Source organism: Sediminibacillus terrae (genome assembly GCF_009602435.1).
GTDB lineage: Bacteria > Bacillota > Bacilli > Bacillales > Amphibacillaceae > Sediminibacillus > Sediminibacillus terrae.
Window position 1 is genome coordinate 230,687 of record NZ_VZDQ01000023.1, and the last position, 57,671, is coordinate 288,357.

Annotated in this window: 53 protein-coding genes, 1 pseudogene and 1 riboswitch (2 of these 55 running past the window's edge); of the genes and pseudogenes, 43 read left to right on the forward strand and 11 right to left on the reverse strand. The window is 44.3% G+C overall.

The features are described from left to right. The 13 genes from F6X55_RS10155 to F6X55_RS10215 all read left to right on the forward strand — a co-directional run. Positions 1 to 618, forward strand: partial view of an ABC transporter permease gene (locus tag F6X55_RS10155; protein ID WP_026571223.1) — the 3' portion only. Its footprint begins 366 nt before the window's first position; the window shows 618 of its 984 coding nt (coding positions 367-984); its start codon lies off the left edge, out of view; its stop codon occupies positions 616 to 618. 11 nt (positions 619 to 629) lie between these two features. Continuing rightward, the gene (locus F6X55_RS10160) at positions 630 to 1,592 is read left to right on the forward strand and encodes an ABC transporter permease (RefSeq protein WP_026571224.1); all 963 of its coding nucleotides are present in this window, start codon (positions 630 to 632) and stop codon (positions 1,590 to 1,592) included. Between the two features lie 109 nt (positions 1,593 to 1,701). Then, on the forward strand, positions 1,702 to 2,763 hold the full coding sequence (locus tag F6X55_RS10165) for an autoinducer 2 ABC transporter substrate-binding protein (protein WP_153463070.1): 1,062 nt from the start codon (positions 1,702 to 1,704) through the stop codon (positions 2,761 to 2,763). Positions 2,764 to 2,863: 100 nt separating this feature from the next. Further along, complete coding sequence (locus F6X55_RS10170; RefSeq protein ID WP_202616132.1) at positions 2,864 to 3,820, forward strand: sugar phosphate isomerase/epimerase family protein; 957 nt, start codon at positions 2,864 to 2,866, stop codon at positions 3,818 to 3,820. Between the two features lie 40 nt (positions 3,821 to 3,860). After that, complete coding sequence (locus F6X55_RS10175; RefSeq protein ID WP_026571227.1) at positions 3,861 to 4,547, forward strand: L-ribulose-5-phosphate 4-epimerase; 687 nt, start codon at positions 3,861 to 3,863, stop codon at positions 4,545 to 4,547. A 19-nt stretch (positions 4,548 to 4,566) separates the two neighbouring features. Then, a complete protein-coding gene (locus F6X55_RS10180) occupies positions 4,567 to 6,240 on the forward strand; it encodes a ribulokinase (RefSeq protein WP_026571228.1) in 1,674 nt (557 codons plus the stop codon). Positions 6,241 to 6,331: 91 nt separating this feature from the next. After that, the gene (gene rhaB, locus F6X55_RS10185) at positions 6,332 to 7,759 is read left to right on the forward strand and encodes a rhamnulokinase (protein ID WP_153463072.1); all 1,428 of its coding nucleotides are present in this window, start codon (positions 6,332 to 6,334) and stop codon (positions 7,757 to 7,759) included. Then, positions 7,756 to 9,009 (forward strand): L-rhamnose isomerase, encoded by a 1,254-nt coding sequence (gene rhaA / locus F6X55_RS10190; protein WP_026571229.1) that lies wholly within the window; start codon positions 7,756 to 7,758, stop codon positions 9,007 to 9,009. The genes rhaB and rhaA overlap by 4 nt, the downstream gene beginning before the upstream one ends. A 333-nt stretch (positions 9,010 to 9,342) precedes the next feature. After that, complete coding sequence (locus tag F6X55_RS10195) at positions 9,343 to 11,412, forward strand: bifunctional aldolase/short-chain dehydrogenase (protein ID WP_237648637.1); 2,070 nt, start codon at positions 9,343 to 9,345, stop codon at positions 11,410 to 11,412. Positions 11,413 to 11,636: 224 nt separating this feature from the next. Next, the gene (locus F6X55_RS10200; protein WP_026571231.1) at positions 11,637 to 12,398 is read left to right on the forward strand and encodes a DeoR/GlpR family DNA-binding transcription regulator; all 762 of its coding nucleotides are present in this window, start codon (positions 11,637 to 11,639) and stop codon (positions 12,396 to 12,398) included. Positions 12,399 to 12,552: 154 nt separating this feature from the next. After that, positions 12,553 to 13,278 (forward strand): (Fe-S)-binding protein, encoded by a 726-nt coding sequence (locus F6X55_RS10205; RefSeq protein WP_026571232.1) that lies wholly within the window; start codon positions 12,553 to 12,555, stop codon positions 13,276 to 13,278. Next, positions 13,278 to 14,723 carry a LutB/LldF family L-lactate oxidation iron-sulfur protein gene (locus tag F6X55_RS10210; RefSeq protein ID WP_153463076.1) on the forward strand — a complete coding sequence of 482 codons (1,446 nt, stop codon included), beginning with the start codon at positions 13,278 to 13,280 and terminating at the stop codon, positions 14,721 to 14,723. Before F6X55_RS10205 ends, F6X55_RS10210 begins: the two co-directional genes overlap by 1 nt. Further along, positions 14,704 to 15,426 (forward strand): LutC/YkgG family protein, encoded by a 723-nt coding sequence (locus F6X55_RS10215; RefSeq protein WP_153463078.1) that lies wholly within the window; start codon positions 14,704 to 14,706, stop codon positions 15,424 to 15,426. Before F6X55_RS10210 ends, F6X55_RS10215 begins: the two co-directional genes overlap by 20 nt. 46 nt (positions 15,427 to 15,472) lie before the next feature. Here F6X55_RS10215 and F6X55_RS10220 read toward each other — a convergent pair whose 3' ends face one another. The 4 genes from F6X55_RS10220 to F6X55_RS10235 form a co-directional block, all read right to left on the reverse strand. Continuing rightward, positions 15,473 to 16,756 (reverse strand): exo-beta-N-acetylmuramidase NamZ family protein, encoded by a 1,284-nt coding sequence (locus F6X55_RS10220; RefSeq protein ID WP_237648638.1) that lies wholly within the window; start codon positions 16,754 to 16,756, stop codon positions 15,473 to 15,475. A 179-nt stretch (positions 16,757 to 16,935) separates the two neighbouring features. Beyond that, positions 16,936 to 18,639, reverse strand: a complete 1,704-nt coding sequence (locus F6X55_RS10225) for a serine hydrolase domain-containing protein (protein ID WP_153463345.1) — start codon at positions 18,637 to 18,639, stop codon at positions 16,936 to 16,938. Positions 18,640 to 18,903: 264 nt separating this feature from the next. After that, positions 18,904 to 19,107, reverse strand: a complete 204-nt coding sequence (locus tag F6X55_RS10230; protein ID WP_153463082.1) for a hypothetical protein — start codon at positions 19,105 to 19,107, stop codon at positions 18,904 to 18,906. Positions 19,108 to 19,295: 188 nt separating this feature from the next. Beyond that, positions 19,296 to 19,862, reverse strand: a complete 567-nt coding sequence (locus tag F6X55_RS10235) for a ribonuclease H-like YkuK family protein (RefSeq protein WP_037329376.1) — start codon at positions 19,860 to 19,862, stop codon at positions 19,296 to 19,298. Positions 19,863 to 21,244: 1,382 nt separating this feature from the next. Here F6X55_RS10235 and motA point away from each other — a divergent pair. Together motA and motB are read left to right on the forward strand one after the other, a co-directional pair. Then, positions 21,245 to 22,027, forward strand: coding sequence for a flagellar motor stator protein MotA (gene motA, locus F6X55_RS10240; RefSeq protein ID WP_026571237.1), 783 nt, complete (start codon positions 21,245 to 21,247; stop codon positions 22,025 to 22,027). After that, complete coding sequence (motB, locus tag F6X55_RS10245; protein WP_026571238.1) at positions 22,024 to 22,800, forward strand: flagellar motor protein MotB; 777 nt, start codon at positions 22,024 to 22,026, stop codon at positions 22,798 to 22,800. Before motA ends, motB begins: the two co-directional genes overlap by 4 nt. 64 nt (positions 22,801 to 22,864) lie before the next feature. Here motB and F6X55_RS10250 read toward each other — a convergent pair whose 3' ends face one another. Beyond that, the gene (locus F6X55_RS10250; protein ID WP_153463347.1) at positions 22,865 to 24,088 is read right to left on the reverse strand and encodes a dicarboxylate/amino acid:cation symporter; all 1,224 of its coding nucleotides are present in this window, start codon (positions 24,086 to 24,088) and stop codon (positions 22,865 to 22,867) included. A 137-nt stretch (positions 24,089 to 24,225) separates the two neighbouring features. Here F6X55_RS10250 and F6X55_RS10255 point away from each other — a divergent pair, with 137 nt between their 5' ends. The 4 genes from F6X55_RS10255 (at position 24,226) to F6X55_RS10270 (ending at position 27,447) form a co-directional block, all read left to right on the forward strand. After that, entirely contained in the window at positions 24,226 to 25,056 is an 831-nt protein-coding gene (locus tag F6X55_RS10255) for a hypothetical protein (RefSeq protein ID WP_051382203.1), read from the forward strand. Between the two features lie 81 nt (positions 25,057 to 25,137). Then, positions 25,138 to 25,494 carry a hypothetical protein gene (locus tag F6X55_RS10260; protein ID WP_035427145.1) on the forward strand — a complete coding sequence of 119 codons (357 nt, stop codon included), beginning with the start codon at positions 25,138 to 25,140 and terminating at the stop codon, positions 25,492 to 25,494. Positions 25,495 to 25,770: 276 nt separating this feature from the next. Next, on the forward strand, positions 25,771 to 26,727 hold the full coding sequence (locus F6X55_RS10265) for an LCP family glycopolymer transferase (RefSeq protein WP_237648639.1): 957 nt from the start codon (positions 25,771 to 25,773) through the stop codon (positions 26,725 to 26,727). 303 nt (positions 26,728 to 27,030) lie between these two features. Then, complete coding sequence (locus tag F6X55_RS10270; protein ID WP_153463084.1) at positions 27,031 to 27,447, forward strand: hypothetical protein; 417 nt, start codon at positions 27,031 to 27,033, stop codon at positions 27,445 to 27,447. A gap of 280 nt (positions 27,448 to 27,727) precedes the next feature. Here F6X55_RS10270 and F6X55_RS10275 read toward each other — a convergent pair whose 3' ends face one another. Next, the gene (locus tag F6X55_RS10275; protein ID WP_026571243.1) at positions 27,728 to 28,963 is read right to left on the reverse strand and encodes a cation:proton antiporter; all 1,236 of its coding nucleotides are present in this window, start codon (positions 28,961 to 28,963) and stop codon (positions 27,728 to 27,730) included. A 168-nt stretch (positions 28,964 to 29,131) separates the two neighbouring features. After that, a riboswitch (SAM riboswitch) is annotated at positions 29,132 to 29,239 on the forward strand. A 124-nt stretch (positions 29,240 to 29,363) separates the two neighbouring features. Here F6X55_RS10275 and ssuE point away from each other — a divergent pair. The 4 genes from ssuE (at position 29,364) to F6X55_RS10295 (ending at position 33,162) form a co-directional block, all read left to right on the forward strand. After that, positions 29,364 to 29,906, forward strand: a complete 543-nt coding sequence (gene ssuE, locus F6X55_RS10280; protein ID WP_026571244.1) for an NADPH-dependent FMN reductase — start codon at positions 29,364 to 29,366, stop codon at positions 29,904 to 29,906. Between the two features lie 29 nt (positions 29,907 to 29,935). Beyond that, a complete protein-coding gene (locus tag F6X55_RS10285; protein WP_153463086.1) occupies positions 29,936 to 31,315 on the forward strand; it encodes an LLM class flavin-dependent oxidoreductase in 1,380 nt (459 codons plus the stop codon). A gap of 286 nt (positions 31,316 to 31,601) precedes the next feature. After that, positions 31,602 to 32,747, forward strand: a complete 1,146-nt coding sequence (locus F6X55_RS10290; protein WP_153463088.1) for a trans-sulfuration enzyme family protein — start codon at positions 31,602 to 31,604, stop codon at positions 32,745 to 32,747. A gap of 25 nt (positions 32,748 to 32,772) precedes the next feature. Then, positions 32,773 to 33,162, forward strand: a complete 390-nt coding sequence (locus F6X55_RS10295) for a hypothetical protein (protein ID WP_026571247.1) — start codon at positions 32,773 to 32,775, stop codon at positions 33,160 to 33,162. A 130-nt stretch (positions 33,163 to 33,292) separates the two neighbouring features. Here the strand turns inward: F6X55_RS10295 and F6X55_RS10300 are convergent, their stop codons facing one another. Further along, a complete protein-coding gene (locus F6X55_RS10300) occupies positions 33,293 to 33,580 on the reverse strand; it encodes a VanZ family protein (RefSeq protein ID WP_153463090.1) in 288 nt (95 codons plus the stop codon). Between the two features lie 688 nt (positions 33,581 to 34,268). Here F6X55_RS10300 and F6X55_RS10305 point away from each other — a divergent pair. From F6X55_RS10305 to dhaM, 7 genes are all read left to right on the forward strand, one after another. After that, positions 34,269 to 34,817: a glycerol-3-phosphate responsive antiterminator gene (locus tag F6X55_RS10305; protein ID WP_026571249.1), complete on the forward strand. Its 549-nt coding sequence runs from the start codon at positions 34,269 to 34,271 to the stop codon at positions 34,815 to 34,817. Positions 34,818 to 34,925: 108 nt separating this feature from the next. Continuing rightward, positions 34,926 to 35,768, forward strand: coding sequence for an MIP/aquaporin family protein (locus F6X55_RS10310; RefSeq protein WP_153463092.1), 843 nt, complete (start codon positions 34,926 to 34,928; stop codon positions 35,766 to 35,768). Between the two features lie 258 nt (positions 35,769 to 36,026). Beyond that, the gene (locus tag F6X55_RS10315) at positions 36,027 to 36,857 is read left to right on the forward strand and encodes an MIP/aquaporin family protein (RefSeq protein WP_026571251.1); all 831 of its coding nucleotides are present in this window, start codon (positions 36,027 to 36,029) and stop codon (positions 36,855 to 36,857) included. A gap of 13 nt (positions 36,858 to 36,870) precedes the next feature. Next, a complete protein-coding gene (glpK, locus tag F6X55_RS10320; RefSeq protein ID WP_026571252.1) occupies positions 36,871 to 38,364 on the forward strand; it encodes a glycerol kinase GlpK in 1,494 nt (497 codons plus the stop codon). A 244-nt stretch (positions 38,365 to 38,608) separates the two neighbouring features. Further along, positions 38,609 to 39,604, forward strand: a complete 996-nt coding sequence (gene dhaK, locus F6X55_RS10325) for a dihydroxyacetone kinase subunit DhaK (RefSeq protein WP_026571254.1) — start codon at positions 38,609 to 38,611, stop codon at positions 39,602 to 39,604. 18 nt (positions 39,605 to 39,622) lie between these two features. Continuing rightward, complete coding sequence (gene dhaL / locus F6X55_RS10330; protein WP_026772217.1) at positions 39,623 to 40,243, forward strand: dihydroxyacetone kinase subunit DhaL; 621 nt, start codon at positions 39,623 to 39,625, stop codon at positions 40,241 to 40,243. Positions 40,244 to 40,246: 3 nt separating this feature from the next. Then, a complete protein-coding gene (gene dhaM, locus F6X55_RS10335; protein WP_026772218.1) occupies positions 40,247 to 40,621 on the forward strand; it encodes a dihydroxyacetone kinase phosphoryl donor subunit DhaM in 375 nt (124 codons plus the stop codon). Between the two features lie 825 nt (positions 40,622 to 41,446). On the opposite strand, the pseudogene F6X55_RS20455 reads toward dhaM, so the two are convergent. Together F6X55_RS20455 and F6X55_RS10345 are read right to left on the reverse strand one after the other, a co-directional pair. Next, a pseudogene (locus F6X55_RS20455) lies at positions 41,447 to 41,580 on the reverse strand (transposase); the annotation flags it as partial. A 377-nt stretch (positions 41,581 to 41,957) separates the two neighbouring features. Next, complete coding sequence (locus tag F6X55_RS10345) at positions 41,958 to 42,809, reverse strand: C40 family peptidase (RefSeq protein WP_051382205.1); 852 nt, start codon at positions 42,807 to 42,809, stop codon at positions 41,958 to 41,960. A gap of 370 nt (positions 42,810 to 43,179) precedes the next feature. On the opposite strand from F6X55_RS10345, the gene gloA2 reads away from it, so the two are divergent. Together gloA2 and F6X55_RS10355 are read left to right on the forward strand one after the other, a co-directional pair. Then, positions 43,180 to 43,563, forward strand: a complete 384-nt coding sequence (gene gloA2, locus F6X55_RS10350) for an SMU1112c/YaeR family gloxylase I-like metalloprotein (protein WP_026571056.1) — start codon at positions 43,180 to 43,182, stop codon at positions 43,561 to 43,563. 118 nt (positions 43,564 to 43,681) lie between these two features. Beyond that, complete coding sequence (locus tag F6X55_RS10355) at positions 43,682 to 44,134, forward strand: hypothetical protein (protein ID WP_026571055.1); 453 nt, start codon at positions 43,682 to 43,684, stop codon at positions 44,132 to 44,134. Positions 44,135 to 44,193: 59 nt separating this feature from the next. Here the strand turns inward: F6X55_RS10355 and F6X55_RS10360 are convergent, their stop codons facing one another. Beyond that, complete coding sequence (locus tag F6X55_RS10360) at positions 44,194 to 44,664, reverse strand: nucleoside deaminase (RefSeq protein WP_153463094.1); 471 nt, start codon at positions 44,662 to 44,664, stop codon at positions 44,194 to 44,196. 170 nt (positions 44,665 to 44,834) lie between these two features. On the opposite strand from F6X55_RS10360, the gene F6X55_RS10365 reads away from it, so the two are divergent. Next, the gene (locus F6X55_RS10365) at positions 44,835 to 45,641 is read left to right on the forward strand and encodes an alpha/beta fold hydrolase (RefSeq protein WP_026571053.1); all 807 of its coding nucleotides are present in this window, start codon (positions 44,835 to 44,837) and stop codon (positions 45,639 to 45,641) included. Between the two features lie 472 nt (positions 45,642 to 46,113). Here F6X55_RS10365 and F6X55_RS10370 read toward each other — a convergent pair whose 3' ends face one another. After that, on the reverse strand, positions 46,114 to 46,971 hold the full coding sequence (locus tag F6X55_RS10370) for a MurR/RpiR family transcriptional regulator (RefSeq protein WP_026571052.1): 858 nt from the start codon (positions 46,969 to 46,971) through the stop codon (positions 46,114 to 46,116). A 238-nt stretch (positions 46,972 to 47,209) separates the two neighbouring features. Here F6X55_RS10370 and gntK point away from each other — a divergent pair, with 238 nt between their 5' ends. The 10 genes from gntK to uxaC all read left to right on the forward strand — a co-directional run. Further along, a complete protein-coding gene (gntK, locus tag F6X55_RS10375) occupies positions 47,210 to 48,757 on the forward strand; it encodes a gluconokinase (protein ID WP_026772220.1) in 1,548 nt (515 codons plus the stop codon). 139 nt (positions 48,758 to 48,896) lie between these two features. Beyond that, on the forward strand, positions 48,897 to 50,246 hold the full coding sequence (locus F6X55_RS10380; RefSeq protein ID WP_026772221.1) for a GntP family permease: 1,350 nt from the start codon (positions 48,897 to 48,899) through the stop codon (positions 50,244 to 50,246). A gap of 27 nt (positions 50,247 to 50,273) precedes the next feature. Beyond that, the gene (gnd, locus tag F6X55_RS10385; RefSeq protein WP_026571049.1) at positions 50,274 to 51,170 is read left to right on the forward strand and encodes a phosphogluconate dehydrogenase (NAD(+)-dependent, decarboxylating); all 897 of its coding nucleotides are present in this window, start codon (positions 50,274 to 50,276) and stop codon (positions 51,168 to 51,170) included. A gap of 24 nt (positions 51,171 to 51,194) precedes the next feature. Continuing rightward, entirely contained in the window at positions 51,195 to 51,833 is a 639-nt protein-coding gene (locus F6X55_RS10390) for a bifunctional 4-hydroxy-2-oxoglutarate aldolase/2-dehydro-3-deoxy-phosphogluconate aldolase (protein ID WP_051382206.1), read from the forward strand. A gap of 23 nt (positions 51,834 to 51,856) precedes the next feature. After that, positions 51,857 to 52,849, forward strand: coding sequence for a 2-dehydro-3-deoxygalactonokinase (locus tag F6X55_RS10395; RefSeq protein ID WP_161993071.1), 993 nt, complete (start codon positions 51,857 to 51,859; stop codon positions 52,847 to 52,849). 22 nt (positions 52,850 to 52,871) lie between these two features. Next, the gene (gene dgoD / locus F6X55_RS10400) at positions 52,872 to 54,020 is read left to right on the forward strand and encodes a galactonate dehydratase (RefSeq protein ID WP_026571046.1); all 1,149 of its coding nucleotides are present in this window, start codon (positions 52,872 to 52,874) and stop codon (positions 54,018 to 54,020) included. A 473-nt stretch (positions 54,021 to 54,493) separates the two neighbouring features. Next, positions 54,494 to 55,171, forward strand: coding sequence for a GntR family transcriptional regulator (locus F6X55_RS10405; protein WP_026571045.1), 678 nt, complete (start codon positions 54,494 to 54,496; stop codon positions 55,169 to 55,171). 191 nt (positions 55,172 to 55,362) lie between these two features. Beyond that, complete coding sequence (locus F6X55_RS10410; protein WP_026571044.1) at positions 55,363 to 56,502, forward strand: Gfo/Idh/MocA family protein; 1,140 nt, start codon at positions 55,363 to 55,365, stop codon at positions 56,500 to 56,502. A gap of 35 nt (positions 56,503 to 56,537) precedes the next feature. Next, positions 56,538 to 57,626, forward strand: a complete 1,089-nt coding sequence (locus tag F6X55_RS10415) for a Gfo/Idh/MocA family protein (protein WP_026571043.1) — start codon at positions 56,538 to 56,540, stop codon at positions 57,624 to 57,626. A gap of 37 nt (positions 57,627 to 57,663) precedes the next feature. Beyond that, on the forward strand, positions 57,664 to 57,671 hold the 5' end (the start) of the coding sequence (uxaC, locus tag F6X55_RS10420) for a glucuronate isomerase (RefSeq protein WP_153463098.1). 1,393 nt of this gene lie beyond the right edge of the window; 8 of the gene's 1,401 nt are visible here — the first part of the coding sequence; its start codon is at positions 57,664 to 57,666; its stop codon lies off the right edge, out of view.

Genomic DNA, 57,671 nt, shown 5'->3' on the forward strand with positions numbered 1-57,671 from the left:
GTGACACTCGGAACCTTGAATATCATTGCAGGGATAGTTTTGTATATCACCAATGGCAACTATATTAATAGCACGAGCTTCCCCAAGTCTTTTATGGAATTTGCAAACTATGAATTGTTGGGAATACCAATCTTAATATATTTACTTGCAATAGTAGCGATTGGAACCTGGTACATTTTGAAGCACACATTAATTGGCAGGTCCGTGTTAGCTATAGGTGGAAATACACAATCGTCCGTAAGAGTTGGAATTGATTATAAAAAAGTAAAACTATTTGTTTTCGCGTATATGGGCGTCTTGGCCGGCATCGCAGCAATTGCACAAACAGCTTATACAAAAGCTGTAGATCCTAACGGCATGCTGGGGCTGGAACTGACTGTAATTGCTGCAGTAGTATTAGGCGGAGCGAATATTCATGGCGGTAGAGGTTCGGTTCATGGGACTCTGTTGGGTGTATTGTTACTGGCTATAATGCAAAATGGCATGATATTGGCAAGAATTGATACCTATTGGCAAAACGTAGTTACTGGCGCCATTATCGTTATAGCTGTTTCATATGATCACATAAGCTATAAGAGATCTCAGGATAAACTAGCAAAAATAGAAGTCGAGGCATAGGAGGTCCAAGGATGAAACTTTCAAAAGAAAGTATTTTAGGATTAATCGCTCTTGGGACATTTTTATTACTAGCACTTATAGCCCCTGGATTTTTATCTTCAAACAACATAACAAGTATGATGTTTCAACTGCCAGAATTCGGGCTGATTGCTCTGGCGATGATGGTAGTAATCGTCACCGGCGGAATCGATCTTTCTATAACTTATATAGCTGCATTATCTGGTGTGGGGGCAGCTTTGATGCTGACAAATGGGTATGGAATGCTACCTGCCATCATTGTAGCAATACTTTTTGCACTAGCTTGTGGTGCATTCAACGGTTTTGTTATATCGAAAATCGGGGTTTCTCCCATCTTGGTGACGTTAGGGACAATGGTCTTATTCGAAGGGATTATCTTGGCCATAACAAAAGGAAATTCTATTTCAGGATTTAGTGATGGATATAGCCTAATAGGCAATGGGTATTACCTGGGGCTTGTCCCGCTTTCGATAGTTATATTTGTCCTATTTGCCATTATAACCGCCATATTGCTTAGCAAAACTAGCTGGGGAAGAAGCGTGTATATGTATGGAAGCAATGAAACCGCCACATTATTTTCTGGAGTGAAAAACAGCAGAGTGCTCATGAAGGTGTATTTATATGCATCCTTGCTGGCAGCCATATCTGCTATCATCATGACCTCTCGTTATAATTCCGTCAAAGTGGATTTAGGTTCATCCTATCTACTACAATCCGTCGCAGCAGCTGTATTGGGCGGAACAAACATACATGGCGGATATGGAAAGGTTATTGGTACTGTCTATGCAGTCATGATTTTCCAATTCATACGCAATGGGTTAAATTTGCTAGGGTTCCATTCTTCCCTTGTTGACGTGGTAATAGGTGCCATTTTGATTCTAGTCCTTGCGATGAATTTCTTCTCAGATAAATTTAAAAAGGCAGCGGAAACAAGAAAAGCAGAAAAGGCTGCCTAAACCGAAAGGGTATATGGCATTCATTGTAAGCGATTACGCGATTTGGATATTATCCTGGATTATCTAGGTAATATAAATTAAATCATTATAACTAAGGGGGACATGAACGATGAAGAAGTTGTATTTGTTATTAATTGCTGCTCTGTTATTGGTTGGTATTTTAGCTGGTTGTGTTGCCGAGAACAGTGGCAGCTCAGATAGCGAGGGAGAAGCTGAAGCAGGAGGCGCGGAAGGTGAGTCTGCTGGAGGAGAAGAGGGTCTGGATATAGCGGTGGTGCCTAAGTTAGTTGGCATTCCTTACTTCAATGCATCCGAATCGGGAGCAAATGAAGCTGGTGAAGATTTGGAAGGAGTCAATGTTAATTATACAGGTCCTACACAAGCAGATGCCTCTGCACAAGTAAAAGTAATTGAAGATCTTATCTCTAAGAACGTCGATGTCATAGCAGTTGCACCGAATGATCCGGCCTCTGTAGAACCGGTATTGAAGAAAGCGAAAGAGAGTGGCATCCATGTAATGGACTGGGACACTCCAGCGGATAAAGAATTAGTAGATCTTTCCGTAAAACAAGTTGATGATGAAGAGTTCGGACGCCATATGGCACAAAAACTAGTAGAAGCAATGGGCACTGAGGAAGGCGAGATAGCCATTTTGACAGGAGGACTGTCTGCAGCCAACTTAAATTTGTGGATTGAAGCAGCCCAAAAAGAATTCGATGAAAATTATCCTGGAATAGAAATAGTATCTGAAAAAATTCCTACAGATGAAAAGCAACAGGTTGCTTACCAAAAAACCTTGGACTTACTGAAATCTTATCCTGACCTTAAAGGTGTGTTGGCTGTTTCTACACCGGCTCCCCTAGGCGCAGCACAAGCAGTGCAGGAAGAAGGTTTGCAAGATGAAGTATCCGTAGTAGGTTCTGCACTTCCTACTGATTCCGCTCCATTCCTAGAAGACGGATCACTTGATACTGCAGTTCTATGGGATCCGGGTAAATTGGGCTATCTAACCGTTGCATTAGGACAAATGCTGGCAGAAGGCGAAATGCCAGAAGATGGACAGGAAATTGAAGGTGTTGGAGAAATTACGGTGAAAGAAGATGGAAAAACGGTGATTATGGGACCTCCGGCTGACTTCACAAAAGAAAATGCAGCTGACTTTGATTTTTAATTAGTACATCTAAAAGAAAAGGGCCGGCTACTAGTAATATTAATACTTTTGGCCGGGCTCTTTTTTCTTCTGGACGTTTAATCGTGAAGGAGGAACTAATTTGAAAAAACAAAACTACGAACTTAAAACTGAAAGAATAAATAAAGCTTTTCAAAGATTGAAGGAAGAGCAGCCTGAGAAAATGGAAACCAGGTTGAACTTATCATGGAGTAACTGGGGATTCGGGCTGGAGTCCCTTGAAGAGTCTGTAAAAAGACTAAAAAACGCAGGTATTGATTACATCGAATTACACGGTAACCATTATGGTGCTGATCTTGGGTACAAAACAGATGAGACGCTAGATATTCTGCACCACTATGACATGAAAGTGTCAGGTGTTTGTGGCATGTTTTCTGCTGAAAATGATCTTTCTAGCAATGTCCCGATGAAAAGACAAGCAGCCATTGAATATATTAAGAGAGAACTAGATTTTGCACATGCTGTGAATGGGGATTACTTGTTGGTTGTGCCTGGAGCTGTCGGACGTCCCAATGCTTATGATGAGACGGAGTTTGATAGAAGTGTTGAAACACTTGGTGGCTTAGGGAATTTGTTCATCGAAAAGGGGATCAAAGCAGCTATAGAACCGGTAAGAGCAGCGGAGGTTAGTTTTGTACATACTGTCGGAGAGGCGAAAACATACATTGAGGCAATTAATCATAAAGGCATTGGTCATATAAACGGTGATATTTATCATATGCAGTCAGAGGAAGCACATATAGGGGAAGCAATTTTAGAAGCCGGGGATCAACTAGTGAACTTGCATCTGGCCGATAGCAATCGAGGAGCTCTTGGGGAAGGATTTATGGATATTGATACGATTATTATGTCACTTTATCTGATCGGATTTAATCAGCCAGGAAAGTACGTAACACCTGAACCTCTTGGACCAGGGGGAGATCCTTATCCGGCGATGAATGCAAAGCCAGATAAACAAAAACTGGATTTTTTAGTAAACCAAACTTCAAGTTACTTTAGAGAGCGTGAGAAGGAATTATTGAGCATGAATAGAGGATAGTCTCCTCTGGCATGATTTAAGTAGGAAGGTGTTGTTTCGTTTGCTGGAAAAATTAAAAGAAAAGGTTTTGCAGGCAAATATGGCATTAGAAGACTTTAATTTGGTTACTTTCACTTGGGGAAATGCCAGTGGAATTGATAGGGACAGTGGGTTGGTTGTTATTAAACCAAGTGGTGTCCCCTATAAAAATCTTACCAAAGAAAAGCTTGTAGTACTAAATATGGAGGGGCATGTGGTGGAGGGTGACTTAAGACCGTCATCAGATTTGCCCACCCATATCGAACTTTATAAATCGTTTCCTGAAATTGGTGGGATTGTCCATACTCATTCTCCTTGGGCTACTATTTGGGCACAAGCTGGGAAATTCATCCCGCCGTTAGGAACAACACATGCTGATTACTTTTATGGCTCTATTCCTTGTACCAGAGCATTGACAGCAACAGAAATAAACCGAAACTATGAGCAGGAAACCGGAAAACTGATTGTGGAGACTTTTAAAGATATAGATTACCGTCGGGTTCCAAGCGTTTTGGTTAACAGCCATGCCCCTTTCAATTGGGGAGCAGATCCCCAAGAGGCTGTCCACAATGCAGTGGTTCTGGAAGAGGTATCAAAAATGGCCTTCCATTCTCTTCAAATAAACAATGGGCTGGGACCTATGGATCAAGTTCTGTTAGATAAACATTATTTAAGAAAACATGGAGTAAATGCATATTATGGCCAGTAGAGGATAAGGAGGCGCAATGATGACTGAAAAGTATGCGATTGGAGTCGATTATGGTACTGAATCAGGACGTGCAGTACTCGTCGCGTTATCAGACGGGAGAGAACTAGAAGAACATGTAACGCCTTATCCACATGGTGTTATTGATAATAAATTGCCTGTTTCAGGGATTAAACTAGACCATGAATGGGCACTGCAACATCCAGGCGATTATATAGAAGTTTTAAAAAAGTCTGTTCCGGCAGTCCTCAAAAAATCCGGAGTGGCACCCCAGGATGTTATCGGGGTGGGGATAGATTTCACGGCATGTACAATGCTTCCAATAGATGCGAATGGGGATCCGCTTTCCTTCCATCCAGAATTGCAGGATAACCCTCATAGCTGGGTGAAATTATGGAAGCATCATGCTGCACAAAAGGAGGCTAATCAACTAAATGAGATAGCATCAGAAAGGGGCGAGGCATTTTTATCTAGATACGGTGGCAAGATATCATCTGAATGGATGATTGCAAAAGCTTGGCAAATCTTGAATGAAGCTCCGGACATTTATGACAAGGCAGATAAATTTGTAGAAGCAGCAGATTGGGTAGTTTCGAAGATGACGAAAACCTTTGTCCGAAACAGTTGCACAGCTGGCTATAAAGCAATGTGGCACAAACAAGAGGGCTACCCGGATAAAGAATTCTTTCGTGCTCTTGACCCTGGATTAGCGGACTTGACGGACACCAAGTTAAAAGGGAAAGTTGAACCACTTGGTTCGAAGGCTGGAGTATTGTCAGAGGAGATGGCTGCTTTTACTGGCTTGTGTGCTGGAACTTCAATAGCTGTAGGGAATGTCGATGCTCATGCATCCGTGCCAGCGATAGGAGTAGTGTCACCAGGGAAGATGGTAATGGCAATGGGCACCTCCATTTGCCATATGCTCTTGGGGACAGAGGAAAAAGATATTGAAGGTATGTGCGGAGTAGTAGAAGATGGAATCATTCCTGGTTATTATGGCTACGAGGCAGGGCAGTCAGCTGTCGGAGATATCTTTGCCTGGTACGTAAAAGAAGGCGTGCCTGCTTATGTTCTGGAGACAGCAGAGAAAGAAGGAATGAACGTTCATCAATGGTTAGAAAAAGAAGCTAGTAAATATAAACCAGGTGAGACAGGGTTGCTTGCCCTCGACTGGTGGAATGGAAATAGGTCAGTACTAGTAGACACACAATTAAGCGGTTTACTGATAGGAGCAACCCTTCAAACTAAACCGGAAGAAATTTACAGAGCACTTTTGGAATCAACAGCATTTGGAACAAGAAAAATTATAGAAGCTTTCCATAGTAACGGCATTTCCGTTGATGAACTATATGCATGTGGTGGATTACCGCAAAAAAACAAGTTATTAATGCAAATTTATGCAGATGTAACGAACCGAACCATTACACTAGCTGATTCTAAGCATACTCCTGCAGTTGGAGCAGCTATGTTTGGAGCAGTAGCAGCCGGAAAACAGAATGGCGGTTTTTCCACCATTGTGGAAGCTGCAAACAAAATGGCTAGAGTAAAAGAAGAAAAAATAATTCCTATTCCAAAAAATGTGGAAGTCTACGAAAGACTTTTCAGAGAATATGAAAAGCTGCACGATTACTTTGGCAGGGGACAAAATAATATAATGAAAGAATTGAAGAGTCTGAGAGAGAATGTTCCAATTTAAATAATTCGAGGAAGTGGAATAATCTCATCCCAAGAGATGGTTTTATTTCCCTATATCAACTAGTTAAGCGCTTTCGACAGGAGGTGTAGTAATGAGCAAATGCAGTATAGCCGTTGATATTGGTGCATCAAGTGGAAGGCTTATTGCTGGATGCCTGCAGGATAATAACCTTAAGTTGAAGGAAATACACCGGTTTGACAACAATTTGATTATAAAAGACGGTCATTATTGTTGGGATGTTCATGCTTTATACAACGAAATTATAACGGGAATCCGCATTTGCAGGGATAGGGGCTTACATCCTGAAAGTATCGGAATTGATACTTGGGCAGTTGATTTTGTTTTATTAGATGAAAAAAATCGATTACTTACAGATGCTATTGCTTACCGCGATGCTAGAACGGACGGAATGATGGAGGAAGTTTTTCACTTCATTAGCAAAGAGCGTCTGTATTTGGAAACTGGAATACAGTTTCAAAAATTCAACACAATTTATCAATTATACTCTCTAAAAAAGAGTAATCCGGAAGTTCTGGAGCAAGCGACCTCTTTTCTGATGCTTCCTGATTACTTCAACTACCTATTGACCGGAAAGAAAGTAAATGAATATACGAATGCTACCTCTACTCAGTTAGTAAATGCCTTTACGAAAAAGTGGGACAATGATTTATTGGATTTGCTTGGGATAAACAAAGAAATGTTCTTAGAAATAAAACCAGCAGGATCAATACTGGGAGATATGGAAACAGAGCTATCAAAAGAGCTTGGTATAGATATGAAGGTGATCCTCCCTGCCACCCATGATACCGGTTCTGCTGTGGTTGCCGTTCCTGAGGTGGATGATACGGTATATATAAGTTCTGGGACTTGGTCACTGATTGGTGTCGAGAATCCGTTTCCTATCTGTATTACAAAAGCGTTGGACTATAACTTTACTAACGAAGGTGGTTTCAGTTATCAGTACCGTTTTTTGAAAAATGTGATGGGATTATGGATGATTCAGGAAGTCAAGAGGAACTACAACGATCAATATAGTTTTTCGGAGTTAGTGGAGTTAGCAGCCAAAGCCTCCGAATTCGGAGCAAAGATAAATGTGGATAATGATCGTTTTCTGAAACCGGAAAACATGATAGAAGAAATTCAAAAGGTGTGTCGGGAGACAAATCAAGAGGTACCTGAAACACCTGGTGAGGTAGCGAAATGCGTCTTTGATAGTTTAGGAGATAGCTACCAAAAAGCTATTAATCAAATTGAAGAAATATATGAAAAAGAATTTAACAAAATCAATATTATCGGGGGCGGCAGCCAGAATGAAATGTTAAATCAGTTGATCGCTGATAAAACAGGAAAAGAAGTTATAGCAGGGCCGGTAGAGGCAACGGCGATTGGTAACCTTGTTTCTCAGCTAATCACACTAGGAAAAATAAAGGATATCGACGAGGCAAGAAACATTATTGGCCAATCCTTTGAGCTTAAGAGATATTCGGCAACCGGACGAGAGGAGGAGAGTGTAACATGATTATAAAAGAGCAATACGAAATGGCGAAAGAGGCATATGAGAGGTGGGGAATAGATGTCGAGGGAGCATTAGATAAATTGCAAAAAATCCCTATTTCGATTCACTGTTGGCAAGGGGATGACGTCAGTGGATTTGAAGTAAATAAGCAGGAACTCTCCGGAGGAATAGATGTAACAGGAAATTATCCCGGTAAAGCTAAAACACCGGAGCAATTAAGGGGAGATTTAGAAAAGGCTCTTTCACTTATACCAGGGAAACACCGAGTAAACCTGCATATGATTTATGCGGAAACTAATGGAGAAGTTGTGGAACGGGATCAGCTGGAACCGAAGCATTTTGAAAACTGGGTGAACTGGGCGAAGGAGAATGGATTAGGGTTAGATTTCAACCCGACACTATTTTCTCATCCAAAAGCGGCGGATGGCTTGACACTGGCACATCCGGATAAAGAGATACGCGATTACTGGATCAGACATTGCATCGCCAGCCGCAAGATTGCGGAGTATTTCGGTAAAGAACTTGGTACACCTGCTTTAACAAATATTTGGATTCCGGATGGTTACAAGGATATCCCTAGTGACCGTTTAACTCCCAGACAACGTTTAAAAGAGTCGCTCGATGAGATATTTGCTGTTGAAATTGATGAAAAATATAATGTCGATGCTGTGGAAAGCAAGCTGTTCGGCATCGGTTCTGAAGCATATGTTGTCGGTTCCCATGAATTTTACTTAGGATACGCTTTAAAGAATAATAAACTGTGCTTGCTGGACACTGGACATTACCATCCAACAGAAGTGGTCTCCAATAAAATATCGGCGATGCTTTTGTATAGTGATCAACTGGCACTGCACGTATCGAGGCCAGTCCGCTGGGATAGCGATCATGTTGTCATATTTGATGATGAGTTGAAAGAAATTGGTTTAGAAATTGTCCGAAACGATGCCCTTGATAAAGTAAGAATAGGATTAGACTTCTTTGATGCAAGTATTAACCGAGTTGCTGCATGGACCATCGGGACCCGTAACATGATTAAAGCTTTGTTATATGCACTGCTTCATCCAAACGAGCACTTAAAACAGTTACAGGAAGAAGGCAACTTTACGGAACGCTTGGCTTTAATGGAAGAATTTAAGACCTACCCATTCGGTGCAATTTGGGATTATTATTGTGAAAAAATGGGAGTGCCTGAAAAAGAAACATGGATGGAAGATATCAAACAATATGAAAACAATGTTTTGCTGAAGAGATAACATACATGCGGATCAGTGGAAGATGAAGCTGGTCCGTTTTTTGTTGGCGACTTTCAGAAGGGATGGCGTGTTCTCATAAATTCTATTAATAGAAGCTTATTTTGCAAAAAACAAATGTTTGTTTATGTTGTTTTTTTATAAAAAATCCAAACGTTCAACTGCTGAGATTTCCGTTTTTTACGTTGCACGTGGCATACGTATCGACTGTTAAATAGGTGTATACTTATCAACCAAAACAAAAACAAACAAAAATAAAAAATACTATTCAAAAATAAACAAACGTATGTTAAGATTAAAGCAGAAAAATAAACAAACCGAACAGAGGAGGAATTAATGTTGGTACAAAATCGATGGGATGCAAGTAAAACAAATGATGAAAGCGGTTTAGAAGAATTGGTGTATCGCTCCAATTTATTGGGATCAGATCGATCTGTTGCCAACTGGGGTGGCGGAAATACTTCAACAAAATCCATAGAAACCGACTTTCGGGGTAACGAAATCGAAGTCATGTGGGTGAAAGGAAGTGGTTCAGATTTAGCCGCAATGGGCGCGAAAAACTTCACAGGATTGAAAATGGACGACATCCGCCCCTTAATGAAAAAAAACGATATGACAGATGAGGAGATGGTCAGCTACTTAGCACACTGTATGATTGATGCCAAACATCCTCGTTCCTCCATTGAAACATTGCTACATGCATTTTTACCATTTAAACATGTAGATCATACACATCCCGATGCAATTATCAGCATTGCCTGTGCAGACAATGGAAAAGCAGTCGCAGAAGAAATATATGGTAACCGTTTTGTTTGGGTTCCATACATTCGTCCTGGCTTCAAGTTGTCCAAAATGATTGCAGCAGGAGTCCAAAACAATCCTAGTGCTGAATTGGTAATCATGGAAAAGCATGGATTGGTGACGTGGGGCGAAACCTCAAAAGAAAGTTATGATAAAACAATTTCTGTCATTCAGGAAGCGGAAGACTACATTGAAGCAAAAGCAAAGGATCAAACACTGTTCGGTGGACAGAAATATCAGTCTTTGCCAGTGGATGAAAGAAAAGAAATCTTTGCAAAAGTGCTTCCAGTTGTCCGTGGCCAAGTAAGCGGAAACAAAAAGATGCTGGTTACATATGACGACAGTGAGGATGTTTTGAACTTTGTAAACAGCGAAAATGCAAAAGATTTATCACAAGTCGGTGCGGCATGTCCGGATCACCTAGTGCATACGAAACGAACGTCTTTATTCATTGAATGGGACCCCAGCAGCAAAGATGCAGACGCTCTGATAGAAAGCGTGAAAGCTGGTATCGCTTCCTTTCAGAAAGAATATGAAGCATATTTTGAAAGAAATAAATCGGAGGGGGACCAAATCGTGGAAACAGCCCCTCGGGTAGTGTTGATTCCAGGACTCGGCATGATCAATACGGGCAAAAGCTGGACTGCAGCCAATGTCAGTGATTCCCTTTACCACCGTGCGATTTCTGTGATGAGAGGATCTACCACTCTTGGAAACTTCGTATCTCTTAATGAAGAAGAGTCATTTGCGATTGAATACTGGCCGCTTGAACTGTACAAACTCAGCCTTGCACCGCCAGAAGCGGAATTTTCCCGCCAGGTAGCATTCGTAACTGGCGGAGCCGGCGGAATCGGAAGTGCTGCTTGTCATCGACTTGTCTCTGAAGGTGCCCACGTCGTGGTAGCTGATATCAATCTGGAGGGGGCAGAGGAGCTTGCCGTTCAAATCAACGATCGATTCGGTGAAAACCGTGCCATTGCCGTGAAAATGGATGTTACAAAGGAAGAAGAAGTAACGGCTGCAATTCAAGATTCCGTTTTAACTTATGGCGGGTTGGACATTGTTGTCAATAATGCTGGATTGGCAAGTTCAAGTCCTTTTGAAGAAACAACGATGGTTAAGTGGAACCTGAATATGAATGTATTGGTAACCGGCTACTTCCTGGTTGCCAGAGAAGCGTTCAAGTTGATGAAAGATCAGGCAATCGGTGGAAGCATGGTTTTCGTTGGCTCAAAAAATTCCATCTATGCAGGCAAAAATGCTGCAGCCTACAGCACGGCTAAAGCAGCGGAAGTCCATCTTGCCCGCACTGTGGCTGCTGATGGAGGTCGATACGGTATCCGTGTTAATTCCGTCCTTCCTGATGCCGTTATCCGTGGTTCAAAAATATGGGATTCTGAGTGGAAAGAAGAAAGAGCTTCCTCTTATGGAATTGAGACAGACGACTTAGAAGAACATTATCGAAAACGTACCATTTTGAACGTCAACATACTGCCGCATGACATTGCAGAGTCGATCGCGTTCCTTGCTTCTTCCAAGTCAGCTAAGACTACTGGATGTATGGTGACAGTAGATGGCGGAGTAGCAGCAGCATTTACAAGATAAAGGTAACTCATGGAGGGCGCTGCGGGGTAACAGCATTTATTCCGGTGTAACCGTCCCTGTCTATCCTGCTTAAAAAAGAAAAATGAGATATTAAACTGGAAATTTGGGAGGGGCAAGTAAATGGAAGCCCCCTCTATGTCCTGTTGCGGATCCGTATTTTCCTGTTTAAAATGAGGAGTAAATTAAACCGTCGTATAGAGAGGGCATGAAAGTAGGGGTAGGAAGTGTTAGTTGCAGAGAGGCAACAAAAGATAGTAGAGGTCGTAAATGAACGTAAAAGTATCCGTGTTTCCGAGCTCAGTCGTATATTTTCGGTTACAGAAGAGACAATCCGCAGAGATTTGGAAAAGTTGGAGACAGAGCAGAAGTTGTCAAGAAGCCATGGAGGGGCTGTAAGCATAATCCCGGATGAATCTCCAGAACTTTCATTTTCCGAAAGAGAAATAACCAACGTTAAAGAAAAGAAGGAAATTGCTAATGAGGCAGCAAAACATGTCATCGAAGGAGATAAAATCATGCTGGATGCCAGTACAACTGCATGGTATTTGGCAAAAGCCCTACCTGATATTCCGGTTACAGTCCTTACGAATTCGATTAAAGTAGCGATGGAACTTAGCAGCAGGAAAGAAGTAACTGTAATCTCAACAGGCGGTACATTGCTGTCTAAATCACTTTCCTACGTCGGACCTTTGGCTGAATCTTCTTTGGATACTTATCATGTAAATAAAGCATTTATTTCTTGTAAAGGGTTCCACCTCGATAAAGGAATCAGTGAGTCAGACGAACAACAGGCAAGAATCAAGAAAAAAATGATGGATAACGCTGACTCTGTTTTTATTATGATTGACCATAGTAAATTCGGTGTGAGGGCTTTTTCCCGGCTTAGCGGTGTAGAAGCTATTGACCATGTTATAACAGATGGAAATGTGGATGCAGCAATCTTGCAGCAATTGTCTGACAAATCATTGAATTTAATTAAAGTATAATAAGTGCTCGGAAAATGGCAGTGGTTTTTTATGGATAAGAAAAAGTAAGAGTCTGTCTCCTAGGGAAATGACCACCAGCCAGCAACGGAGTTTAAGGAAGGGATATTGAGAAGTCTTTTGAATGCGTCACCATTCGATGGCAGGAGGAGAGAAAATGAAAGTTTCCATATTTATTACTTGTCTTGGGGATGTATTTTATGTGAATGCCGGTAAAGCGACGGTGGAGTTACTCGAGCGGTACGGATGTGAAGTTGACTTCCCGGAAACACAGACTTGTTGCGGTCAACCTGCTTATAATAGTGGTTACCATGAAAAGACAAAAGCAGCTGCTAAAAACATGATTACCGCTTTTGCGCATTCAAAGTATGTAGTTTGTCCATCCGGTTCATGTGCTTATATGTTCCATGAATATGAGGAGTTATTGCAGGATGAACCAGACTGGAAAGAAAAGGCGACAGCATTAAAGCGAAAAACGTATGAACTCACCCAATTCTTAACGGAGATTCTTCAAATAGAAAACACCGGAGCAGAATTTCATGCTAAAGCTACCTATCATACATCCTGTCATATGACTCGTTTACTTGGTGTGAAAGAAGCACCATTAAAACTATTGAGCAATGTTAGCGGTCTAAAGATGGTTGATTTACCTAATCGCCATGATTGCTGTGGATTTGGAGGTACCTTTTCTGTCAAGATGCCGGAGATTTCCCAACAAATGGTGGATGAAAAAGCTCTCCATATTGAAGAAACAGATGCTGATGTGCTGATTGGAGCAGATGGGGGTTGCCTCATGAATATAGGAGGGCGGTTGAATCGACAAAATAAACCAATAAAGGTGATGCACATTGCTGAAATATTGAACAGTCGGGGTGATAACTGATGCCATTGCATGTTGGAGAAAAAGCATTTAAGAGCAGAGTTGAAAAAGGCCTTGGAAATGAATTCATGCGAGGCGCCGTCCGTTCTGCACAGGGACGACTTCAGGACAGCCGTTCCAATGCAGCTGAAGAATTAGGGGACTGGGAAGAATGGCGCAATCTTGGGCAGGAAATCAGACAACACACAATGGAAAATCTCGATTTCTATTTACAGCAATTAAGTGAGAAGGTAGCAGAGAGAGGCGGACATGTTTATTTCGCTGAAACAGCTGAAGATGCCAATCATTACATCAGTGAAGTAATTGAAAAGAAAAAGGCACGGAAGATAGCCAAGTCAAAGTCCATGGTAACAGAAGAAATTGCCTTGAATGATATTCTGGAAGATCGAGGTTGTGACGTAATTGAAACAGATTTAGGAGAATATATCCTCCAAATCGATGATCATGCCCCCCCCTCACATATCGTCGCCCCCGCACTGCACAAAAATAAAGAACAAATCAGGGATGTATTTAAAGAAAAGTTGGGATATCTCCACACAGATAAACCGGAAGAGCTGACATTATTTGCACGAGAACAATTAAGAAAAGAGTTCCTATCCGCCGATGTAGGTATCACTGGGTGTAATTTTGCTGTTGCAGAATCAGGCACCTGCGCCCTGGTCACGAATGAAGGGAATGCGCGGATGGTTTCAACCCTCCCTAAAACGCAAATCACTGTGATGGGAATGGAAAGAATTGTTCCTACCTGGGAAGAACTGGATGTACTAGTCAGTCTTTTGACAAGAGCTGCAGTTGGGCAGAAGTTGACCAGTTATGTGACAGCATTAACAGGGCCAAAGGAAGAATCTGATGGAGATGGACCGGAAGAATTTCATTTAGTCGTTGTCGACAATGGACGATCCAAAATATTAGGAACAGAATTCCAAGAGGCTCTGCACTGTATCAGGTGTGCTGCTTGTATCAATGTTTGCCCTGTTTACAGACATATAGGTGGCCATGCTTATGGATCTATCTATCCAGGGCCCATCGGTGCCGTACTGACACCATTATTGGCGGGCTATGAGGATTATAAAGAATTGCCATATGCTTCTTCACTCTGTGGTGCTTGTACAGAGGTATGTCCTGTTAAAATACCCTTACATGAGTATTTAATTGACCACAGGAGAAATATTGTAGAGAAAGAAAACAAATCAAACTTATCTGAAAAATTGATGATGCAAGGCTTTAATAAAGTAGCAGGTTCAGCCGGCCTTTTTAATATAGCGACGAAAATGGCTCCTTTCCTCGTTACACCGTTTGTCAGAGATGGAACTATTTCCAAAGGGCCTGGACCGCTAAAAGCTTGGACCGGGGCTCGCAATCTCCCATTGCCACAAAAAGAACGGTTCAGGGATTGGTTTAAGCATAGAACCAAAGGAGGACAACACATTGCAAACAGGGGAGATTAAAAATAGGGAAACGTTTTTAGATAAGGTTGCCGGTCAGTTGGGACGGAACCGCAGGAAAGATAATGTTATCCGGCCTAGATGGAAGCATCAGGTTCAATGGAAAGTGCTTGCGGACCTTACAGAAAATGAGCTGGTTGATGTTTTGGAGAAGCAATGTGAGGTAATCCATACTGACTTTATCAGGGCAACAGAGAAAGAGCTGGAAGCTAAGGTTTTACAAGTATTGCAGGCGTATGGTGTTAAAACAGCGATGACCTGGGATGATCCGCGTTTTTCCAGTTTCGGCTTAACAAATAAGTACGTAGATTGGAAAAACAATAATGATATTGATGTTTTTAAATGGGATATAGAAAACCCTGTGCAAAGCCGCCGTTTAGCAGAGCAAGCTGATGCAGGGATTACGTTCAGTGACATCACCCTGGCTGAATCTGGCACTGTCGTTCTTTTTAGTAGCGGCGGAAAGGGACGATCAGTAAGTTTGCTTCCTTCTACTTATATTGCTATCATTCCAAAAAGTTCTCTGGTGCCAAGAATGTCTCAGGCAGCGAGAGAAATCCATCAACAGATAGAAAGCGGAGAACAGATTTCTTCATGCATCAATTTTATTAGTGGTCCAAGCAATAGTGCTGACATTGAAATGAATTTAGTAGTCGGAGTACACGGTCCGATCAAAGCAGCTTATATTGTTGTGGAAGACAGGTGACTAGTGAAAGTAAAAACAGGCCGCTTTTAGAGCGGCCTGTTTTTGTCTAACGGTAAATTAAATACTGCTCTCTAACCTCTTTAAACGCATCCAGTTCATCCTGCCATTCGGCTTTCATTTCATCCACGGATCGGCCGCTTTCGATGCCTTCACGAATCCAGCCATTTCCGATCAAGTTGTCGAAGAAGGAGACACCGTTGCTGTTTTCGGCACGGAAGGCGAAATCGTCCGGGTACATATCATGGATCGTTTTAACCAAGTGTAGTCCGGCTTCCACTGGTTTAAATTTGTCTCTATCCATCACATGGATTTCAACACCATTTGAAAGTTCACCGCTATGCTTGGAGAAGCTTGGTGTAAACGATGCAGCCCGGAAGGTGACGCCCTGAAGTTCCAAATCATTCAAAGCTGCTGCCAATTCGGTACTATTGATGAAGGGGGCGCCGATCAGCTGGAACGGTTTTGTCGTGCCTCTGCCTTCTGAGACATTCGTGCCTTCAATCAAAGCTGCACCTGGATACACCAATGCTGTATCAAACGTCGGCATGTTCGGTGACGGCAGGACGAATTCCAATGGCGTTTCATCATAGTACTCGTCTCGGTCCCAGCCGTTCATTTCCACAACAGTCAAATCTGCACCAATGTCATATTCCTCGTTGAAAAATTTCGCGAGCTCCCCGACTGTCATGCCATGGCGCAATGGAATGGGATAATTCCCGACGAAGGAAGCATATTCCGGATCAAGGACAGGACCTTCTACTTTATCTCCACTGATTGGATTCGGCCTGTCCAGCACGATAAAGGGAAGATCGTTTTCGGCAGCTGCTTCCATGGCATAGGCCATGGTGTAAATATAGGTATAGAAACGTGTGCCGACATCTTGGATGTCGAACAAAAGAACATCGATATCTTCCAGCATTTCCGGTGTCGGTTTCCTTGTTTCACCATACAAACTGTAGACTGGCAAACCGGTTTGTTCATCGATATAATATTCGACGTAATCGCCCGCTTGTGCACTTCCACGCACCCCGTGTTCCGGTCCGTATAATGCAGTCAATTCAACATCTGGATCATTATGCAGCAAATCTACGATACTGTTAAGATCCTGGTCGACACCGGTCGGATTGGTGATGAGGCCGACCTTTTGTCCTTCAATCAGATCTTTTTGCTCATTTAGCAACTGTTCAACTCCGAGCCGGAATTTATGCGGGTTGCCTTTTCCTTTATCTTTTCCATAGCCGTGTCCATTCCCATTGCCATTGGCAAACACGACGGTTAGCGAAGAAAGCAAAAGAACGACTGCAAACAACGAGACAACTGTCTTTTTCACAATAATCACTCCTCTGTTCGTTTTTAAAACTGCTTCTCGCATTTACATAGGAACATCGCCAGCTAAATGGGAAGATGAATTTCCTCAAACTTTTGTGGGGCGTCCGGTCCTTCTCTGCGTCCACATGGGCTAGTTCAAATTCCACTGTAGAAAAATCGTTCAGTTCGGGTGAAAATTTTTTAATAGTGGCGTTCGATCCATCCATCGCTATTTATTCGTGTTTTAATCTGTTGCCCTTTTTCTGCTATCAACTGAAGGTTGTGCACATACCAGCCTCTTCCATTGACGCTGCCATCTGTGTCGTAACGGAAGCGGACATAGCTTGTACCTTCTGGCAGTTTGACTTCACGGTGTTGCCATTCGACACTGCTTCCATTGACTGAATCAAGCTGTACCCAGTCTTCGCCATTCTCGGAAACTTCTACATAACCAAAATCGTATTCGGTTTCTGTCCGATACCAGGTATCAAAGCTTAACAAGGCTGGATCGTTTCCATCCCATTCCACTGTTAAGGAACGATCAAGCTGATTGCCATAACCGGCGAACCAGGCATCTTTTTTCCCGGGGATGGCTACAGGAATCGCATCAGCTACATGCCGGGCGAATTGACGTCGTACCGGATTGGTTGAAACGGTGTCTCTGCTGGGATGGACACGGTTTGTCAGCAGGATGGCAATTGTGTCATTGTTCGGATTGATCACCATGGAAGTGCCGGTATATCCGGTATGGCCTAGCGTCGTTCCTTCCGACAAGGCATCCATATACCAGCCTTGTCCCAGTTCCCAACCTAATCCGTGGCTGTTTCCGGGAAATTCAGGGATTTGGTTTTCGGTAAGCAATTCCACCGTCTCCGGCTGCAAAATTTGAGTGCCGCCGTACCGTCCTTCATTGAGGAACATGTGGGCAAATATCGCTAAATCATGGGCGGTGGAGAATACGCCGGCGTGTCCTGCAACACCATCAAGGGACCAGGCGTTTTCATCGTGGACCTCCCCCCAGACCAGCCCGCGATCGGGAACCGACTGATATTCCGTTGCGGCAATTCGATCTTTCAGTTCGGCTGGTGGATTGTACATGGTATCGTGCATGTTCAACGGACCTGTTATATTCTCATAGACAAATTGATCCAGCCGTTTGCCGGACAACCGTTCGACTATCCCTCCGAGTGTAATCATGTTCAAATCACTATAGGTGTACTGTTCGCCGGGAAGGGCAGTCAGTTCCGATTGATAAACAACTTCCATCCTGTCCTGACGATTTTCTCCCTCAGTATAAAGGGGAATCCAGGCGGGAAAGCCGGAAGTATGAGTCATAAGCTGTCTGATGGTAACGCTTTCTTTTCCGTTCGCAGCAAATTCGGGAATGTAATCGGAAACAGGATCATCCAGTCTAAAATAGCCTTCTTCATACAATTTCATTGCCGCAGTTGTCGTGAATATTTTGCTCAGTGAGGCTAAATCAAAGATGGTATCTTCTTTCATGGAAATGGGTTTTTCCATTTCCGTACGGTTAGCATCCGTGTAACGGGCGGCATAGCCGTATGCTTCATGCTGGACAATATGGCCACGTCTTGCGACCAATGTGACAGCACCGGGCATTGCCTGTTCAGCGATAAACCCGTTGACCGTTTGATCGATGGCATCGAGCGGCTGTTGGACCATTCCTGCTCCCCTGGCGTTTCCCGGATGAATGACTGGCGGCAATTTTCCAGGTTGATCCCAGGAAAAAACCGGATGAGATTTAGGCTGTGCATGTTTGTTTTGTTTGGTTTCAATAGAAGGTGAATGTTTATCTGTGGTGTGGGGATCTGCGGTGACCATAGCGGGTATGAGAAATGATGAACAAATAACGACTGTGCAAACAGGAATAAAGTATTTTTTCATGCGGCCTCCTTTTATCGCCATATTATTTTCTTTCGGCAAAAAATACCTCCTTTCGATAGATAACTCTTCTTCATCATATTAAATGGCTAATATAGTTGTCTATACCGAATAAGTCCTTATTGATAAAAAAGCAATGGATTCTAAAGGTATATTTACGCAGGTAAAAGGGATTATTTTTTCGACATAGGCGGCGATAGGAAATAAAAAAGCAGGCCTGATTGAAGAATGGCCTGCGTAATTGATGCTATAGATAAAAGGTAGTATTTAAGAACGGGCATAAGGGGAGTGGTCGTTTGCATTATTCTCTCCATACATCCCGATGATGCCCGGGTCTTCGATGAATTGATCCTGCTCTATGCGATCTTCTTCGTCTAACTCCATCATTTCTTCCTCTTGTAATTCAAAATCCTCTTCCAGTTCTTTCTCATCAAAATCATCTACCAAAACATTCAACAACTTTTCAAGCATTCGTATCACCTCAGTTAAAGGATGTACTTTTTATTGGTATACCCATAAGTTTAGCATCTTAATATGAAGTGATTGTAAATGATTCGATAAGATCAGGTTAATTTTTTGAAAATGAGTATTCTTGCCTGATCATCCCGTTCCCATATGTCTTTGGATATTTTTCCGAGTATTTTCCTAAAGGTGTTTTTTTAGATGGAAAATTTCTCTGGCGTTTTTGTATATCGATTGGCATAGCCGGAAGCAACGAATGCTTCGGGTTTCACCACTGGTTCCCATCCGGAAGCTTTTATCCGGGCCATCATTTCCCCTGCCAAAAAACGGGAGAGCGACCGTTTTTCCAAGCCCACATCGATATGCCCTTCCATGGTAAGAGAACTGCCATGGTAAAGATGGGGGAGGATGATATCGATTAGTTGTTCTTTTTTGTTCTCATCGAATAAATAGGCGATTTGTTCAGTCAAGGATGTTTCCATGGAAATTTTCTCATGCAAATTCATATACTTTCGTGGGAATATGGTGGGGAGAACACATCCCCAGGCTCCTTTCCCCTTCCGTTGTATGACTATCCCTGTTACAAACAGTGTATGCGACCGATATACTTGAGAATCCGTCCCGACCATCAAGCGGTAATTGGCTGCCGGATTTTGCTGCATGAAAGAAAGAATTCGTTGGAAAACCTCTTCGAAGCTTAACTTTTTTTCGGTTAGATTCATAAAGTGATGTCCTGGATGGAAAGGCGACCTGCCTTGTTTCATCTTATCCAACTCCTTTTTTGGTTAAGAAACAAATAGTGGATTCCACACAAGGCTTTTTATGTAATCATGACCATTTCTTCTTATTCTATTCTTAAAGAGATGATCGGTTTCCTGCTGTTGTACTGCTAATCCAAGTATATGAGCATTATCGATCAACATGCTTACGGCTCGTCTTGAGAATTCCGTCGAAAATATTAGGAAAATTCCAACCTTAGATGTATGACAGATTGAGAAATCCATGGCATAATGATGGAGAACAATATATTTTTCATAACAATGCACGAGTACTCCGATAAGTGGCCTCCCCGGCGATTTTCCGATAACTCGTGCATTGTTTTTGTTTTTTGGAAGGATGGGGTAAAAGTTGTTGTTTTATCCCACAAAGTATAAACTGCGACATAGTTTGGATGCGTCTTCCTGACTTCTTACTTTTGTTGAGTTGGAAATCGACGCTGCGAAAATACCCTGCGCTTTCCGCGGGCGGCTGGTGAGCTTCCTCGAGCTGACGCTCTGCGGGATCTCACCGAGGCCTTTCCTCCCGCAGGACAAGGAAGGCTGCGGAAGCGATGCATCGCACGAAGAAAATTGTTTTGTATTTTCGAGGAGTCTTCGGGTATTTTCTTCGCTAGGAATCGCTTTCTGTTTAGAAACCCCTCGAAATTTTTTTATTCATGGTACTCTATGCACCGTATCATCAAAAGACATTGCCAGGAAAACAAGCAGAAAAGTCCAAAAACAGGAGAAAAGACGGGAATTACAACTGTCTTTTATGAAAAGAAGTACACATTTCCTGACAAACGTTTTAAGACGGCTTGTTGTTTCTCAAGGAAAAAGTCTATGCTTCCTTTAATCAGCATGCTCCTTAGCGCAGGGAGCATACGCAGACTCCAGCGGGAACAGCATGAGCTGAAGATCCACTTGGTAAAGCGGTTTTCTTTACCAAGTTAGCTGAAGCCGTGCCCGCGGAAAGCGAAGTATGCTACCGAAGCGGTGGGTAACACACTTTTTGAATAGGCAATGGAACTTCCCATTACAGTTATGTCGCAGTTTCTATCAACTGGGCCAGTTAACAGCAAAAAAGCATGGGAAAAGGGCTTTCTTAAATGTTTTTTTGCAGCTCCTGCTTTTTCTCCTCCTTTTCTCCTTTAAAATTGCGATTTACCATCCGATAAATAAAAAGAGGAAGAAATTCGTCTTTATTCGACATGGCACGATGCCGAGTGACAGTGCATAGAAGAGGAATTCACCGGCGTTCCTTTGTGCCAGAAACAGAGACATTCATTGGTTCAGTGGATAATGGCTGTTTTGGCTATTTTTATAGAGACATCAAAAACAGAGAGTTGTTTATGAAAAACAACAAGAAATCGATATGGGGGAGAATAATGGACAAGACTTCATTTGGAGGAATATTTTTAGCGATTATTGCAGTTGGCGTAGGGATGGTGCTAAAAGGAGTTAGTCCTGTAAACTTGCTCAATCCTGCCGCCCTTTTGATCATTTTTCTTGGTACCATGGCTGCCGTTTGTATTGCCTTTCCGTTGGAAACACTGAAAAAGGTTCCGGCACTATTTAAAATCATCTTTACAGAGCAAAAAACCGAGGATGTAAAAGATATCATACCGATGTTCACAGAATGGGCCAACCTGACCAGAAGAGAAGGTATTCTCGCTTTGGAAAACCATTTGGATGAAATTGAAGATCCATTTTTGGCATCTGGATTGGAATTGGCGGTCGATGGACAGACACCGGAATTCATTCGCGACGTTTTATTGGAAAAAATCGACGCAATCGAAGAGCGTCATCAGGAAGGTGCCTCGATTTTTACCCAGGCGGGAACTTATGCTCCGACCTTGGGGGTATTGGGAGCCGTTATCGGCCTGATTGCCGCTCTAGGAAACATGGAAGACACCGAGGCTCTTGGACATGCAATCGCTGCGGCGTTTGTCGCGACATTGTTTGGTATTTTTTCCGGTTATGTACTATGGCATCCATTTGCCAACAAACTGAAGGAAAAATCCAAAAAGGAATTGCATGCGAAGCGGGTCATGATTGAGGGCATTTTATCCTTGACCACTGGTGACTCTTCCCAAGTTATCAAAGGGAAACTAAGCTCCTACCTCTCCCCGAAAGAATATGCCGAATTTGAGGAGGGAGAAGAACAGTGAGAAAGAAAAAGAAGCATAAGGAGGACCACATTGACGAAACCTGGCTTGTCCCCTATGCCGACTTGCTGACACTTCTTCTGGCGCTGTTTATTGTATTGTTTGCCATCAGTAAAGTCGATCAACAAAAGTTTGCAGAACTGGCCAATGTAATGCGAGGAGAGTTTTCAAGCGGTGAAGGCATCATGGAGGGCGGCACAACGATTTCCCCTGAGGAAGAACCTTTGATTGGTGAAGAGCAGGAGGAAAAAGAAGAAGAACAAGACGAAGAACAACAGGAAGATGCTGAGGATGAAGAGAAAAAAAGAGAGGAAATCGAGAAGCTTACAAAAATCCAACAAAAAATCAACGGGTATATATCCGAAAATAAATTGACAGATGTGTTGGATACAAAGTTGACAGATGAAGGCTTGTTGATTTCTATCCTGAATGATGTTTCTTTCGACTCCGGAAGTGCAGAAGTGAGCGGGGATGGAAAGGAAATTGCGAAAGAAGTCTCGAACTTTTTGTACACCAACCCTCCGCATGAAATCACAGTCAGCGGACATACCGACAACCAGCCTATACACAGTAGTGAATTCAAATCGAACTGGGAATTGAGCGTCATGCGTGCTGTCAACTTCATGCGACTGCTATTGGACAATGAAGATTTGGATGAACGATCGTTCAGCGCGAAAGGTTACGGAGAGTATGAACCAATCGCTCCGAATGACAGTCCTGAAAACCGGGAAAAGAATCGACGTGTAGAAGTCATGATTTTGCCGAATTACGAATGATACGAATCCATAAAAAATCCCTGCCGGAAACGGCAGGGATTTTTTAATTGATTAGGAAGGAAAATTATCTAGGCGCTTCCGAATTTTTCTGACCCGGAAGTTCTTTTTCGGATCCAGAGATGACCACGGTTGCGGAAGCATCTCCGACAACATTCAAGGTCGTCCGGAACATATCCAGGATTCGATCGACCCCGGCTATCAAAGCGATTCCTTCCAAAGGCATATCGACGGAGCTTAATACCATGGTGAGCATGATCAAGCCTGCTCCCGGCACCCCGGCTGTTCCGATGGATGCCAGTACCGTGGTAACCACGACGGTAAGCAACTGAATAAACGACAGGTCCAATCCATAAAATTGAGCAATGAAAACAACGGCAATTCCTTGATATATCGCGGTTCCATCCATATTGATCGTTGCACCCAGGGGCAGGACAAAACTGCTGATTTTCTTGGGAACACCCAAGTTTTCTTGAGTGTTTTTCAATGTTATCGGCAAGGTTCCTGCAGAACTTGCTGTGCTGAATGCGACTAAAGCAGCCGGTGAAATGCCTTTGAAGAAGGTGATAGGGCTCATTTTCCCATATAACCGGACTGCCGAAGAATAGACGATTGCAGCGTGCAGGATACAGGCAATTACCGCTGCAAGGATCACTTTCAGCAATGGAAGCAGCACGGACAAGCCGTATTCTCCGATGACAGGCGCCACAAGTCCCAAAATGCCAATCGGTGCCACATACATGACGATGGAAGTGATTTTATACATCAACTCTGCAAAGCCATCGAAAAATCGATAAACTGGCTGGGCTTTTTCCCCGACGAAGGTGATCGCCAATCCGATAAACAAGGCAAAAAAGATAATTTGAAGGATATTGCCGCTTGCCAGCGCTTCGAATGGGTTTTCCGGAATGATATTTAAGAAGGTATCGACAACACTTTGGGATTCTTGTGCTTCCTTAGCGGGAGCACTTTCCGAAAGTGAAACATCCACCCCTTTTCCCGGTGACATCATGAAGGCCACGGCCAGGCCGATGATGATTGCGACTGCGGTAGTCAACAAATAATAAACAACAGTTTTCAATCCTATCCTGCCCAGTTGTTTCGGATCACCGCTGCTGGCAACGCCGACGACGAGGGTCGATAAGATGAGCGGGGCGATGATGAATTTGATCAGCCGTAAAAACAAATCACCAAGCGGTGCGATGACTGCGATGGATTCTTTGAAAATAATTCCTAGAATAATAGCGAGAATGAACGCTATGAAAATTTGTGTAATGAGATTGAACTTTATTCGCACGAATACCTTCCTTCCTCTTTTCAAGTTAGAAACCCAATTATATATTATAAACACAACCACATAAAAGCTAAAGCATGGAATGGACCAGGCAATCGTTGAAAATATTGGAATAAATATGAGGAGGAAGAACTGTGGGAATACATATTATCGAATCGTTTCTGCAAGGGAAGCGCCCTGATCCTGAACTTTGTGAAGATATGATTGTCATAAATGAGGACTTTGCAGCTGTTATTGACGGTGCTACCAATGTTTCAGGCAGAATGATCAATGGAAAGTCGCCAGGAAGAATTGCTGCAGAAATCGTAAAACAAACTGTGGGACGATTGGATAGGAAAGTGACTTTGGAAGGAATGATCAAACAAATCAATCAATCGATGCAGAATTTCTATCAGGAGCAAGGTCTGTTGGAGGAGATTGATCATAAGAAGTGGTTAGCACCTTCTGCTTGTATGGCTATTTACAGCAATTACCACCGGGAGGTTTGGCAAATCGGAGATTGTCAGGCCATCATCGAAGGCGAGCTTTATAAAAATGAGAAACATCTGGATACCATCACGGCCAATGCCCGTTCTCTCTATTTGGAAGCAGAGTTGAAGAAAGGGAAAACAGTAGACGACCTGCTTGTTCGCGATACTGGATGGGAATTCATCCAGCCTTTGATCCTGCAGCAGTACTATGTGCAAAATGACCCGCTAAATCAGTATGGCTATGAAGTGATAAATGGTTTCCCGATTGACTTGAGTATGATAGAGGTGACGCATGTCCCTTCCGGTAAAGCCGAAGTCATCCTCGCTTCGGACGGGTATCCTTTTTTAAAAAACAACCTGTTCGAGTCCGAAACTGTGCTTGGGAAACTACTAAACGAAGATCCGTTATGCTTTCGGACTTACAAAGCCTCAAAGGGTCTGATAAAAGGCAATGAATCATTTGATGACAGAGCTTATATAAGGATCCGGGTTTGACTCACCTCTCGCCCCGGATCTGTTTTAAAGTGTGCAAGACCGGGTATGTTAACGGTAACAAAGCTCGGAAGGGTGAAAGGAATGTCAAAGCAGATTGATGCTTATTTTAAAAATGAAAACGATGCAGAAGCAGTGCACGCCCGGCTTCAAACACTAAAGGTGAATAACGTGTCAGTCGAAGAAGTGCCGGAAGACACGGATACAAAAGTTCTCGTTCCGTTTTTCCCTGCCAATACAGGTACCGGTACCAATGGCGGTTTTGCCCCGATCGCTCCATTGGTCAACAAAAATCAGCAGAATCAATCAGGTGACGGAAATCCGGAAACAGTGACACATCTACTCCATTTCGACGTAGATGAAGCGGATTATCAGGAAGCGATGGACATACTGAAAGAAAGTGATTGTTATGGGCAGCAATCACAAATGGACGGATCGTAAAATAAGATGAAAGCCAGAGAAGCAACTGCTTCTCTGGCTTTTTTACTTTTTCAAGCCCGCAAGGAAAACAGAAAAACGAGCAAAACAGCCTTCACCGGGCCCGTGTTTACTATTTCCTTGATTCAGAGTGACACTACCTTTTTGAAACCGTCTTGTATATTGGAAAAAGTTTTCGACAAAAAATTTTTCGCTAAGGGTAGACAAAAATTTACAATGTTATAGTATAATGGTTGAAGAAAAAGAAGTCGTTAATAATAATAGATGGGGTGTATTTACTTGGCTGAAAGCAGAAGAGCTAAAAAAACGGGAAAGTCGAAACGCTGGTGGAAAATTCTACTGGCTGTCATTGCGGTAGTCGTTATTGGCGTGGGTGTCTACGCTTTTTCTATATATCATAATGCTAAACAAACGGTTGAGGAGCAAATGCACAAGCCGGTCGACTCAATCGATACTTCAGTCGGCAAAAAAAAGGTGAAAGACAACGAACCTTTGAATGTCCTCCTTCTGGGTGTAGACGAACGTTCTGGAGATTCCGGCCGATCAGATGCCCTGATGGTTTTATCGCTTGATCCAGAAGACGATAGCATGAATCTGGTTAGCATTCCCCGTGATACTCGTACGGAAATAGTGGGGAAAGGGTACGAGGATAAAATCAATCATGCGTATGCCTATGGTGGAACAGACATGTCGATCAACACAGTGGAAAACCTGCTGGATATCGAACTTGATTATTATGTGAAAATGAATATGGAAGGTTTGTCTGAAATGGTAGATGCAGTTGGCGGCATCACGGTAGATAACAAGACTGACTGGATCGACGAGGGCTATTATAAAAAAGGCTATCATTACGAAGAAGGCAAAATCGAACTAGATGGGGCCAAAACAATGGGCTTTGTCAGAATGCGTCATTTTGACAGCGACTTTGCCAGAACAGGTCGTCAACGGCAAGTATTCCAAGCAATTGTCGATAAAGGCGCCAGTGTAGCTTCCGTGAACAAAATCGATGATATGATCGATGTCCTCGGGAATAACATGGAAACCAATATGGATTTCAGTGACATGAAAAATCTGATGATGAACTATCGGGACACCAGGAAAAATGTTGTCAGCTATCAAATGGAAGGCGAAGGCACTTATATCACGAATTCAAGCGGTCAGGATGTGTATTATTTGGTCGTATCCGATGATGAGATTCAAAAGGTGCACGATATGATAAAGAAAGCGAAATCTTGATAAGTGGGCAAAACCCAGGGGGCTAAGTGAAAAACCTCCTGGGTTTTGTTTATTTGAAATCCGTTCTGTATTATTCTCTTTAAGTCCAGCACCATGTTGCATTATGGCTCTTTCCCCTAGAGGAATGTGAGGAGTTCACCAGCAGCCCGGAAGGAGACAAAAATTGCAATTATTGTGAATGGACTCTTTTCGCTTCTGATGACAGCGTTCTTTATCCCATCGTAAAACATTCAACGGGTAAAACATTTGGTCACGGGGAATAGTTTAACTAGATGCTGACTCGGAATGGAAAGGATGGATCAGATGTACAAGAAAGTCAACGAACTCATTACCCTGCTGGAAAACAGCGGGAAATGTGAAGTGAAATTGATCAACCGGGAAAAACACAACTATGGTATTGAAACAACGACAAAGCTGCCATGGAAGCGGCATTCCAAGCGTTTCGGAAAAATCCATGCGGGGGAAAATCGATTGCGGATCGATTTGGAAGTTCCGGAGAATTCTATCCCTATGGAGGAAATAAACAATGCAATTAAATTGCCGCACCGGGAGTATTTGTCCCATCTACGCACCTCTCATTTCGGACTTACACAACATGAAAAGGGATATGATACGGTTATCATTCAAATCTACCGTAAGGAGTTAGACGATTATTCTTTTGAGGACGAACCCTTCGCCTCTTTTGTCAATAAAGTGATTGAAGTGAATACAGCAAAATAAAGTGGAACGACGCAATAATGGCCAAGCCAAAAACCGGACGTTAATTCGAAATCCTGTTCATTCGGACTCGTCCGGTTTTTTATATGAATTGACTTTGACAAATAATAGCATTCTTACATTCTCACATGAATGGTGAAAATACACCACGTGTGCAAGGTAAAAGGTGATTCCCTCTCCGCGGGCATGGATTCAGCGTACTGTCAAAGAAAGCCGCCTTACCAAGTGGAGCTTGATTCCGCGCTGTTCCCGCCTGCTTCTATGTCCTTTGCATCGGGACTTTTTATTCTTTCGAATCGGCGCCCGACAGACCGAGCTTTTTGATCAATGGTTTGATGGACAGGCCTTGCACGATCAAAGAAAACAAGACAACCGAAAAGGTCAGTAACAGGACGGTGTCACGGCCGGCGAATTCGGTTGGCAAGCTGAGAGCAAGTGCAATCGACAAGCTGCCTCGCAAGCCGCCCCAGTTCAGCAGGATACGTTCTTTCCGGTTCAAATCTTTGACAGGCAGTGTACTGATATACAAAGCGATGATTCTACCCAGGATTACAAGGATGATTGCATATGCGATGATGTCCCACTGGTTATTGAAATCAATATTGCGGATCTCCAAACCAATCAACAAAAAGATGATCGAGTTGGCCACAAGGGTGATGACATCCCAGAACGTATTGATGGTGACCCGCGTTTTTTCCGACATACCGATTTTCCCGCCATAGTCGGCGAACATAAAACCACCCGCAACCACTGCGATGACCCCGGAGACCTCCAAATGTTCCGCGATAAAATAGCTTCCGAAAAACAAGATGGCCGACAGGGCAATTTCAAATGGATAATCATCAAAAAAGCGGATGATTTGGGAGAACACAAAACCAAGGATGACACCGACCAACACACCGCCGAGACTGAATTTCAGGAATAACAGGATGCCGCTGCCAAGCCCCTCCCAGCCTAATTCGATATAAGTAAGCAAATAGATCGACGAAATTTTGAACAAGACGACCGCAATCCCGTCGTTGAACAGCGATTCCCCTTCCATGACCGTGGATAACTTTTCCGAAACACCGAGTGACTTAAATATGGATACAACACTTATCGGATCTGTGGCACTCATCAAAGCGGCGAATGTGAAAGCGACCGCTATCGGCAATCCGATAACATAATGAGTGGATAAGCCGATCACGATAAAGGAAAGAAACGTACCGGCGAATGCCATGCCAAGTACGGCCCGCTTGTGCTGGTATAAATGGTGAAAGGGAAGTTTTAACGTCGCATCTCCGAGTAGAATCGGCAAAAACAAAGATATGATGATTGCCTGGAACACTTCTGATTGAGTGATATATGCCTCTGCTTCGTCAATAAGCGGTACATGTACGTTAATAATACCAAGAATTAAACCGACCAAAACGAGTGCAATTGTATAGGGCTGACCGATCTTTTTGGCAATTCCGATCACGGCGATCGAGATAGCAAGCAGGATAAGGATTTGGATAAAAGTCTCGTTAAATTCATGCATCACGATTCCTCCTGGATTAAGTATATCTATATGTTTCTCAAAAACTGGGCAGATAAACCTGGCTGGAGTAAGTGCAGGGCACTTACAACAGACAGGACTATTCTGATTATTGCAAAAAGTGGTTGACATGGAAAGCCATTGGTATTATGATAGGTGTCAAATTAAAAATTCTTATCCAGAGAAGCCGAGGGAACTGGCCCATTGACGCTTCAGCAACCTCTGACCATTGTCAGAAAGGTGCTAATTCCAGCCAAGATCATTCTTGGGAGATAAGAGCGGATATCGGACGATGACAGCCCTCTTTTCTCATGTTGCGGAGAAGGGGGCTTTTTCTAATGAAAAAATCCCTCTTTCCCCGAGTCGAAACGCAAGCCCATTTGGCAGAAAGGGAGAGATTATTTTGAGTGAAATCATTATTTTATCGGGAAGTCCTTCGGCCCAATCAGGAACCGACGCGGTTTTGAACTATTTAGGGGAGTCTTTGAGGCAAAAAGGGTTTTCCACCGTACACTTATCCGTAAAGGAGATCCCTCAGGTCGACTTGTTTGAAGGAAGGTATGACAGCCAGAGTGTAACGGAAGCGGCAGCGCTCATCCGGAAGGCGAAAGGCGCGATTGTCGGGTCTCCCGTTTATAAAGCAGCTTACTCAGGGGTTCTAAAGGCATTTCTGGACATATTGCCGCAGGATGTGTTGGAAGATACTCCGGTTTTGCCACTGATGACAGGCGGCAGTCCCTCCCATTTGCTGGCATTGGAATATAGTCTGAAGCCGCTATTGGCGACATTGAAGGCACAGAATTTGAAAGGTGTTTATTTGTTGAACGAATGCATAGACAAACAGGATATCAATCAGCCGATTCACGATCCTGATTTAAACCAGCGATTAGAAAAGCAATTGGACTATTTTGTCCAGACGGTCAACAAGCAAAAACAGCCAATTTGAACCAATAAAACAATAGGAGGAGAAAATCGATGACGGATAAGCGGATATATTTGAATGCCTTTGATATGAATTGTGCGGGACACCAATCGCCAGGATTATGGACGCATCCGGACGACCAATCACACCGTTATAAGGACAGTGAATATTGGATAGAGCTGGCAAAGCTATTGGAAAAAGGGAATTTCGATGCTGTGTTTTTGGCTGATGTGCTAGGCACCTATGATGTTTACGAAAATTCTCGGGATGCGGCAGTAAGGCAGGGAGCCCAGTCGCCTGTGAACGATCCGTTGCTGGTCGTACCGCTCATGTCGGCCGTCACCAAGCATCTCGGTTTTGGCGTGACCGCTTCTGTCAGCCATGAACATCCCTATACCTTCGCCCGAAGAATGTCGACACTCGATCATTTGACAAATGGAAGGGTGGGCTGGAATATCGTTACGTCTTATTTGAAAAGCGCAGCAGTCAACATGGGTTTGGAAGATCAGGTAAGTCATGATGAGCGGTATGATATTGCAGAAGAGTATGTGGATGTTTGCTATAAGCTTTGGGAAGGCAGTTGGGAAGATGATGCAGTCCGTCTCGATAAAGAGAATGGCATCTATACCGATCCGGAAAAGGTCCATGACATCCAGCATGAAGGAAAGTATTTCAAAGTGCCTGGCGCCCATTTGAGTGAACCTTCGCCACAGCGTACACCGGTTATTTATCAGGCGGGAGCTTCCAAGAAAGGCAGGGCCTTTGCAGCCAGGAATGCAGAGTGTGTCTTTATCGGAGCTCCAACCAAAGAGGCTGCCAGGAAGTCAGTCAAAAAGTTGCGAAAAGAGACTGAACTGGCTGGGCGGAATCCAGAGGATGTGAAAATTTTGACCATGTTCACTCCCATTGTAGGGCGCACAGAACAGGAGGCGAAGGAAAAGTACAACGATTATAAAAAACATATCAGCCATGAAGGGGCACTTGCCTTGTTTGGTGGATGGACCGGTATCGACCTTTCGCAGTATGGCCCTGATGAAAGTTTGCGGTATGTTGAAAACAATGCCATCCAATCAGCAGTCGAAAACTTTACAAGGATTGATCCGAACAAACAATGGACAGTAGAAGAAATCAAAGAATTTATCGGGATCGGAGGTCTTGGCGCCTATGCAGTCGGCTCGCCCGAACAAATAGCCGATACGATGGAAGAATGGGTCAGAGAGGCTGGTATCGATGGCTTCAATATTGCATATGCGATTACGCCGGGAACTTTCCGGGATTTCGTCGATTTGGTTGTTCCGATTTTACAAGATCGAGGCCTGATTCGCTCCAGCTATGAAGGAGAAAGCTTGCGGGATAACCTTTTTGGAGCAGGACCGCGTCTTCTTGAAAACCACCCCGGGAAAAAGTACAGCAGGGCAACTCAAACTGTGTAACCAAGGATCGGAGAGGTGTACCCAGCCTCTCCGATTCTATTTTTAAAAAAGGATGAATTTCCATAGGTGTCCGGTCGTTACTCCTGGAGGTCTTAAGCAAAACCTCTGTGTCATCCATTTCGAAGCTTTGCTTACGTTTGGCGAAGGACCGCGCGTTATTGATAATGCAGGTTGCCAAGGACGTGGAGAATCCGGGTTGTATTCTTTTAAACAGTGCTTGCGCTTTTAATCTGTCTTGCGTTAAAGTAGGTATAATTATGGAAAGCTGGTAAAGGAGAGCGATCACATGGGGAAACATTTTGATACGAAATCTGTTCATCTATCTGGCATACAGGAGAAAAAAATCAATAGCAAGACGACGCCGATTTACCAGACGTCAGCTTTTAAATTCAAAGACCTTGAAGATTTGGAGAATTTTTACCAAGGGAAGAATGATTATTTATATACGAGAGTCGGGAATCCGAATACCGATGAGCTAGGAGCTGCGGTGGCTCAGCTGGAAGGAGCGCCGAGAGGAGTAGCCGCTTCCTCGGGAACAGCTGCGATATTGGCTGGAATTCTTGCCGTTGCCAAGCAGGGGGACCATGTCATCGCGGCTGCTGATATTTACGGTGGTACATATCAACTGCTTGCCAATGAACTTCCGGACTTAGGAATCGAAGTGTCTTTTATCGACTTTTCCGATTGGGACAAAATCGCCGAATATGTCCGAAACAATACAAAGATGGTTTACTCGGAATCTGTTTCCAATCCGTTGTTGCGCAGAGAGGACATAGATGCGCTCGTTGCCCTGGCCAAGGACGCCCAGCTGGTCTTGATGATCGATAATACATTTGCCACACCTTACCTGTGCCGTCCCTATGAGCAGGGCGCCGATTTGGTTGTCCACAGTGCGACTAAATACATCGGCGGTCACAGTGACATTACAGCCGGTGTGCTTGTCGGTCACGAAGATTTAATTGAAAAAGCCAATCAAAAAATCGTGAATTTGGGCAGCAGTTTAAGTCCCTTCGAGGCCTGGCTCACCTGCCGCGGGTTGAAGACGTTGAGTGTAAGAATGGAACGGCATGTCACCAATGCACAAAAACTAGCCGATGCATTGCAAAAGCATGAGGCAGTGGAAAAAGTATATTACCCGAAGGACGTATCACCGTTTGGAAATGGAGCCATCGTAACGATGGATATTACGGCTACCTGTGATGTGGAAACATTCTTCCAATCGCTCGGCTGGATAAAAATCGTTCCTACATTGGCTGGGGTCGAAACCTCTGTATCCTATCCATTGGCTACGTCCCATCGAGCCCTTCCAGAAGAGACACAGAAACAATTGGGAATAACGGAAGGATTGATCCGGATATCTGTAGGAATTGAAGCGGCAGACGATATCATCGCAGGATTCAATCAGGCGTTGAATCAGGCCCGACGTAGTTGAACGGTAGAAAATAGGAGGAAAAAGTATGAAGGAAGTCATTTTACTGCTGGCTGATATCGTCAACCGAATCCATGATGTATTAATTGAACTATTCGGATTGACAATGACGGATAAACAACTGCATTTTTGGGTGATCGGCATTATCGGTATCTTTGCCTTTTTCATCGTCTACTTTTTCTTTAAATTGATCGCCAGCATGAAGTGGAGCATTACCATTCTTTCTTTTATTTACACATTCACCATGATGGTGGTGCTTGTTTTTGCAATCGAAATTCAACAGGCTCTAACCGGCGGCGATATGGAATTTGCCGATGCGGTTGTAGGGCTTTGGGGATTCATCGTGTTTTTCCTCACTTATGTGGCGATTGCTTTAGTCATCCTGGCCTGTATAAAACTCTTACGCCGCAAAAAATAATTCATGAAAGCTGTCCTATCCGGCTAATGCCAAGGGGCAGCTTTTTTTGTGATTTCATGTTCAGGCAGGAAAAATATATCAAGCTTCTCACACTGCGGAACGTGTCGGCACAGCCAAGAAAAGCTTGTTGTTAATGATCATTCTTTTGTCCTCTGCTGGATTGGATACTTTCCAGCAAAATCCACGCTGTGACCACCCCAGCCATATCTTTAACTAGATCTAACTGAGAAAAGGAACGTCCTGGTACATAAAATTGATGAATTTCATCCACGAAAGCATAAACAATGGTTGCAGACATGGCAGCAAGGTCCGTCAGTGTGTTGTGACGTTTGTTGACTATCAACGCTGCTGCCAGGAGAAGGTAAAGAATGGCGAACTCTATAAAATGGAAAGCTTCCCATAGAAAGTTTATCACCACGGCATAACCTCCTTGAAAAAGCGTACAATGGTTTCATGCGAGTAGCTTGATTGAATCCAGATCAACACAGCGTAAAGAATCGGAAGCAAGGTAATCAACAGCCTTTTCATGTTCGTCACTCTTTTCTTAATGGGACTCCTTACTAATTTCCCTTGCGACTTGTTTGGAAAACGTTTCGTCTGTTTATTTCATGAGTAGTGTTCTTTAGGGTATTTTAGTAACTACCTATTCTCTTCAGTAGTGCAGTGCCGGTTTTAAGAAATAACCTGCATTTTCCGCGGGCGGTGGAGAGTTTCCTCGAGTCAGCGCTCTCCAGGGTCATCTCCCCCCTATGCCTTTTCTGCCGCTGGAATCTTCGCCTTATCTATCGGCAAAATATGGTGAGCGTTCCTTCCACACTTCCGTATTGGTTTTTCCGGTACTAAAAGAGTGAACAAGCGGGATTCAAACAGGATTTATCGGTAGCATCCCGTATAGCGAGCATTCATTTTTAAGCAATTGATTAGGGTTCGTTTTATAAAATGGGGTGAGCAGGCCAGTGTTAAGTCGAAATTAATTTCTAAATCGGAAATTATCAAGCCACAACTGACAGATAAGCGTTTTCACCAACTGTTTACATATTAACCTTTGGACAAGCATTATGATAAAATGAATAACTATTAGTAAATTAACGGGATTGGGTGATAATATGACAATACTCCAAGGGACTTTACCGGCGATCCGTGATATGAAAGATTTTGAAAAGCTGCTTACGAGTGATTATGAATATATCATTTTCTTGGAGACAAGGCTTTCCCAGCTTGTTTCCCTGATAAAATATGCAAAAAGAGAACAAAAGAAAGTGTTTGTCCATGCTGACTTGATTCAAGGGTTGAAAACCGATGAAGCCGGGATTGAGTTCTTGATCCGGAATCTGAAACCAGATGGCATCATCACCACCAGAGGGAATGTCATTTCCTACGCCAAAAAACAGGGGGTTCTAGCGGTTCAGCGGCTATTCGCTCTTGATTCGCATGCATTGGAGAGCAATATAAAAATCATCAACAAGGTGAAACCAGATTATATCGAGGTGCTGCCTGGTCTCATTCCGAAATTGATCGGGGAAATTTTTGAACGGACAGGCATCCCGGTCATCGCTGGCGGGTTGATCCGCAGCCAGGAGGATGTGGAAAATGCATACCAGGGAGGAGCGAAAGCTGTCACCACTTCCCGTTCCGAACTATGGAACATTCACTGAGATGGAACATCAGGCGACAACACATCCGGATAACTGACTAGTGCGCAAAAGGTTTGAAGTTTCCGATTTATGTTAATTAGATTAGAAAATCGGAAGGAGTGCGTTTTCATGTCGGAGTTTTTAGCTGAATTAATCGGAACCATGATTTTGATCATTCTTGGGAACGGTGTCGTCGGTGGAGTCGTTCTTAAAGGAACGAAATCTGAAGGGGCAGGCTGGGTCGTCATTACGATTGGATGGGGGCTCGGGGTTGCAATGGGTGTTTATGCCGTCGGGAATGTGTCTGGTGCCCATATCAATCCCGCTGTTACCCTTGGTTTCGCGGCGATTGGAGAGTTTCCATGGACGAAAGTGCCAATGTACATTTCGGCTCAAGTGCTCGGTGCCATCATCGGGGCAGGTATCGTCTTTTGCAACTATTTGCCCCACTGGAAAGCGACAGATGATCCGGGAGCCAAGCTCGGAGTGTTTTCAACAGATCCAGCGATTCGCAGTCCGTTCTCCAACCTGGTAAGTGAAATAATCGGTACATTCGTCCTCGTGATGGGACTTTTGTTTATCGGTGCAAATGAATTCACCGAAGGATTGAATCCAATGATCGTTGGATTGTTGATTGTGGCGATTGGAATGTCGTTGGGGGGTGCCACGGGTTATGCTATCAATCCTGCCCGCGACCTCGGGCCACGGATTGCACATGCCTTGCTGCCGATTCCGGGCAAGGGATCATCCGACTGGGGATATTCCTGGGTACCTCTGGCCGGTCCGGTGTTGGGCGGAATATATGGTGCGTTATTTTACCGTGCTTTGTTTACCGGTAATTATTCGGTTTTCTTCTGGATTCTCAGTGCTGTGATGATTCTGCTGTTGATCGCTGCTGCCAGCAAAGAATTAAAAAGTGGACACTCCCAAACCGAAGAAGTGGAAGAAAAAATAATCGGTGACGATTCGTGAAAACAGCGCCGTTACAAGGACGGGGAGAAAACAAGATATGCAAGGAAACGTAAGTGCTTACAAAAAAAACATGAAATGGATTGACAGCGTTTGCAGCATGGTGTAAAGTTAAGACAACAAGTTAACGATGTGATGGAGATTCGGAGACCCACACTACAATGGCACTTCTCAGGAGAAGTGCGTCGATTGGAGTGTGGGTCTTTTTGTGTTCAAAAACACATCGTTTACTAGGTTAATATAGGAAAAGGGGTGCTGGAGATGTCCGAATTTTTAGCAGAACTAATTGGTACAATGATTTTGATTATTTTTGGCGGCGGAGTTGTCGGGGGAGTCGTACTTAAAAATACAAAGGCGGAAGGCGCCGGCTGGATCGTCATTACAATTGGATGGGGTCTTGCAGTGACAATGGGCGTTTATGCGGTCGGCAGCGTATCGGGAGCCCATATCAATCCTGCAGTGACGTTAGGGTTTGCTGCAGTAGGTGAATTTCCATGGTCAAAAGTGCCGATGTATATCACGGCACAAATGTTGGGAGCATTTATCGGCGGTGTTATTGTTTTCTTGAATTACTTGCCGCATTGGAAAGCGACCAAAGATACTGGAGCGAAACTGGGCGTGTTTTCTACCGATCCGGCAATACGCAGTCCGTTTTCCAACCTGGTCAGTGAAATGATCGGTACATTTGTTCTTGTCATGGGTCTTTTGTTTATCGGCGCGAACGAATTTACCGAAGGGTTGAACCCATTGATAGTAGGTGCATTGATTGTAGCGATTGGAATGTCGCTTGGCGGTACGACCGGTTATGCCATCAACCCGGCTCGGGACCTTGGCCCGCGGATTGCCCACGCACTGCTTCCGATACCGGGAAAAGGCGGTTCTGACTGGGGTTATTCCTGGATACCGGTTCTTGGACCGATTTTGGGAGGAATTTATGGAGCGGTTTTCTATCGTGCCATTTTTGTAAGCGATTTTTCGGTCTTGTTCTGGATATTGAGTGCTGTGATGGCTGTCATCTTGATCGGAGCTGCAAATGCAGAACTGAAAAAAGGAGAAACCACTGCTGATAAAGTGGAAGAAAAAATATCTTAAGGGGGAATTTATCATGAGTGAAACATATATTTTGTCATTAGACCAAGGGACAACAAGTTCGCGAGCGATCCTGTTCAATCGCAATGGGGAAATTGTTGAAACGGCTCAAAAAGAGTTCGAACAATTTTTCCCTCAACCAGGCTGGGTAGAACACGATGCCAATGAAATCTGGACTTCTGTTCTTGCCTGTATGTCGGAAGTATTACGGAAGGCAGATGCGGAACCATCCCAAGTAGCCGGCATCGGCATCACCAACCAACGTGAGACAGCGGTAGTATGGGATAAGAATACTGGAAAGCCGATTTATAAGGCGGTTGTCTGGCAATCCCGTCAAACCCAGGAAATTTGCAATGAGCTGAAAGAACAGGGTTATAACGATTTGTTCCGCGAAAAAACCGGCCTGTTGATCGACCCTTATTTTTCCGGAACCAAAGTGAAATGGATTCTTGATAATGTGGAAGGTGCCCGGGAAAAAGCCGACAATGGAGACTTGCTGTTCGGTACGATCGACTCCTGGCTTGTTTACAAGTTATCTGGTGGAAAAGCCCATATCACCGATTACTCCAATGCTTCGAGAACCTTGATGTTCAATATTTATGATTTAAAGTGGGATGAAGAACTGCTGGATATTTTGACCGTACCGAAAAGCATGCTGCCGGAGGTGAAGCAATCCTCGGAAGTATATGCAAAAACAGTGGATTACCACTTCTTTGGCGAGGAAGTGCCGATTGCGGGCATAGCCGGTGACCAGCAGGCGGCTTTGTTCGGTCAGGCTTGTTTTGAAGAGGGTATGGCTAAAAATACCTATGGAACCGGTTGTTTCATGCTGATGAATACCGGCGAAAAAGGCGTAGTATCCGAACATGGCCTTTTGACGACACTTGCCTGGGGCGTTGACGGAAAAGTGGAGTATGCCTTGGAAGGAAGTATATTTGTGGCAGGTTCTGCCATTCAGTGGCTGCGTGATGGATTGAAAGTGATCAACGACTCTCCAGAGAGTGAAGCTCATGCCAAAAATGTAGATTCAACGGACGGGGTTTACTTCGTACCGGCATTTGTCGGACTTGGCACACCATATTGGGACAGTGATGCACGCGGTGCTGTCTTTGGATTGACCCGCGGGACGACAAAGGATCACTTTATCCGGGCGACGTTGGAATCCCTTGCTTATCAGACCAAGGATGTCGCCGATGTCATGAGTAAGGACTCCGGCATCGATTTGACAAAACTTCGCGTGGATGGAGGAGCAGTCAAAAATGATTTCTTGATGCAATTCCAAAGCGATATTCTCGAAGTGCCGGTAGAACGTCCAGTCGTACAAGAAACCACTGCACTTGGTGCGGCCTACTTGGCGGGACTGGCAGTGGGCTATTGGAAGGATAAGCAGGAAATTGCAAAACAGTGGCAGAATGAGCGTACTTTTGATCCCGCTTTACCGGAAGAGAAGAGTAAAAAGCTTTACGATGGCTGGAAAAAAGCCGTGGAAGCGACACGTGCATTTAAATAAGAAGTGGTAAGGATGCGTTTCCGAAGTGACGAAAGCCTCGGATAGCACCAATCAATACCGCGGGACCGGTTTATCGATAAGGAAGCTTTCGATCGATTGGTCCCGTGTTTTTATAATGCTTAGTCGGATTTTCCCGACTTCTGTCGAAAAAATCCTTCTTACAGTAAAGGGTTTCCTTAAGGATTTAGCGAAGGTTTATCATTAGAGTGTTAGTAGAGTGAAAATAATAAAGGAGTGAAGCAAAATGAAGAAGATTATCAATAATCCGGATCAGGTAGTACTGGATATGGTGAAGGGAATAGCGGCAGCTTATCCTGACAGTCTCAAGCAACTTCCGGACACGATGGTTCTTGCAAGGAAACAGCCGGCTGGATCAGAGAAAGTTGGATTGGTAAGCGGCGGCGGAAGTGGTCATGAACCTGCCCATGCCGGATATATTGGCGAAGGAATGCTGGATGCGGCTGTATCTGGCGAAGTCTTCACCTCTCCTACTCCTGATCAGGTTTTTGAGGCGATAAAAGCAGTCGACAATGGTGCTGGTGTTTTTTTGGTAGTCAAAAACTATACCGGAGATGTCCTGAATTTCGAAATGGCAGCGGAACTCGCCGAGGCAGAAGGAATACAGGTGGAGCATGTGGTGGTGAATGATGATGTAGCAGTCGAGGACAGCTCGTTCACTTCCGGACGACGAGGCATTGCCGGTACCGTCTTCGTTCACAAAATTGCCGGGGCAAAAGCAGAGGCAGGTGGTTCACTGGAAGAAGTGAAAGCGGTGGCGGAAAAAACGGTGGCCAATGTGCGTTCGATGGGAATGGCGCTCAGTTCCGGAACGGTTCCTGCTGCAGGGAAGCCGGGCTTTCAATTGGCCGATGATGAAATGGAGATTGGAATCGGGATTCATGGGGAACCTGGAATAGAGAGAAAAACAATCGCATCTGCTGATGAAATTGCCGAGGAGTTGACCAACAAGGTTTTGGCTGACATCGATATCGCTGCTGAAGAAGAAGTAGCGGTCATGATCAACGGACTTGGAGCAACCCCTGAAATGGAACTGTACATTCTCAATGGAAAAGTCCAGGAATTGCTGGCAGCAAAAAATATACGTGTCCACAAAACGTTTGTTGGTGAGTACATGACATCTTTGGAAATGGCGGGATGCTCGGTCACCCTGTTGAAACTGGATGAGGAATTGAAAGAATTGCTGGACGCCCCGTCCGAGGCCCCAGCGTTTAAAATGTAATAGGAAGGAGCATGCAGGATGGAGTTACAACCACAAGATATAAAACAGTGGCTATTACAGGCCAATCAACTGTTTCAGGAAAACAAGGAGTATTTGACCTCGCTCGATCAGGCTATCGGCGATGGAGATCATGGTATCAACATGGCACGCGGGTTTCAAGAGGTCAAAAATAAAATAGAAGCTGCTGAATATACCAGCGTAAGCGACGTATTGAAGGATACGGCGATGACCTTGATGTCGAAAGTCGGCGGCGCATCCGGACCATTGTTCGGTACCGCCTTCCTCAAAATGTCCACCAGCATGAAAGGGTCGGACAATGCAGACTTTCAGCATTTCGCTGAAGGAATTTCGGCAGCAGCAGAAGGGTTAAAGCAAAGAGGGAAAGCAGAGCAAGGTGAAAAAACCATGATCGATGTCTGGCTGCCAATGGCTGAATATTTACAGACGGAGCAAGATTTTTCTGGTGATGAAATCGAATCCAAAGCAAAATCGGCCATGGAAGCCACCAAAGACATGTCTGCCAAAAAAGGAAGAGCTGCCTACTTGGGAGAGCGTTCTGTCGGTCATTTGGATCCTGGTTCGGTTTCCTCTTATTACTTATTTTCAACCCTGGCTGAGATAGTCAGAAAAGGAGTGTAGTCAATGGACCAGACAGGCATTGTTCTGATATCCCACAGCCCCAAAATCGTCGAAGGAATCAAGGATCTCATCCGCCAAGTGAATTCGGATGTGCCGATTGAATTGGCAGGAGGTACCGATGACGGAGATATCGGAACCAGCATCGAAAAAATCCAGGCTGCTATCGAGAACGCGCATAGTCCTAAAGGGGTTCTGCTTATTTTTGATATTGGCAGCGCCAAGATGAACGCCGAAATGGCGGTGGAAATGTCGGAATACGATCACATAGAAATTGCCGATGTCCCGATAGTAGAAGGTGCTTATGTAGCTGCTGTAGAATCCGGAATGGGGAAATCCGTTGTAGAAATAACCGAAACATTAAAGAAGAACTTTGGATAAGTTTTCTAAAGATAAAAGGCTGTCCCCTGAAAAGAACATTTTCCGGGGGCAGTTTTTTCTAAGAAGATAGAAGAGGGGATGGACGGTGTCGGTTAGACGGGATATCCTTTCTCTATCTATTTCTACTAAAGAAAAAATTTTCGGTTCTCTGTCCATGGTGGTGATGGGATTTTCACGCCACGAATCTTTCCATCTACTAGCGACTATCCTCAAGCGGCAAAGGAAATAAACACTCTTTATTCTTCACGGATGAATGAATCGTGGTGGTGATTCTTCTTCCATCCTCTTTTTATCGTAAGGCATACTCCAAGAAATGGCTATTTTCTCAAGGCCGCAGAGGAAATAAACTCGCTTTCCGCGGACGAACGTCCGAGCCTCCTCGCAAAGCCCGCTGCGGGGTCTCGGTCGCCCGTTATTCCGCAGGAGTCTCGCTTATTTCCTCTGCTACGTTACTATTTCGCTCTATAGAGCAATTTCATCGCTTGCTGCCATGAAATTTTAGGCTTTAATCGTTCAAAGTCTTTGATTCTTCATCCAATGCCCAATAAATCCCCTCGAAATGAAATCGGTCGGCAATGATTAATGGACCTCCTAGGCCTGCCTGCTTAAATGATTGCTTCTCTGTCAAATGGGATGGGGTGATCTGTCACTCCACCCTTTTTTTATCGAATGGCTCATTCCAAGAAACGGCTATTTTCTCAAGGCCGCAGAGGAAATAAACTCGCTTTCCGCGGACGAACGTCCGAGCTTCCTTGCAAAGCCCGCTGCGGGGTCTCGGCGGCCCGTTTTTCCACAGGAGTTTCGCTTATTTCCTTTGCTACGCTACTATTTCGCTCTATAGAGCAATTTCATCGCTTGCTGCCATGAAATTTTAGGCTTTAATCTTTAAAATCTTTGATGCCAAAAGAATCTCGTTTTAAAACTTTTCTCGTATTGTTTATTCCCTCGATATACCCATTAATCACAATCATAGAGTTCTACTCAAAAAGCACTTTTTCTTTTTCCTCTATATTTCATACATCCACATGTTTATTTATAAATATCCAGTAATTCTAATAACATTGAGCGCTAATCTCTCTCTTTTTTTCCTTTGGGGTAAGTATCTTTACGGTAATAAAGAAAGAGGGAAAGAGTGTATTTTTTTGCACACTGCAGGAACACTCATCACGCCAGGGGGACGCCGACATATTCAGTAAAGAACAAAAAATTTTCGAAAAAGATGGTTTAGGTTGTGGAGATGCGGGAATAGTGCTGTAACAAGCTTTTGGGTAACAAGAATCGGGATTTTGCCACATAAAAAAAACAGACCGGAAATTCCGATCTGTTTTTACGATAATTACATACGTCCGTATCCAGCAAAGTGGCTGTTCCAGTATGGATTGCTGACGCTAGTGATTTCTACACCGCTAGAGCTTGCGTGAACGAACTGATTGTTCCCGGCATAGAAACCAACATGAGAAATACCGGATTTATATGTGCCTTTAAAGAAAATCAAATCGCCAGGCTGCGGACTGCTTACCTTGGTAGATTGATTGTAAAGGTTCGCAGCAGACGTACGACCGAAGCTATCACCAGCTTGCTTGCTTACATAATAGATAAATCCGCTGCAGTCAAAACCGCTTGGAGATGCGCCGCCCCATGCATATGGAGTGCCGACATGCTTTTTCGCTTCGTTGACAAGGGCAGAACCATTGTTGCCGCTCGTTGAAACGCTGGCAGATTTAACTTTTGTTTCTTTCTCGCTAACCTTTTCACTAGAATTGGAGGATGCTTGGCTAGAGCTGGAAGATCCGCTTACCTTAAGCGTCTGACCAGTTACAATCAAATCAGAAGAAAGGTTGTTCCAGCTTTTCAGGTTGCTTACCGATACACCATGATTCTTTCCGATTGCCCATAAAGTATCGCCGGATTTCACCTTGTACGTTTTTCCATTGGACGAAGAAGCGTGAGACTTGCTGCTGCTTTCGCCGTCGCCGGTTTCAATCACTTGGTTCGGATAGATGATGGTGCCTGATATATTATTAGTAGATTGTAAATTTTGTACAGTCGTATTATATTTTTGTGAAATGCTCCACAATGTATCCCCACTTTGCACTTTATAGGAAGAAGCTTCCACACTTGTTGTAAAAGCTGATGCCAAAACCACAGTTGCCGCTACAGAAAATAATGTTTTGTTAGACTTTCTCAATTCTTCCACTCCCTGATAATGTTTAAGATTAATTTTTCCCTTGCTATCTGCAAAAGAAAAGATAATGAAGAGTCACAAAGCAAAGGTACGTGGTTACTATTTTTTCTCTCTTTTGGAGAACTGGATACAGTATAGCATGGATTTACCAACTGAGAAGGGTTGTAATAGAACTGTAAAGGATTTTAATCTAGCTGTTAAATAAGGAAATGCTAGAAATGATTGCCAAATTACTGTCGTGACAGGTTTTAGTGTATATCATAGAAGCAGTCTGGCGGGTTGCTTTAATCTTTTTGTAACCTTGTTTTTCCCTTTTTTGATAGAATTGCCCAAGAAGTAAAGGCAATATCATCATAAAAACGAGGGGGAAAATATGTTTAATAGAGTTCATCATACCGCCATCATTTGTTCCGATTACCAGCAATCCAAGCATTTTTATACAGAAAAACTGGGGTTGGAAATCATTAAGGAGACATTCCAGTCTCATAGAGGCACATATAAATTGGACTTAGCACTGAACGGGGATTATATTATTGAACTGTTCGGTTTTCCGGATGCTCCTGAAAGGCCGAATTACCCGGAAGCGTGCGGTTTACGGCATCTGGCTTTTGAAGTAGACCAGCTGGAATCGACGTTAAAGGAACTGCAGGCAAGGGGGATAGAGCCGGAAAGCATCCGGATCGATTCTTCAACTGGAAAGAAATTCACTTTTTTTACCGACCCCGACCAGCTTCCCATTGAGCTTTATGAAAAATAAAGTGATTCCCCGGCTTTCCATGAGAGAAGGAGCAGGGGCTGTCCTGGATCATGTAATATTTTCCCGGCAAGCAGAATAATATGGTTGTATATGGTTGTTCGAGGGAGAAGGATGTTCAGTGCGCAGAGGAATAAATCCGCTAATCATATTGGTGCTGATCCTGATTTTGATCCTTGGTATGACTGGACTGGTATATTTTTTGCCGAATCGGCAGGCAAAGGCTGTAGTGGATAGCTTCTATAGTTATGAACAACAGGGAATGTTTGCAGAATCCTATGCTTTGTTTCATCCACTGATGAAGGAGAAATTTGAGAAGGGCGCTTACTTACAGGATCGGGCCCACGTATTCATGAATCAGTTAGGTTCCGAAACCTTCACTTATTCGTTAGGCGATACCGACAAAATAAAGGATTGGAAAATGGAGGAAGATGTGGAACCGCTAGCTGTTGTTTATAAAATAACAGTAACTCAAAATTATAAGGGCAAGTATGGAAATTTCAGTATTGTGCAAGACGTGTTTGCTGCCAAGGATGATGGCGAATGGAGAGTGCTGTGGAACTACCAAAAGTAGCTGAGCGGGATCGCCAAACAAGAAAAATCTTGTTTGGCAGGAAGGATATTTACTGACCGTCAGTATGTTATTTTGTCTGGCTTGTTGTCCCATTCCTCGAAGGGGCGGTTTCTTTCCTTCACTGGTACTTCCCGAAATGGAATATGTCTTTCGCTGGGTGCTTTTTCGATTTCTTCATATATGAAAGTATCACCAAACCCGACCGCTGCTGCCAGATTTTGATCAGCCGCGTAGTATACTTTTTCAAGGCGAGCCCAGTATATAGCACCTAAGCACATCGGACACGGTTCACAGCTGGTATACAAAATGCAATCAGACAATTGGAATGTTTGCTTTTCTTGGCAAGCCTCGCGGATTGCTTGTATTTCCGCATGGGCCGTCGGATCGTTGGATTTTGTGACAATATTGGTACCTTTGCCGATAATGTTCCCGGTTTTATCTACGATAATTGCTCCGAAAGGTCCGCCGTCGTTTTCGACATTGTCGAAAGCAAGTTGAATTGTTTCTTCTATATATGTTGCTTTTTTCATTTTATACCTCCTGTTCTTACAAGGGAATCTGGTCGAGTGGTCGGAAAATCAATACTACAGCAACTATTTTACATAGAAACAAACAGAATTGCTATTTACAGGTAGGGAATGGCTGATGTTTTGGAAGGTATTATTGAATCACTCTAAATAAGCAGAAAAGGAGAACTGCTATGCCTTATATGGAAATAGAAGCGGGGACGGAATTGTATTATCAGGATCAGGGAGAAGGGCAAACTGTCGTGTTTGTTCACGGAGTGATGATGAGCAGCAAGTTTTTCGGGAATCAGCTTGACTATTTCAAGCAACGTTATCGGACCATTACATTCGATTTGCGAGGACACGGGGAATCGAGCAAAGTGCCTTATGGGCACACGGTCGCGAACTATGCAAAGGACTTGAAACGGTTCATGGAAAAACTCGATTTGAACGAAGTGATCCTTGTTGGCTGGTCAATGGGTGCTTTTGTTGTGTGGGACTATTTCAATCAATTTGGCAGTGACCATGTTAAAGCGGTGACCATTGTTGATCAATCCCCATCTGATTATCTATGGGATGGTTGGGAGTATGGGGCATTCAATTTTGAAGCAATCAAAGGTGTCATGCAGGCAATCCAGGAGGATCAGCATGCTTTTAACAGTGAGTTCATTTACGGCATGTTCAAGGAAAAGCCCGATCCGGACCAGCATCGTTGGATTTTAGAAGAGATGATGAAGCTGCCCGCAGCGATAGCGAGCACTATTGTATTCAATCAAACAGCAGTCGATTATCGAGAAACGCTCTCAAACGTCACGGTACCGACACTGATTTGTTTCGGCCGTGACGACACATTCTTCCCGGTGGCTGCCGGAGAATATATCCAGCAGCGCATACCCGATTCTAGACTGATTGCCTTTGAAAATAGCAGCCATTGTTTATTTTTGGAGGAACCGGATAAGTTTAACAGGGAATTAGATGCGTTTTTTCGATCATTAAAGTGAGAAGATACAAAAGGATGGCGCCTGTAGGTAAGGGCGCCATCTTTTCTATTTTTCAGAGAAATAGTTGAAGATGGAAAGGAGGCAGAAAGCCCTCATTCTTTTCAATAAACCAATCATTGGACAAGAAAAAAGAGTCGATTTTCTTTTTTTAAGTCAAAGAAAATCGACTCTTTTTGGACTGGCCCTTGAAAATTCCACGATGAGCGGACCGTGATGACGCCTGCGGGAACAGCGCGAGCAGAAGATCCACTTGGTCAAGTGATTTTCTAGACCAAGTTAGCTTAGCGTGCCCGCGGCAAGCATACACCGACAATTTATTCGGGGAATCAACAACGAACGTTGACAGCAATTTTATAATAAAAGAACTTTTTCAGTGGCCTCGCCACATGACACTGGTTTTTTCTTATAATAGAAGAAAGTAAGGAATTCACTTGAAAGTTCCAAGGATGCTGGAAGTAACCCCCCTTTGTTGTCACATACGTTTTCTCGATATAGCATTGCGCATGTGGGTGAGTGCTTCTTTTGATTGATTGGCTTTTTTGATGCTGTAATTCACGTACAGAGCGTCGATCAAGGAGAGTTCTGCTATTCGTGAAGATAATGCTTCTGATCGGAATTCGGTTTCTTGCGATGCGGTATAAAGGCAGACATCGACCAGTTTATTCAACGGAGACTTGGCATAATTGGTGATTCCGATTGTCTGTACCCTGTTTTCAAACGCCAGTTCAGCAACTTCGAGTAAATCTTTGTTTGCTCCCGTATGAGAAATGAAGACAGCGGTATCACTACTGGTTAATTGCGAAACGGCCATTAATTGCATATGGGTATCGGTGTGTGCGTAGCTCGGCAGTCCTGTCCGCATGAATTTATGCTGTCCATCGAGAGCAATTATCCCGGAACCGCCATTTCCGTAAAAATGGACTTGGTTTGATTGAACGAGGAGCTGGACAGCTTTTTGGAAATTCCCCGGATCCTGGATTTCCCGTGTATATTCTAAAGCATTGATATTGGATTGAAAAACCTTTTGTGCAATCTCCAATTCAGAATCTTCCGCACTGATGGTTTCGTGAATATCCTTGATGGGATTTACAATTTCCGAGGCCAATGCAATTTTCAATGCTTGATACCCTTTGAAACCGAGACGTTTGCAAAATCGGAACACGGTGGCATCCGCGACATTCAAATCATCCGAAACCTGATTGATGGTAGAGTGGATGATGCCGGCAGGCTGCTCCAGTATAAAGTCGGCGATTTGCTTTTCCTTGTCACTTAATTGCTGATAAATCGAACGAATCCTCCTGGTTACGCTTACATTTTGGTTTTCAACCACGAATGCTCCTCCTTGTGAATCTCTTTTCTATAATACTAAAGGAAATTATTTTAATAATAAAGAGAAAAATGTGAAAAAATATTTCTTTTAACACTTGATGCGAAAAAAATTTCATGTATAATTGGTAAACAAGAAAAATATTTTCTTTAACAAATACTTGTTTTTTAGGGAAAAGATAATTTAGCGTTAGTTTGAAAGCGCTCTACTTAATGAAAGTTTTAAGAATGGAGGAAATCCAATGAGTGAGCAAGTAGTCATAGCCATCGATATCGGGACAACGAGTACAAAAATACTTGCATATGATAAAGCCGGAAATGCCTGGGCCGAAGAAGAACAGGAATACCCGCTTTACACCCCGCATCCTGGCTGGAAAGAACAAAATCCGGAAGAGATCTTTCAAGCTTTGAAAACCGCACTTCGACTAGTTTTGAAAGCGGTTGATAAACAAGGGGGCACTCCCGGCGGTATCGGCTTCAGCGCAGCGATGCACAGCTTGATCGCCATGGATGAAAACGGTAACCCGCTGACGGGATCGCTGACTTGGGCGGACCAGCGGTCGGTTGAGGAAACCGAAGAACTGAAAAGCGGAGAAGGTCATGAAATTTACTTGCGCACCGGAACCCCTATCCATCCGATGTCTCCGCTGACCAAATTGCTTTGGTTCCGCAAGCATGATCAGGAAACTTTTGAAAGGGCTTCAAAATGGATTTCGATTAAAGAATATGTGTTTTATCGATTGTTTGACAGGTATATTGTCGATTATTCCATCGCCTCGGCAACCGGCCTTTTCAACTTGGAAAAGCTTGATTGGGACAAGGAAGCACTTGATCTGACTGGAATCAGCAAAGAACAGCTCTCCGATCCAGTGCCGACGACATATCTAGTCAGTGGATTAAGCGCTGAAAAAGCAAAAGACCTCGGCCTGCCAACGGACATTCCGTTTGTCATCGGAGCCAGTGACGGAGTCCTCGCCAATTTAGGAGTCGGTGCGATCGACCCTGGGTCTGTGGCCTGTTCAATCGGCACAAGCGGGGCCATCCGTACAGTTGTTTCCAAACCATCTGTCGATCCGAAAGGAAGGATATTTTGTTATGCGCTGACAGACGATCAGTGGGTGATCGGTGGTCCGATCAACAATGGAGGGATAACTTTCCGCTGGGCCAGGGACAACTTGTTCCCAGACATAAAACAACAAGCAAAGCAAGCTGGAAGAGACCCTTACGATGATCTGGCTGAGATTGCTTCCAAGGTGAAACCAGGGTCGGATGGCCTGTTGTTTTTCCCTTACTTGACCGGGGAACGGGCTCCTTACTGGAATGCTGACACGAAGGGTGTATTTTTCGGACTGACATTGGATCACAGCCGGGATCAAATGATTCGCAGTGTGCTGGAGGGAGTCATGTTCCAAATGTACACGGTGGTCATCGCTTTGATTGAGGCCGGTGTGGAACCGGTGGAATTCCGCGCCAATGGTGGTTTCGCCCGTTCGGAGTTGTGGCGGCAGATTATGGCTGACATATTCGAAACGGAAATCATGGTTCCGGAAAGCCATCAATCCTCTTGTATGGGAGCTGCATGGTTGACTATGTACAAGCTGGGGATGGTCGAGCGGCTATCAGATATCAAAGAACTAGTCAAAACAAAAGTGAAACATGAACCAGTCAAAGCGAACAGTGATGCCTATAACAAATTGAAGCCATTGTTCATCCGCCTGGCCAGGGATTTACAGAGCGATTTCGAGGTGATGGCAGATATTCAACGCCAGTATGCTGAAGAACAAGCCTAAAAGGCAGTGAACGGGAGAAGTCACCGCGAAAGAGTCTGCCGGGACAGTGAATTTGTTCCGACAGTTTCTTTTGAAAACAATAGTAAACGCTTTCCTGAATATAAAAGGAAGCAATATTACATGAAAAAGGGGAATGTATATGACATCTACATCAGGATTAATTATTGTAGCAGTATTAGCAGTCGTATTATTGTTGTTTCTAGTCATGCGCACTAAATTGCAGGCGTTTATCGCACTATTGGTAGTCAGCTTGCTAGTGGGACTGGCAGTGGGAATGTCACCTGCCGACATTATTACGACCATTGAAGAAGGAATGGGAGGAACGCTCGGTTTCATTGCTGTCATCATCGGCCTTGGAGCCATGTTCGGTGAAATGCTCCGTGTTTCCGGCGGGGCGGAACGTCTAGCACTGACACTGATGGACAAATTCGGTGAAAAAAATGTTTCGTGGGCATTGGGTTTAACTGGTTTTATCGTTTCGATTCCTGTTTTTCTTGACGTCGCACTCGTCATTCTCGTTCCGATTATATACAGCTTGACACAAAAAACGAAAAAATCCTTGCTTTATTTCGGAATTCCATTGATGGCCGGTCTGGCTGTAACACACTCATTCATTCCGCCGACCCCGGGTCCGATTTCCGTTGCGTCCCTGCTTGATGCAGATCTGGGCTGGGTTATCTTGTTCGGTGCTATAGCAGGTATTCCTGCCATGATTTTGGCCGGTCCTGTGTTTGGTAAATATATCGCCAATAAAATTCATATCGGTGTACCAGAATACATGATGGAGCAAATGAAAGAAGTAGACTATGACCGCGAATTGCCCAGCTTTGGCAGCGTTGTCTCTATTATATTGCTTCCATTGATTTTGATCCTGATCAACACGACAGCAGATTTGGTGCTTGCAGAAGAAAGTACCGTGAGAGAAGTCTTGACGTTTATCGGTCACCCGTTCGTAGCATTGACAGTGGCATCCTTATTGACGTTTTATATTTTTGGCTATAAAAGGGGATACAAAAAAGAAGAGATACAGCAAATTACAACCAAAGCATTGGAGCCTGCAGGTATTATCATCCTGGTGACAGGGGCAGGTGGTGTATTCGGCGAAATGCTCATCCAATCCGGGATCGGTGATATCCTGGCCGATGCCATGAAAGATGCCAACATGCCATTGATTGTCTTCGCGTTTATTACAGCTACCGTCGTCCGGATTGCACAAGGTTCTGCTACCGTTTCGATGATCACTGCTGCAGGTTTAGTGTCGCCGCTGCTGGATTCTTTCAATGTCAGTGAACCGATGCTAGGTCTACTCGTCATTGCCATTGCTTCTGGTGCCACAGTGGTTTCCCATGTCAATGATTCAGGATTCTGGCTCGTCAACCGTTACTTTGGACTGACAGAAAAACAGACATTGAAATCCTGGACAGTCATGGAAACAATCATTGGTCTGGTAGGCTTTGGAGTCGCACTACTGATAAGTTTGTTTGTTTAACGGGAATCGAATGAAGGAGGAAACATCATGAAAATAGGACTAATCGGTCTTGGAAAAATGGGATATGAAATTGGTTCACACATGCTAGAGAAAGGGCACGAAGTAACAGCTTATGATGTGGCTGAAGAGCAAGTGGACAAGTTCCGGCAGGAGGGTGGAAAAGGAGCTGATTCGTTATCCGGATTAATCGACACTCTGGAGGCTCCGAGAACTATCTGGGTGATGGTGCCTGCCGGCGAAATCACGGAAAGTGTCCTGAATGAATTGAAACCTTTGTTGTCCCGTGACGATATCGTGATCGATGCGGGAAACTCCCATTACAAAGATACACTTGCCCAATATGAGAGCTTTAAGAAACAGGGGGTCCACTTTTTCGATTGCGGTACGAGCGGGGGCGTATCGGGAGCTCGCAATGGAGCCTGTTTCATGGTAGGCGGTGATCAGCAGCAATTTGAGCGGATAGAGCCATTATTCAGCGAACTTGCTGTAGAGAATGGTTATCACTACGCCGGAAAAGGCGGCAGCGGCCACTTTTTGAAAATGGTCCATAATGGAATTGAGTATGGCATGATGGCTGCCATCGGAGAAGGATTTGAAATCCTGGAAAAAAGTCCTTTTGATTATGACTACCAGGCAGTTGCAAAGGTGTGGAACAATGGTTCCGTCATCAGAAGCTGGTTGATGGAATTGATGGAAGGCGCCTTCTCCAAGGATGCAAGACTTGATGATATCCGCGGTGTCATGAATTCTTCCGGAGAGGGCAAATGGACAGTAGAATCGGCTTTGGATTTCGAAACGGCAGCACCGGTCATCGCCCTTTCCTTGATGATGCGTTACCGTTCACAGGAAACGGATACATTCACTGGAAAAGTTGTTTCGGCACTGAGGCACGAATTCGGCGGCCATGCGGTCGAAAAAAAGTAGTAACGGTGTGAAGGAGGAATGCAGATGAATAATGCTATAGATTTGGTGAAACAAGAAAAAATCGTCTCGATTATCAGGTTAGAACAAGCAGATCAAGTGGAAGCAGTAGCACGAAGTCTTTATCGGGCCGGCATCAAAATCATCGAGGTCACCATGAACACTCCAGGGGCACTGGAAGCAATACGTACGATAAACCATATGCCGGAAGCGATACTAGCAGGTGCGGGAACTGTCCTGGATGCTGCCTCGGCAAATGCGGCAATCCGTGCCGGCGCCAAGTTTTTGCTTGCCCCTACCTTGAATACAGAGACAATCAAGACGGGCAACCGTTACGGGGTGCCGGTCATACCTGGAGTGATGACGCCCACGGAGGCGCTTACTGCTCACGAGGCTGGTGCCAGGATGGTCAAGGTTTTTCCCGTCCGTTCACTCGGACCGGCTTTCGCCAAAGACATAAAAGGTCCATTGCCACAGACTGAATTGATGGCGGTCGGGGGCGTTTCAGCAGAAAATGCCGGGGAATTTTTCAAAGCTGGCTGGGATGCCGTCGGAATCGGCGGTTCCCTGGTCAACCCGCAGCTCGTCAGGGAAAAACGGTTTGAAGAAATTGAAACGGAAGCTAAAAAATTGGTACAAGCCAGAGACAAATCGAATCAGTCATAGAAATAGAAAGCGGGGAGGAGACATTGCATCATCGTATTTTTATCGATACAGGCACAACAAACTCCCGGATCCGGCTCCTTGACAGTAGAAACGGAAAGATAATGGATACGTATAAACTTGCAATCGGTGTGAAAAACGCAGCTGTTGCAGGGACAAATCAGATACTGAAGGAAAAATTGGCTGATGGAATCAAGCAGTTGCTCGAAAACAATCAGCTCCAAGCAGCAGATATCCGCTTCATTGCAGCGTCCGGCATGATCACCTCTGGACTTGGTTTGCATGAAGTCCCCCATGTGGAAGCACCCGCCACATTGTCCGAGGTTGCTTCCAATGCAGAGATTAAGCAGGAAAAGTGTTTTTTATCGATCCCAACTGTCTATATTCCAGGTATGAAAAACAGGATCGATGGATTAGCGGATATCAATGACTATGACGTCATGCGAGGGGAAGAAGTGGAAACCTACGGGTTGTTGCAGCAAATTCTCCCGGAAGGAAAGGGGCTGATGATTTTGCCCGGCTCCCATACAAAGTACGTATTTGTGGAGGAAGAGCAAACGATTCGTTCCTGCATGTCCACGCTGGGAGGGGAGATGCTGCAGGCAATCAGCGAGCATACCATCCTGGCCGGCTCTCTTGACAGTCAGTTAATAAAGACAGTCGATGCCGAAGCGTTGGAAAAAGGGTTTCAGGCAGCTTCTACATACGGTTTAACCCGCAGTCTTTATCAGGTAAGGCTGTTGGACTTGTTTTCCGAATGGACAATCAATCAACGAGCGAACTATCTTGTGGGGGCTGTTCTGTATGAAGATATGAAGTCTCTCCAAACAATCGTTCTTGAAAAATCACAGCTTGACTGGGTCATTGTCGGAGGATCCGACCCGCTGCGAAAGGCTTTCTCTCAGCTGTTGAACACACATTTTACCGACTGGCATGTGATGGAAGCAACCGATGAACAGGTCGACCGTTCTTCTGTCCTGGGTGCCTGGGAAGTCGCTTCTGTAAAATTTCCGGAATAAAATTAGTAGAGGAGGAATCGTGATGAAAATAACCGAATATGAACTGTTCCAAGTACCGCCACGCTGGCTGTTTTTGAAAATAAGCACGGATGAAGGAGTCGTCGGATGGGGAGAGCCTGTCATCGAAGGAAGAGCGCACTCTGTGAAAGCGGCCGTAGAGGAATTGATGGAATACTTGATCGGTAAAGATCCTCTGCAAATCGAGGATCATTGGAACGTCATGTATCGTGCAGGTTTTTACCGAGGCGGTCCCATACTGATGAGCGCCATCGCAGGTATCGACCAGGCGTTGTGGGATATGAAAGGGAAATATTATAACGCCCCGGTGCATCAGCTGATGGGCGGCCGTTGTCGGGATACCATCAAAGTATATTCCTGGATCGGCGGCGATCGGCCCTCCGATGTCGGCACAGCTGCCAAACAGGCAGTCGATACAGGATTCACTGCAGTAAAAATGAACGGAACCGAAGAATTGCAGTATATCGATTCTTATGAAAAAATCGATCAGGCGGTCGAACGAGTTGCCGCCGTAAGGGATGCAGTCGGAAAAGGAGTCGGAATCGGCATCGATTTTCACGGCAGGGTCCATAAACCGATGGCGAAAATCCTGGCAAAAGAATTGGAAGCTTACCGGCCGATGTTCATCGAAGAACCCGTACTGTCAGAAAATGAGGAAGCTTTCAAGGAGATTGCCCGCACTACCCATATTCCGATTGCCACAGGTGAGCGGATGTTTTCCCGTTGGGACTTTAAGAATCTTCTGGCCGACGGTTATGTCGATATCATTCAGCCGGATTTATCACACGCTGGAGGCATAACGGAATGCAAAAAGATTGCATCGATGGCGGAAGCATACGATGTCGCCCTGGCGCCGCATTGTCCGCTGGGACCGATAGCGCTGGCAGCGTGTCTGCAGGTAGACGCCAGTTCACATAATGCTTTCATTCAAGAACAAAGTCTTGGGATTCATTACAATAAAGAAAATGACATCCTGGATTATATCAAGGATCGCAGTGTGTTTGCCTATAAGGATGGTTATGTCGCCATTCCGGACGGTCCCGGTCTTGGCATCGAAGTAGATGAAGACTATGTCCGTCAACGTGCTAAAGAAGGCCACAATTGGCGTAATCCTGTTTGGCGGCATCGGGACGGAAGCCTTGCCGAGTGGTAAGTCTGTATAATTTCCGGTAATCGGGCGAAAAGAATAGAAGACAAAGCCGAACGATGATTCAAAATCTCAAGGATTTGAACGCGTTCGGTTTTTCTTTTCTTGCGGAAAACCTTGGCGAAAAAACCGTTCGATCCTGCTCCTATAAATAGTGCAAACATACCCTTTGGCCAGGTACTTCGCTTTTTCCTGACGCGGTTTCCGCTAGCTTGCCAAAGAAAAGGTTGACAAGTGGATTTCCATATCTCGCATTTTATTTCCGGCAGGCGCAGGAGCGGGAGAAACGCCCTTCAAATGCATTTCATCCATTGCTTGAAGTTGGAAATGAGCCCACATTTACGGATCCGTATAGACCACATGAGGAAAGAGATAAAAATATTCTCCAGAAAGTTGAAAAATACGTTGTTTCTCTATATAATTAATCTAACTACCATACTAGTATTATAATCTTCGGTTTCTTACCGATGGAGGTGAGGATGATTTCTACTATCAAACGTATCAACGGATCAACGAGAGATTTTGTCTATGAAACAGTAAAGCAGCAAATTATCAATTGGGAATTAGAGCCGGGAACAAAGATTTCGGAAAAGGAAGTGGCTGAAAAGCTGGAAGTCAGCCGTACGCCTGTCAGAGAAGCATTTATGAATCTTGCGCAGGAGGAATTGCTCGGTGTCTACCCGCAAAGCGGCACACGTGTCTCGCAAATCGATTTAAGCCTGGTGGAAGAAGGTCGTTTTGTCAGAGAGAACATTGAAAGAGCCATCGTGAAAGAGGCCTGCAAGAATTTTGAGGAAGATCAATTATTTCAGTTAGAAACGAATTTGACGATGCAGGACCTATGTCTGGAAAAAGGGACACACCACCGACTTTTCGAGCTGGACGATGCGTTTCATCGTTTGTTGTTTGAAGGGAGCGGCAAAAAACGGACGTGGGAAATGATAAGAAAAATGAACACCCATTTTGATCGTCTGCGGATGCTGAGACTGGCGTCCAATCCGGATTGGGATGTACTTGTTTCCCAACATAAAGATATTTTCGGATACATTTCCAAGAAAGAGGCAGATTTGGCCGAGGAAGCTATGAAAACACATCTGCATCTAGTCGATTTTGAAAAAGAAGAGCTGAAAGAACGCTATCCAAGCTATTTTAAATAAGGTTGGTTATCCCTGAAAAAGAAGAATAGAGGATAGCTATTCTTTTATATAATTTGAAAGCGGTATCATCACTCTCGATTTAAGCGAACTATAAATCCGCACTCGCATCCACTGATGGAAGAGCTGTTTTGAACTGCCATATTAATATCATGGTTGTTGTTGAATAAAATGTAAAAGGAAGGGGTTTGACTATGATTCATGTTGCGATCATCGGGACGGGTGCGATTGCGCCTTCTCATATCAAAGGGTACCTGCAGTTTCCGGAAAGGTGTAAAATCACAGCGGTTTGTGATCCGGATATTGAAAAAGCCCGAAACACAGTAAAGTCATTTGGCATATCTGCCGATGTTTATTCTGATTATCAGGAACTTGCCAAACTGCCGGAACTTGACTTGGTTTCCGTCTGTACGCCTCCCTACACACACGCTCCCATATCGATCGATTTTTTACGTCAGGGAAAGCACGTTTTAGTGGAGAAACCGATGGCTTCCTCCTTGAAAGAATGCGACGAGATGATCAAGGCGGCAGAAGCCAGCGGCAAGATCCTGTCTGTCGTTGCTCAAAACCGTTTCCGCACGGACTTGATGAAGTTGAAAGCGATCCTGGATAAGAACTTGATTGGACCGGTGCTACATACCCAGGTCGATTCCTTTTGGTGGAGGGGACACAGCTACTATGACTTATGGTGGAGAGGGACATGGGAAAAAGAAGGCGGTGGATGCACATTGAATCATGCAGTCCACCATATCGATATCTTCCAGTGGATGAATGGAGTTCCTTCCGAGATCACAGCTGTCACCAGCAATACGGCTCATGACAATGCAGAAGTGGAAGATTTATCAATAGCTATCGGTCGTTACCAAAACGGCAACCTGGCTCAGATCACCAGTTCGGTTGTCCATCATGGGGAGGAACAGCAATTGATTTTCCAAGGAAAAAACGCTCGTGTTTCCTATCCCTGGAAGGTGGTCGCCTCCCGGTCAAAAGAAAATGGTTTTCCCCTTCAAGATGCGGAGCTTGAAGAAAAAATTGAATCGGTATACAACCAACTCCCCGATTTAGAATTCGAGGGGCATACTGGACAAATTCAAGACGTGCTCTCCTGTATCGAAGAGGGAAGACAAGTATTGGTCGATGGCAAACAGGGACGGCAGACGCTTGAATTGATTATGGCAATCTATCATTCTGCAACTTTACAAAAAACAGTCAGCCTCCCTTTGGCAAAAGATGATCCCTTTTATACAAGAGACGGTGTCATGCAGCATGTTCCTCGTTTTTACGAGAAAACGACATCTGTACAAGGGTTTGATGATAATACCATTACAACATGACAACCAGAAACGGAAAAAAAGGAGGAGAGGGGTAAATGAATAAGCAGGACGGGATGAATTATGCTCCTACAGGGGCGGCCGAACAAGTAGTGGGTAAAGGAGAATTCAAGTTCGCTGCAGTCGGACTGGATCATGGTCATATCTACGGTATGTGCAACGGTTTAATCGAATCAGGTGCAGAGTTGGTTGCTGTCTATGATCCGGATTACGATAAAGTGACTGCATTTCAACAAAAGTTTCCAGGGGCAGAGGCTGCTCCATCTAAACAAGCCGTGCTGGATAATCCGGAAATTCACCTGGTGGCAAGTGCCAATATTCCGGCAGACCGTGGTGCTTGGGGTCTGGAAGTGTTGGGTCACGGCAAGCATTTTTTCATCGATAAGCCTGCTTTCACTTCCTTGGAACAGGTAAAAGCAGCCCGTCGAAAAACGATTGATACCGGGTTGAAGTGGGGCATTTATTATAGCGAACGTCTTCATGTGGAGAGCGCGGTATATGCCGGACGGCTGATCGAAGAAGGAGCAATCGGCAGAGTGGTGCAGGTGATCGGTACCGGTCCGCACCGCGCCAATCCAGCCAACAGACCGGAGTGGTTCTTCGATCCTGAACGGTATGGCGGTATTTTGTGTGACATCGGCAGTCACCAAATTGAACAGTTCCTCCATTTTGCAGGTGCGGAAGATGCGGAAGTGCTTCATAGTAAAGTGGCCAACTATTCTTTCCCGAATCATCCCGAATTCCAGGACTTTGGCGATGCAACGTTGGTTGCCGACAATGGAGCAACCTTTTATTTCCGGGTTGACTGGCTGACGCCGGATGGACTTGGCACCTGGGGAGACGGCCGGGTATTTATTCTCGGGACAGAGGGGTACATCGAAATTCGGAAATACATCGACGTCGCTAGGGACGCTGCCTCGGATCATTTGTATTTAGTCAATCAGGAAGAAGAGAAACATTTCGAATTGAACGGAAAAGTGGGTTTTCCATTTTTCGGGTCGTTCATCCTCGATTGTCTGAACGGGACGGAAAATTCCATGACCCAGGAGCATGCATTCCGGGCTGCCGAGCTGTGTATCGAAGCACAACAACAGGCAGTGCACATCCATCGAGGTGGAGCAAAATAAACCGGTACATAACCAACGAAATGAAAAGAGGGATAAAGTGAAAGC

Excerpts from the sequence above, each read along its gene's own strand:
- F6X55_RS10270 (WP_153463084.1), top strand. The coding sequence starts at position 27,031 with ATGTACAAGAAAGTCAACGAACTCATTACCCTGCTGGAAAACAGCGGG.
- F6X55_RS10295 (WP_026571247.1), top strand. The coding sequence starts at position 32,773 with ATGAAGGAAGTCATTTTACTGCTGGCTGATATCGTCAACCGAATCCAT.
- rhaA (WP_026571229.1), top strand. The coding sequence starts at position 7,756 with ATGATTATAAAAGAGCAATACGAAATGGCGAAAGAGGCATATGAGAGG.
- F6X55_RS10195 (WP_237648637.1), top strand. The coding sequence starts at position 9,343 with ATGTTGGTACAAAATCGATGGGATGCAAGTAAAACAAATGATGAAAGC.
- F6X55_RS10230 (WP_153463082.1), bottom strand. The coding sequence starts at position 19,107 with ATGCTTGAAAAGTTGTTGAATGTTTTGGTAGATGATTTTGATGAGAAA.
- F6X55_RS10305 (WP_026571249.1), top strand. The coding sequence starts at position 34,269 with ATGACAATACTCCAAGGGACTTTACCGGCGATCCGTGATATGAAAGAT.
- motA (WP_026571237.1), top strand. The coding sequence starts at position 21,245 with ATGGACAAGACTTCATTTGGAGGAATATTTTTAGCGATTATTGCAGTT.
- F6X55_RS10180 (WP_026571228.1), top strand. The coding sequence starts at position 4,567 with ATGACTGAAAAGTATGCGATTGGAGTCGATTATGGTACTGAATCAGGA.
- dgoD (WP_026571046.1), top strand. The coding sequence starts at position 52,872 with ATGAAAATAACCGAATATGAACTGTTCCAAGTACCGCCACGCTGGCTG.
- dhaL (WP_026772217.1), top strand. The coding sequence starts at position 39,623 with ATGGAGTTACAACCACAAGATATAAAACAGTGGCTATTACAGGCCAAT.
- F6X55_RS10160 (WP_026571224.1), top strand. The coding sequence starts at position 630 with ATGAAACTTTCAAAAGAAAGTATTTTAGGATTAATCGCTCTTGGGACA.
- F6X55_RS10365 (WP_026571053.1), top strand. The coding sequence starts at position 44,835 with ATGCCTTATATGGAAATAGAAGCGGGGACGGAATTGTATTATCAGGAT.
- F6X55_RS10415 (WP_026571043.1), top strand. The coding sequence starts at position 56,538 with ATGAATAAGCAGGACGGGATGAATTATGCTCCTACAGGGGCGGCCGAA.
- F6X55_RS10285 (WP_153463086.1), top strand. The coding sequence starts at position 29,936 with ATGACGGATAAGCGGATATATTTGAATGCCTTTGATATGAATTGTGCG.
- F6X55_RS10235 (WP_037329376.1), bottom strand. The coding sequence starts at position 19,862 with ATGAAACAAGGCAGGTCGCCTTTCCATCCAGGACATCACTTTATGAAT.
- F6X55_RS10260 (WP_035427145.1), top strand. The coding sequence starts at position 25,138 with ATGTCAAAGCAGATTGATGCTTATTTTAAAAATGAAAACGATGCAGAA.
- F6X55_RS10225 (WP_153463345.1), bottom strand. The coding sequence starts at position 18,639 with ATGAAAAAATACTTTATTCCTGTTTGCACAGTCGTTATTTGTTCATCA.
- F6X55_RS10410 (WP_026571044.1), top strand. The coding sequence starts at position 55,363 with ATGATTCATGTTGCGATCATCGGGACGGGTGCGATTGCGCCTTCTCAT.
- F6X55_RS10205 (WP_026571232.1), top strand. The coding sequence starts at position 12,553 with ATGAAAGTTTCCATATTTATTACTTGTCTTGGGGATGTATTTTATGTG.
- F6X55_RS10315 (WP_026571251.1), top strand. The coding sequence starts at position 36,027 with ATGTCCGAATTTTTAGCAGAACTAATTGGTACAATGATTTTGATTATT.
- gntK (WP_026772220.1), top strand. The coding sequence starts at position 47,210 with ATGAGTGAGCAAGTAGTCATAGCCATCGATATCGGGACAACGAGTACA.
- F6X55_RS10290 (WP_153463088.1), top strand. The coding sequence starts at position 31,602 with ATGGGGAAACATTTTGATACGAAATCTGTTCATCTATCTGGCATACAG.
- F6X55_RS10380 (WP_026772221.1), top strand. The coding sequence starts at position 48,897 with ATGACATCTACATCAGGATTAATTATTGTAGCAGTATTAGCAGTCGTA.
- F6X55_RS10405 (WP_026571045.1), top strand. The coding sequence starts at position 54,494 with ATGATTTCTACTATCAAACGTATCAACGGATCAACGAGAGATTTTGTC.
- dhaK (WP_026571254.1), top strand. The coding sequence starts at position 38,609 with ATGAAGAAGATTATCAATAATCCGGATCAGGTAGTACTGGATATGGTG.
- F6X55_RS10210 (WP_153463076.1), top strand. The coding sequence starts at position 13,278 with ATGCCATTGCATGTTGGAGAAAAAGCATTTAAGAGCAGAGTTGAAAAA.
- gnd (WP_026571049.1), top strand. The coding sequence starts at position 50,274 with ATGAAAATAGGACTAATCGGTCTTGGAAAAATGGGATATGAAATTGGT.
- F6X55_RS10360 (WP_153463094.1), bottom strand. The coding sequence starts at position 44,664 with ATGAAAAAAGCAACATATATAGAAGAAACAATTCAACTTGCTTTCGAC.
- F6X55_RS10165 (WP_153463070.1), top strand. The coding sequence starts at position 1,702 with ATGAAGAAGTTGTATTTGTTATTAATTGCTGCTCTGTTATTGGTTGGT.
- F6X55_RS10275 (WP_026571243.1), bottom strand. The coding sequence starts at position 28,963 with ATGCATGAATTTAACGAGACTTTTATCCAAATCCTTATCCTGCTTGCT.
- glpK (WP_026571252.1), top strand. The coding sequence starts at position 36,871 with ATGAGTGAAACATATATTTTGTCATTAGACCAAGGGACAACAAGTTCG.
- rhaB (WP_153463072.1), top strand. The coding sequence starts at position 6,332 with ATGAGCAAATGCAGTATAGCCGTTGATATTGGTGCATCAAGTGGAAGG.
- F6X55_RS10390 (WP_051382206.1), top strand. The coding sequence starts at position 51,195 with ATGAATAATGCTATAGATTTGGTGAAACAAGAAAAAATCGTCTCGATT.
- F6X55_RS10310 (WP_153463092.1), top strand. The coding sequence starts at position 34,926 with ATGTCGGAGTTTTTAGCTGAATTAATCGGAACCATGATTTTGATCATT.
- dhaM (WP_026772218.1), top strand. The coding sequence starts at position 40,247 with ATGGACCAGACAGGCATTGTTCTGATATCCCACAGCCCCAAAATCGTC.
- gloA2 (WP_026571056.1), top strand. The coding sequence starts at position 43,180 with ATGTTTAATAGAGTTCATCATACCGCCATCATTTGTTCCGATTACCAG.